The following is a 57,671-nucleotide window of genomic DNA, read 5'->3' as shown; positions in this document are numbered from 1 at the left end:
ATAGCTATATAGTTTTTCATAAGATAATCCGGTTAATAGACAGCACTCCGTTACATTTGGTGTAATCACATCTGCACATTTCACAAGTTCTCTCATGCGCACTAGCAATTCTTCTGTAAAAAGTTTATAAGCCTCACCTATATCCCCCATCACAGGATCCACAAGCAAGGTGGTTTCTTTTGTATGAAATGTATCTAAAAAATGAAAAATATTATCAATCTGTTCTCGGCCAGTTACAAATCCGGTATAAATTCCGTCAAAGGTTACCTGAAGCTTGCTCCATTCCTCTTCGAAATATTTCATTTTAGATGTAAAATCTTCACAAAAAAAACTTGGATAACCTGTTTGTGCAGACAATATAGCAGTTGGTAAAGGACATGCCTGTACCCCCATTACCGAAAGAACCGGAATCGCAGCGGTTAATGAACATTTTCCAAAAGATGATAAATCCTGTATTACAGCGACTTTTTTCATAATAACCTCCATAAGATTTATCCCACTTAATCTTTATTCATATTATCACAAATAAAAAATAGGAAAACTAAACCATTTATCATTCAACTAAGTTAAATGGCTTGCTAACACTAAAAAACTCGCGCCTTCAATTCTACATTCACTAGTAGAAAACATCACTTATGATATCGCTTGAAAATATTCAGATTCAATATAGTTTCGTTAATCCTTTTCAAAAAACTAAAAAAAGCAGTGCCCCCTTGTCAGAGAGCAGGCTGCTTGATTTTAAAATAAGCACCGCTACACACTCCCTATATACAGAGTGTATGTGACAACACAAAGGTGCTGGTAGGTTTATTACATTCTTCAGACCTGTTTCTTTCAGAAAACAAACTTTATCAAAAAAAAGTTGCTGGCTGCAAAAAAACTTGAAACTGAATAAAATACGTACACATGAGTTGACGTAATTCATTTTTTCTCTAACTTTTTTGAGAGTTACATCATTTCACTGTCCACGTCTTTTTCAAAGTTATCAAGTAATGCACGCACTTCATCTGTTGATTTCGTGCTCATCAATTGATTTCTTAATTCAGCAGCTCCATGGAATCCTTTTACATAAATTTTGAAAAAGCGATGAAGCCCGGTGATGGAACGTGGTAGTACTTCTGCATATTGATCTTGAAGGTCAAGTTGTAGTCTTAAAAGATCAAGGTGTTCTTTACTGCTATGCTCTTTTGGCTCTTTTTCAAACGCAAACGGATTTTTAAAGATACCTCGTCCGATCATCACGCCATCAATGCCATATTTTTCAGCAAGCTGTAGCCCGGTTTGACGGTCAGGAATGTCTCCATTGATTGTTAGGAGCGTATTTGGTGCGATACGGTCACGTAATTTTTTGATTTCTGGAATTAACTCCCAATGCGCAGCCACTTGGCTCATTTCTTCTCTTGTGCGTAAATGAATAGAAAGGTTCGCAATATCCTGTTTGAAAATATGCGTTAACCACTCCTCCCACTCATTTACCTCTTTAAAGCCAAGTCGTGTTTTTACGCTGACAGGCAGTCCGCCCGCTTTTGCTGCTTGAATAAGTTCTGCCGCAACGTCTGGACGCAGAATAAGGCCACTACCTTTTCCTCTCGAAGCCACATTCGGTACAGGACAGCCCATATTAATATCAATTCCTTTAAACCCTAGCTCTGCCATGCCAATACTCATCTGACGGAAATATTCGGGATTATCTCCCCAAATATGCGCCACTATCGGCTGTTCATCTTCTGTAAAAATTAAACGGCCACGCACACTTTTCATACCCTCTGGATGACAATAGCTATCCGAGTTTGTAAACTCCGTGAAAAATACATCCGGCCGACCGGCTTCACTGACTACGTGACGAAAAACAACATCTGTCACATCTTCCATTGGTGCAAGTACAAAAAATGGTCGTGGTAAATCACGCCAAAAATTATCTATCATGTCAAACTCAAATCCTCTCAATTAAAAAATCTACAGTACATTTGAACATTTATCATTTGTAAAAATCAGCAATATTTATTTTAACTAAAATTATTTCTAAATGGTATTTTTATAAACCAAAAAGCAGATGGTATAGATTTTTTCTATATCAACTGCTTTTCTATTATACCAACTTCAGCCAAGCTACACACTCCACATGAGTCGTATGCGGGAACATATCAACAGGCTGTACTTCCTGTGTTTTATATCCGCCTTCTTCTAGTACTTTTAAGTCACGTGCAAGTGTTGCTGGGTTACATGATACGTATACGACACGCTTTGGCTTCATGTCGATGATTGTGTTTAGTAATGCTTTATCGCATCCTTTGCGCGGCGGATCGACAACGATTGTATCAGCGATTACACCTTCTTTGTACCAGTTTGGAATGACAACTTCCGCTTCTCCAACTGCAAATTCTGCATTTGTCATATTGTTGAGTGCTGCGTTTCGTTTTGCGTCTTCGATCGCTTCTGGCACAATTTCAACGCCATATACTTTTTTCGCTTTTTGCGCTAAGAATAGAGAAATGGATCCGATTCCGCAGTACGCATCAATAACTGTTTCATTTCCGTCTAGTTGTGCATATTCTAATGCTTTATCGTATAGCACTTTCGTTTGCTCTGGGTTTACTTGATAGAACGAACGCGCTGAAATCGCAAATTGAATATCACCGATAAAATCATAAATATATTCTGATCCATATAGAACTGTTGTTGTCTCTCCAAAAATAACATTTGTACGTTTCGTGTTTACATTTTGAACAATTGATTTTACATTTGGGAATTTCGCTGTAATTTCTTCGATTATCTCCTTTTTATTTGGAAGTTCTGCCGTACGCGTAATGAAGACAAGCATAATTTCCCCTGTTACGTGTCCATATCTTGCCATTACGTGGCGAAGTGTTCCTTTATGACGTTCTTCATTGTATGCACGAATGCCATGCGTTTCACAAATGCGTTTCACTTCTTGAATTAATGTATCGTTCTCTTCTGCTTGAATTAAGCATGTTTCCATATTGATAATATCATGCGTCCCTTGACGGTAAAAACCCGCTACTAGTCCGCCTTCACGTTCTCCAATTGGCACTTGTGCTTTGTTGCGATAAACCCACGGATTTTCCATACCGAGAACAGGGTGAACTGGCACGTCATAAAGACCTCCAATACGCTGCATGACATCGCGCACTTGCTTTTGTTTCGCTGCGAGCTGTCCTTCATACGTTACGTGCTGAAGCTGACAACCACCGCATTGGTTGTAGACCGGGCACTCTGCCTCTTTACGATATGGACTTTCTGTGTAAAGCTTCATTAAACGACCGAATGCGAAATTCTTTTTTACTTTAATAATTTTAATTTGCGCTTCTTCACCTGGTAATCCGTTTTTAACGAAAATAGGATATCCGTCCACTTTCGCAACACCGGCACCGTCATGTGTTAAATCTTCAAATATTACATCTATAAACTCGTTTTTTTCAACTGGTGGCGTCATTTTATTACTCATTTTCCGACCTCTCTTTTTCATAACACTGCGTTACATTTTATCATACTTATATAGTCTTTTTCTATTGGAAGAAAAAAAGCTATTGACGACACTTCTCTATTAATGTTACGCTACTAATAATTTAATACGGACGGTGTTACCTCATATATCCTCGATAATATGGATCGAGAGTTTCTACCTGGCAACCAATAATTGCCGGACTATGGGGAAAACTAATGAATATTAGCTTATAGGAAGACTTATATTGATTAGCTTTCTCTCATAGATGAAAGTGAATCCATTATGAGTCTTTTTTTATTTTCACTTTTAAAAGGTCGGACATCTTACGTATGACATAAAACTTCTAGATCCTTTATTTATTAGTTATATAACTGATGTTTTATGTAAAAACTTTATAAGAACTTGTGAAAGGGGCAATTACATGCAATATGTAATAAGCATTATCGGCGTCCTCGCCGTGTTAGGTTTATGTTTTGCTTTGTCAAACAACAAAAGTAAAATTAACTTTCGTGCAATTGCTATTATGATTGGTTTTCAAATTTTAATCGGATGGTTTATGTTTGCCACAAAAATTGGTCAACAAATCATTATTTTAATTAGTAAGGTCTTCAATAAACTTATTAAACTTGGTACAACAGGTGTTGATTTTCTTTTCAATGGAATTCAACGAGATTTTGTCTTTTTCTTAAACGTACTATTAATTATCATCTTTTTCTCAGCACTACTTTCTATTTTTAGTTATTTAGGCGTTTTACCATTTATTGTTCGCGTTGTGGGCGGTGCTATTTCAAAAGTTACTGGTTTACCACGCGTTGAGTCCTTCCATGCAGTAAACTCTGTATTCTTCGGTTCAAGTGAAGCTTTAATCGTAATTAAAAATGACTTAAAACACTTTAATAAAAACCGTATGTTCATCATTTGTTGTTCAGCGATGAGCTCTGTTTCAGCTTCTGTTACCGCATCATACGTGATGATGCTAGATGCAAAATATGTATTAGCTGCTCTTCCATTGAACTTATTCTCAAGCTTAATTGTTTGTTCTTTATTAACACCCGTTGATACAAAACGTGAAGAAGAAACGGTTCAAAAATTTGATCGAAGCTTATTTGGTGATAGCTTCATTGGCGCAATGATTAACGGTGCGTTAGACGGTTTAAAAGTAGCTGGTATCGTTGCTGCATTAATGATTGCCTTCATTGGTGTAATGGAAGTTGTAAACTACGTAATTACCTCAGCTTCAGGTGCAATGGGATATACAATTACACTACAACAAATTTTTGGTTATATTCTAGCACCATTTGCTTTCCTAATGGGGATTCCAGCTCATGAAATTATCCCAGCTGGCGGCATTATGGGGACGAAAATCGCCTTAAATGAATTTGTAGCAATCCTTGATTTAAAAGAAATTGCGAAAACATTATCTCCACGTACAATTGGAATCGTTACAGTATTCTTAATTAGCTTCGCAAGTATTAGCCAAATTGGTGCAATCGTTGGTACCATTCGTGCTCTTTCTGAAAAACAAGGAAGTGTTGTTTCTAAATTTGGTTGGAAAATGCTATTTGCGTCAACACTTGCTTCTATTTTATCCGCTACAATCGCTGGATTATTTATTTAACAAAAAGTCTGTATGATACGAGTCGTATCATACAGACTTTTTTTATTTCGCTTACTTTAAATTTCGCTTAATTCTTATTTCCTAATATTCATTACCCTCTTAAAATGTTATAATTTGTAAAAAATATGCAATGGGGGATTATAATGAAGGCACACATTCTTTTTGATTTTTTATATGTACTGTATTTCAGTTTAAAAAGCTACTATATATTAGGAATTCCAATGTATGTATTCATTCTACCTATCCTTTTTGTAGCAGGTTATATAATCATTTCCGTTAATCAAAAAAGAAAAAGTAGGTCGATTCACAACCACTAATTTCCCTCAAATGATATGATGAACAAGGGTATAAACCCACCACTCTTATAGCGGTGGGTATTTCAATATAAATAGGCAACACACTACACAATAGAAGGTGATTGTTATGAAAAAATATGCTGCTATTGCTTTATGCACATCTGCTATTCTAGCGGGCTGTAACACTAGCAATGCAAGTAATGAACCAAAACAAGAGAAACAGGTTCAAAAGCAAGTGAAAAAACAAGACGAAGTTGTAAAACCACAAGGAAAGATTGTTTCTGATCCTATTACATATGAATCTATGAATACATCAATTCGTGTAACAGATGTAAAAGATTCTTTCACAGAAGTACAGTACAAAATTTGGCGAACAGCAGACGGGAAAGAGAGTGCAAAACCTTTCACTTCTAAAGAAAAAGACAATCAATTTGTAATTCCTTTTGATGTAAAAGAGTTTGAAGGAAAACGCGGTGAATATCAAATTGAAGCATTCGGTGTGAAAGAAGACGGAAAAAGCATCCCTCTTACACCATCTACCATTACATTCCAGCAACATATTCCTGTCCTAATGTATCACGCTATCGATGATTATCACGGTCAAGGAATTAAAGACTTATTTGTATCACCTGCTAACTTTGAAGCGCAAATGAAATATTTAAAAGACAACGGGTATACATTATTAACATTTGAACGATGGAACGAGATTAATAAAGTAAATAAACCGATATTTGTAACACTTGATGATGGGATGAAAAATAATATGAATGCATTCCGCATTCTGCAACAATTAAAGGATGATACTTTTAAACCGACTGCAACCGAATATATGATTGTTGATAATGTTGGTGTTGAAGGCGCCTTATCGGCTGATGAATTAAAAGAAATGGTGAACTCTGGTATCTTCTCTGTCCAATCTCATACAGCGACACATGCCGATCTACCAAAAATCACAAACTATGAAGAAGAGTTAAAAGGATCGAAAGAAAAGCTTGAAAAGATTACTGGAAAACCAGTTATCGCTATCGCCTATCCGTTTGGACATGTAGATGATAAAGTTGTTGCAGAAACGAAAAAATATTATCAGTTCGCTACAACAACTAAACCAGGACAATTTATTACAAAAGGTGAGGCGGACGAATTATTAAAAATGAAACGTGTTCGCGTCCATCACACAACTACGGTAGAACAATTTGCTGCTTCTATTAAATAAAGCTCAATAACAGCTGAGTTCTATTTATATTTTTGATTTTTTCCTGTATTATGTATATAATGAATATTTCGAATAAAGGAGATTATATATATGTCATTTGAACAGAACTTAGAGAAATATGCTGCACTTGCAGTAAATGTTGGCGTAAACATTCAACCTGGTCAAACGTTATCGATTAATGCCCCACTTGAAGCTGCTCCATTTGTACGTCTCGTTACAGAAAAAGCATATAAATCTGGTGCAAAGCATGTATACGTAGATTGGAATGATGAAGTGTTAACACGCTTAAAGTTTGATTTAGCTCCAGTTGAAGCGTTCTCTGAATTTCCTGCTTGGAAAGCGCGCACACGTGAAGAATTAGCAAAAGAAGGTGCGGCATTTATGTCTATTTATGCAGAGAATCCTGACTTATTAAAAGGGGTAGATGCAACAAAAATTGCAACTGCACATAAAGTTGCTGGAGAAGCGATGAAAGTATACCGCGATTATGTACAAGCTGATAAAGTCAGCTGGTGCGTCATCTCTGTTCCTACAAAAGAATGGGCTGCAAAAGTATTCCCAGATGTATCGCCAGAACAACAAGAAGAAAAGCTGTGGAATGCTATTTTCCAAGCGACTCGTATAACTCTAGAAAATCCAGTTGAAGCATGGAAAAAGCATGATGAAACGTTACATAAAAAAGTCGACTACTTAAATGAAAAACATTACAAAGCACTTCACTACACAGGCCCTGGAACAGATTTAACAATTGAGCTTCCAGAGAAACACGTTTGGGCTGGCGCTGGTAGCTTAAATGAAAAAAATGTACCGTTTATGGCTAATATTCCAACAGAAGAAGTCTTTACTATGCCGTTAAAGACAGGTGTGAACGGCTATGTTTCGAGCACAAAACCATTCGTGTTTTCCGGAAATATTATTGACAACTTTACACTTACTTTTGAAAATGGTCGCATCATTGACTATAAAGCAGACGTTGGCGAAGAAGCGTTAAAACATTTAATCGAAACAGATGAAGGTTCTCACTTCTTAGGAGAAGTTGCCTTAGTGCCGCATGATTCACCGATTTCAAATACAAATATTCTATTCTACAATACGCTATTTGATGAAAATGCATCTTGTCATTTAGCAATTGGAAATGCTTATGCATTTAACTTAGAGGGCGGAAAAACAATGACGAAAGAGGAGCTTGCAGCAAACGGAGCAAATGCTAGCATTACACACGAAGACTTCATGATTGGTTCAGCTGAGCTTGATATCGACGGTATTACAGCTGACGGGAAACATGAGCCTATCTTCCGTAAAGGGAATTGGGCGTTTTAATAAAGAACAAAAAGCTGTCTTCTAAAAATTAGAAGACAGCTTTTATGTTGCTGATGAAACTTTTAATCCGATTACACCTAATACAATGAACAAAATACAAAACGCTTGAAACAAGCTAATATGTTCTTTAAAAAAGTAAACGCTAATGATTGTAATACATAATGTGCCTAAACCGGACCAGATCGCATAAGCAATACTTAGATGAATCTTTTTTACGACAATGGCAAAAACGCTAAAACAAATGCCATAGCATACAAAAATGAATACACTTGGAACAAACTTCGTTAAACCATTTGATAACTTCATTGCGACCGTTCCAGCGATTTCAAATATAATTGTTACGAGTAGTAATAACCAATATATCATCTAGAACCCCACATCTTTTTGTTAAATGATAGAGATTCTAGTATATATTTTTATCTTCTCCTAAACAAGATTGTTCGCATTATAATCCTAATGAAATATATTTAATTTCTAAATACTCTTCGATTCCAAAGTGACCGCCTTCACGACCAATCCCGCTTTCTTTAAATCCACCAAACGGAGCTTGCGCAACAGATGGAAGTCCATCATTTAAACCGATAATTCCATATTCTAATGCTTCACTAATTTGGAATGCTTGGGTAATATCTTTTGTAAATATATATGCCGCTAAACCATACGGTGTATTATTCGCACGTTCAATCACTTCTTCTACCGTTTTAAACTTCGCAACTGGCGCTACTGGACCAAATGTTTCTTCTGTCATACATAGCATCGTATCATCTGCGCCGCCAATAACAGTTGGTTCAATGAAGTGACCATTTAATTCTGTAACCGTTTGGCCTCCATATAATATTTCGCCGCCTTTTTTCACTGCATCTTCAATATGCTCTTGTACTTTTTCTACTGCATTTGCATCGATAAGCGGTCCTACAGTTGTCCCTTCTCCAAAGCCATCTCCAACTTTTAGCTGTGCAACTGCGTTTTTGAATTTCGCTGCAAATTCTTCATATACTGCTTCCTGTACAAAAACGCGGTTTGTACAGATACATGTTTGTCCAGCATTACGGAATTTCGACCCAATTACCGCTTCGACAGCTTTATCTAAATCCGCATCATTCATAACGATAAATGGAGCGTGTCCTCCTAGTTCAAGTGACACTTTCTTCATCGTTTTCGCAGCGCTAGACATTAATTCTTTTCCAATTTCCGTTGATCCTGTAAAGGAAACCTTTCTTACGCGGCCATCTTCCATCCAAGTATCAGCAATCGCTTTAGCACTACCTGTTACAATATTTAAAACACCTTTTGGAATATCAGCTTCATGTGCTAATTCCGCTAATTTCAGCGCTGTTAACGGGGTTTGACTAGCAGGTTTTACAACTGCTGTACAGCCTGCAGCAAGTGCTGGTGCCACTTTTCTTGTAATCATTGCCGCTGGGAAGTTCCATGGTGTAATGGCTGCAATAACCCCAACAGGTTGTTTCGTTACTAAAATGCGTTTATTCGGATGAGAAGCTGGAATCATTTCACCGTATACACGTTTTCCTTCTTCTGCATACCACTCTACAAAGCTATTCGCATAATTTACTTCTCCAAGTGCCTCAGGAAACGGCTTTCCTTGTTCTTTCGTCATAATAGCAGCAATTTCTTCTTTATTTTCATCAATGAGTGTAAACCACTTTCTTAATTTCTCCGCCCGCTCAGCCGCTGTTAATTTCGACCAAGATTTAAAAGCCTCATGCGCAGCATCAACTGCTTGCTTCGCCTCTGTCACTCCACCTTTCGGAACAGTGGCAAATACTTCTTGTGTTGCTGGATTATTAATTTCAATTTGTTCCTCTAATTGAATCCATTCACCATTTATATACATTGCTTTTTGATCTAAATTTGCATATGTCGCTTTCTTATCCAAAATTCTCTTCCTCCTCTATACTTTCCTGTTTTAAAGTGTTTCTTTCATACTTACCGAGAAGCATTCTACTAAAGAAATAACCTCCAAAAATTACCCAGCCTAGTACCATTAACCATTCATATGGCCAAATTAGCGCCGCTGGCATGCCCGGCATATATAATACAATAAAGCCAATACTTAATATAATTGCAATACTTCCAACTATTCTTCCATTCTTTACTTGAAATGGCCGCTTCATCTTCGGTGCTCTTTTTCGCAATATGAAAAAGGATAGACTGACTAATAAGTAAGAAACAACAATGCCAAGTCCACCTGCATCTACAATCCAAACAAGTGCTGGTCTTCCTAATAATGGTGCAAAAAAAGATAGCATCCCTAAAAATATGATAGAATGAGAAGGTGTGTTATATTTTGGATGCACTTTTCCAAACCACGCTGGTATCATTCCTTCTTTCGACATTGCATATAATACACGACTGCCTCCAATGATGAAAGCATTCCAACTCGTAATAATACCAGCTAAGCCACCAAAAATTAAGATATTCGCAAATATTTTAGAACCGAACACTGCTCCCATAGCATCTGCTGTTGCTAATTTTGTTTGAAGAAGATCTTTTTGATTTAACGCCATCGATACACCTAATGCTATGAAAAGATAGAAAACCACGGCACAAATGACAGAAAAGATTAAAACTTTCCCAATTTCTTTAAATGGAAGATTTACTTCTTCAGCAACTTGCGGAATTACATCGAATCCAACAAATAAAAATGGAACCATAATAAGAACGGCCATCACTCCGCCTGTACCATTTATAAAAAACGGTTCTAAATTTTTTGTATCGCCGTTGAAACCAGCGCCAAAAACGAGCATAATTCCTATGGCTACAATAAAGATGGTAAATATACTTTGAAACACGGCTGCTGTCTTTACACCAAAATAATTGATAATTGTAATGAAAAGGGCACCACCCATTCCAATCATCGCCCATGTCAAGTATACATCCCAACCAGCAATCGTCCATAAATAAATGCTTTTGAGGTAATACATAATCTACCACTGTCGGTAATGCAACAGCTTCAAAGGTAACGACAGATACATATCCTAGTATGATTGCCCATGATGCAACAAAAGCCGCCTTCTTTCCAAATGCCTTACTTACGTACATACAATAAACCACCGCCTGTTTCCGGCATCGCGGAAGCAAGTTCAGCGTATGTTAATCCAACGAAAATAACAAGTAATCCCCCAATAATAAAGGCAATTACAGCTCCCATTGAACCAGCAGATGTAACCCGGGTCTCCCGATACAACCCAGCCCCATCCAAGCATTGCACCGATCGCGAGAAAAAGAACATCAAAACGTGATAACACCTTTTTAAGTTTCTTCTTCTCTCCCAACTACAAATTCCCCTCCTATAAACTTCTTAATTTTCCGAGTAGCTGCCGATTGACTTATTTTCAAGAACTCTGCTACTTTATAGCTTGATCCATATGTTTTATATGCTTTTAAAATAATATTCCGCTCTACTTCCTCCAACATTTGGTAGAGGCTTTGACCGGATTGTTCAATCGTTACTTCTTGCATAGATACTGGTAAATCTTCTATCGTAACAACATCATCAGCAGTAATAACGAGCCGCTCCATTACATTCTCAATTTCACGATTATTCCCTTCCCAAGGATATCCTACAAACATTTGTAATGTACTAGGGGCTAATTTTACATTTCGCCCATACTTTTCATTAAAGTGTTGTAAATAATGATAAACTAATGGCAAAATGTCCTCTGTTCTTTCACGAAGCGGCGGAATTTGAATCGGTATGACATTTAGGCGGTAAAACAAGTCTTTTCGAAATGTCCCTTGTTTCACCATTTCTGCTAAATTTCTATTCGTCGCTGCTACAATACGAACATCTACCTTTTTTAATTCTCTCCCCCCTACTGGACGGAATGTTTTTTCCTGTAACACTTGTAATAATTTCGCTTGCATTTCTAGCGGCATTTCTCCTATTTCATCTAAAAAGAGCGTTCCTTTATGCGCTAGTTCTAATATCCCTTTCTTCCCTTCACGATTGGCACCTGTAAAGGACCCTCCAGCATATCCAAATAGCTCTGATTCAATAAGATTTGTTGGCAATGTTGCACAGTTCATTTCATAGAACATTTCATTTTTTCGATGACTGATTTCATGTAAATGACGTACTAATCTACTCTTTCCTACACCAGTCTCACCTAAAATGAGGACTGTACTATCTACCATAGATATTTTTTTGATAGTTTTGACTATTTCCTGCATAGCTACACTTTTAAAAATAAGCCCTTCGTGTTCATATGTTTCTCGTAATTCTCTTTTATATGTCTTTAATTGGTGATCCATCTCCTCTACCTTTTTCCGTAATTGATAGAGTTCAGTAAGATCACGAGAATAACTAATGACTCTGCGTAAATTTCCCTCTGCATCAAACACAGGTCTTGTACGAACATGTAAATACTCGCCTGATTTTGTTGTCTGAACAAGTTCAATTGGTTTCTTCTTCTCAATGACTTCTAATGTTGCAGATGGATAAAAAATCCCTTCTTTTTGCAAATCTTTCACATGCTTCCCAATCAATTCTTTCGCGGACAATTGATAGTGCCTTTCACATGTACTATTGACACGTACAACAATCCCTTTCTCATCTGTAACAAAGATTTCGTCAAATGCATATTCAAATACATCTTTTAAATCCATATACGCTCTTTCCTTTTCTGCAACCATTCTAGCCACTCCTCAAAGTCAATCCCTTACTCCAATTATTTACTTCTTACATTCCATTATAAATCTAAATCTCAATTTAAGGGAATTTTCTGTATTTTTAAGAGGATAAACGAGAATAATTGCAAATGTGTTATGCATCTACTCTTTATACACGAGTTATATTTGCTTGTTGATAACAGGCTTGTAAAGATTCTTCAATAATGGTAAGCCCTTCTTTCAATTGCTCATCTGTAATAACAAGCGGCATAAGAACACGAATAACATTTCCGTAAGTTCCTGCTGATAATAAAAGCAAGCCGCGGTTATTCGCTTCGGCACATAAGTTTGCAGTTAAAGCTTTATCCGGCTCTTTCGTACTGCGATCTTTCACAAGTTCAAATGCACACATTGCCCCTAATCCACGAACATGACCAATACAATGATATTTCTTCTTCATCTCTTCAAATCGATCCATTACAATTTTTCCGATATATATAGCTCGATCATTTAATTTTTCTTTCTCAATAATATCTAAAACAGCTAATGCCGCTACGCAGCCAAGTGGACTTCCCGCATACGTTCCTCCAAGCTCGCCTGGCGCTGCTTCATTCATTATCTCCTTACGACCAATAACTCCACTAATTGGTACTCCAGCCCCTAACGATTTAGAAACCGTAATTAAGTCTGGTACAACATCGTAATGATCAATTGCAAAATATTTTCCTGTCCGGCTAAAACCTGTTTGAATTTCATCAGCTACAAATAAAATACCATGTTCCGAGCAAAGACGGCGTACTTCTTGAACAAACTTTTTACTTGGCACGATAAAACCACCCTCACCTTGAACAGGTTCCATTACAACAGCAGCTATGCTTTCTGGAGCTACTTCTGATAGGAAGAAGTTCTTAAATTCCTCAATCATAAAGTCATCATATTGTTCATCTGTCAAACCTTCTGGACGGCGATACTCATATGGAAACGGCGCTTTATATACTTCAGGGGCAAATGGTCCAAAACCAAATTTATAAGGTTTCACTTTACTTGTCATCGTCATCGTCATTAATGTGCGACCATGAAACCCTTTTGAAAATGCAATAATACCGGATCTTCTCGTATATTTACGAGCAATCTTCACCGCATTTTCAACTGCTTCCGCACCGCTATTTAAAAATAATACTTGCTTATCAAAATTCCCTGGTGCTAATCTAGCTAATTTCTCTGCTAACTCAATATACGGTTCATACATCATAACATTAAAGCCAGTATGAATATATTGATCTACTTGTTTATGAAGTGCTTCTGTTACTGCCGGATGACAATGTCCTACATTAATCGTTCCAATCGCACCTGCAAAATCGATGAATTGGTTTCCATCGACATCTGTTACAAGTGCTCCAGCTGCTGATTGTACAAATGTTGAAATCCCATTACTCACACCTCTTGGTATAATATTTTGACGACGTTCTAATAGAGAAGCGGCCTTTGGTCCTGGAATTTGCTCATTTACTTTTGCATATTTTTTTATACTCATCGTTTTTCCCATCCTTTTCTATACAATGTTTTTTCTTATATTTATTGCAAAATGTATGCCAACTTATGAACCTAGCATTCTTCCGTTTTTCTTTATATTTCGACACAAAAAAATAAGTCTATAACGACTTATTTCAAGTCATTATAGACTTATTTTATTTACCTATTAGGCTTTACTTGTTCAAAAAGAAGTGTACCAGAACTTGAAATCAGATCTCCTACCGAATCCAATATAAGATCTGCAAGCGGTGCTAATGTTTGATAATCCCCAGTCCCAGATAGCACACCGATTGCATAACAATCCCCACTATTTCTCGCTAAATGTAAATCTGTTGGTGTATCTCCAATAACAGCAACTTCCGACGGTATGAGTTGGAACCTTTCGCAAATGAATTCTATAATTTTCTTATCTGGCTTTTGTGCTGAGAAAGTGTCAGAAGTAATTATACAATCAAAGAAAGATTCCAATTGATATTGCTTCAAGAATAATTCTGTAGGCGCTAAATCATCAGCTGTTACAACGCCTAAAATAAAATCTCTATCTTTCAATGCTTGTAAAACTTCCGGAATATTCGCTGTCATTTTCATATGAGAGCGGTGGTCATACATAAGAGTAAATAATTGCTGACTCACCCACTGATGCATATTCTCTTCTCTTTCTGATGGAATATATTCACAAAATACTTTTGCTACATCACGACTTGTTCCAGCTGCTAAGGCACTCTCAGGATGAACAAAATTTTCTTCTACACCTATTTCATGTAAAAGCGTTTGTTGCAAAGATTGTGGTAAATTATATACCTTTATAAGTTGAGCGACAAGTTCTTCGGCTACTTTTACCCAAATGGAATGGAAATCCATTAATGTACCATCTTTATCAAATAATATTGCTTTTATCTTCTCCATAACACCCCACCTTTCACTTCTTCTCTCTCCCATTGTAACAAGGAAATATGGATAAAAAATGAATATATTGTAAATATGCCATAAAAAACAAACAAACTTCCAATTTACAATCCAAATCGAATCATTTGACTATCATTTTGGAAAGGCGTAGAATTACTTTCATCGTAATTAGCTAATTATTTAACTTTATTAACTATCATGATAGTTTCCTACAATTTTTATATTATTATAGGAGATGTTTATATGGTTGAAGAAATGTTTTATCGAAAAATATTAGAAAATCTCTTTTCAGACCCTATTGAAGTGACGCTTTGGGATGGAAAAACAGTTCAATATGGTGAAGGAGAACCTCTATTTCAAATTACATTCCATAAACCACTTTCCAAAAAAGAACTTGCCAAAGACCCATCTATCGCATTCGGCGAAGCTTATATGAATGGAGATATTGAATTAAAGGGTGATCTTGAAAAAGCAATTGAGTCCATTTACAAAAGTCAAGAAAGCTTTTTAGGAAATAGTAAGCTACAATATTTCACAAGTAAATGGAATTTTTCAAAGAAGAAAAATAAAGAAGACATTACTCATCACTATGATATTGGAAACGACTTTTATAAACTATGGCTTGATGACACAATGACATATTCTTGTGCTTATTTTCAGCATCCTGATGACACCTTAACAACAGCTCAACATAATAAAGTAAATCACATTCTAAAAAAATTAAATCTTCGTAAAGGAGATACTTTATTAGATATCGGATGCGGATGGGGAGAACTGATTACAGCAGCCGCGAAGCAATACGGCGTGAAGGCAATGGGCGTAACATTAAGTGAAGAACAGTACGCAAAAACGACTGAAAGAATTGAGCAAGAAGGCCTTACTGATTTAGTGGAAGTTGCCTTACTTGATTATCGTGACATTAAAAATCGCAAGTTCGACAAAGTTGTAAGTGTTGGTATGATTGAACATGTGGGAAAAGATCGTATTACTGAATATTTTCAGACAGTAAATCGTCTATTAGCAGACGGTGGTGTTTCTGTACTACATTGTATTACTTCCCCAACAGATGGAGCTACAAATGGATGGATTGAAAAATATATCTTCCCTGGCGGATACGTTCCAGCTGTTAGTGAATTAATTACAAACATCACGGATCAGAAAATGTTCCTCGTGGATGTGGAAAGTTTACGAAGACACTACGGTAAAACATTGGAACACTGGGCCAAAAATTTCGAAAATGTACTTGATGAAATTCGCAAAACAAAAGATGAACGTTTCATCCGGATGTGGCGCCTCTATTTAAATGCTTGTGCAGCTTCATTCTATACAGGCAATATCGACTTACATCAATTTGTATTTACAAAAGGTATTAATGATGATATTCCATGGACACGTTCCTATATGTATGATACAAAGCAATAATAGGCTATAAAAAAGAGGATGCCATTATAAGGCGTCCTCTTTCTGCTCAGGAACAAATAGTTCTAAGCAATGATAGATGTTTTCAAACTCCATCGGTGCATCTCCACCGTATTCACCATCTAAGTTGATCATTAACTTATCAGGAGAATGTACTTTAATACGATTTGCTTGCGTATATAATACCTTTGGATTATTAATATGCTCACCGCGCTGCGCTTGCGTTGCCGCTTTAATTAAATCCGCTATTGACCCTTTTTTCAGTACTAACAAGTCAAATAATCCATCATTAATAGAAGCATATGGTGCTACCTTTTCAAATCCACCTACTGAACGTGTATTTGTAATTAAAAACATCGTAATTTCTTCTTGCAACAACTTTCCATCATACTCAATCTCAACATACGTTGGATGTAATGACGGTAACATTTCAATTCCTTTTAAATAATATGCTAATTGTCCTAACACTGTTTTTAATTTGCTTGGCACTTCATACGTTAATTCTGTAATACGTCCGCCTCCAGCAATATTAATAAAATATGTATCGTTTGCTCTACCAAGATCTAACGGAACCGTTTTCCCTTCACAGATAATATCTGCCGCTTCTTCAATAGAACGTGGAACACCAATAGCACGTGCAAAATCATTCGTTGTTCCAACTGGAATAATTCCAAACTTCGGACGATGTTCATGCTCTACTAAACCATTTACCACTTCATTTAAAGTCCCATCACCGCCTGCTGCAATGACTACATCAAATTTACGTTCTGCCGCTTGCCTCGCCGCAATTGTTGCGTCTCCAGGCCCTGTTGTCGCGTGACAGGATGTTTCATATCCAGCTTGTTCTAATTTCTGTAATACTTCTGGTAAATGCTTTTTAAATAGCTCACGACCAGAAGTAGGATTATAAATTATTCTTGCTCGTTTCATCATGTATTAGCACAGGAATTTTCTCATTCATCAATTCAGGAAAAAGAATATATTCAACTTTTCTCCAGCCTTCCTATGCCTGCCTCCTCTCATCTCCATATCCTTCTTTTATCCCAACCAATTGAAAAGGACAAGTAAGAACCAGGGTTCATATCGCTATGCATTCGCAAATCATATCATTCTTCATCACTATTACTGTTTGTTTTATGGAAAACATGGGAATCTTAATGATCTATTTTTTCATAAGATAAAAAACTTTATATGTCTAGATGTATCATTATTCCCACCTTTTTGCAACTATCATACCATAGTTGCTATACAAACATTTTCCCACATTTTATAGAAAAAAACACCCACATGCGGGTGTTTTTCTCCTTGATCTTTCATCACTGCCTAGTTTCTGCGGCTAGAAGGATCAGGCGTTTCTTCTCCTCCGGCGAAGCAAAAAACACTTCTCTTTCGAAGGCTTCAACGCCTTCTTATTCTAATCGAACCGCCTACGCTTTTCTTTTATCGCTTATTTATTTCTTCTAATAAGATTTTATTAACAAGCGGTGGGTTTGCTTGTCCTTTTGTCGCTTTCATAATTTGACCAACTAAGAAACCAATTGCACGGTCTTTACCGTTTTTAAAGTCTTCAATAGATTGTTCATTATTATCAAGGATTTCTGTTACAATCTTACGAAGTGTACCTTCATCAGAAATTTGAACAAGTCCTTTTGCTTTCACGATTTCTTCTGGATCTCCACCTTTTTCAATTAACTCGTTAAATACTTTCTTCGCAATTTTAGAAGAAATCGTACCTTTCTCGATTAATTGAATCATTTTAGATAGCCCAGCAGGTGTTAATGCTACATCTTTTAATTCTTTTTGTTGTTTGTTTAAGTATGCAAGCACTTCACCCATTAACCAGTTTGATGCTAACTTCGCATCTGCACCGCCTGCAACTGTTTCCTCAAAGAAATCAGACATTTCTTTTGTTAAAGTTAATACATGTGCATCGTAAGCTGGCAGACCAAGTTCTGCAACATAACGTGCTTTACGAGCATCTGGAAGTTCAGGAATGGAAGCACGAACTTGTTCTTTCCATTCCTCATCAATATAAAGTTCAACTAAATCCGGTTCTGGGAAGTAACGATAATCGTCAGATCCTTCTTTTACACGCATTAAAATTGTTTTCTTTGTCGCTTCATCATAACGACGTGTTTCTTGCTGAATGATACCACCGGATAATAATTCTTTTTCTTGACGCGCTTGTTCAAACTCAAGACCTTTTTGAACATAAGTGAAAGAGTTTAAGTTTTTCAGCTCTGCTTTTGTACCAAATTTCTCTTGTCCTACTGGACGAAGAGAAATGTTTGCATCACAGCGAAGGGAACCTTCTTCCATCTTACAATCAGATACACCAGTGTATTGAATGATTGATTTTAATTTTTCTAAGTATGCATATGCTTCTTCTGGCGTACGCATATCTGGCTCAGATACGATTTCAATTAGCGGAAGACCTTGACGATTGTAGTCTACTAATGAGTAACCTTCACTTGTATGCGTTGATTTACCTGCATCTTCTTCTAAATGAAGACGAGTAATACCGATTCGTTTCTTTTTGCCGCCCACTTCGATTTCAATCCAGCCGTTTTCCCCAATTGGTTTATCAAATTGAGAGATTTGGTATGCTTTCGGATTATCTGGGTAGAAATAGTTCTTACGGTCAAACTTCGTTTCTGTTGCAATTTCACAGTTTAAAGCCATTGCAGCTTTCATTGCAAAGTTTACTGCCTCTTTGTTTAAAGTTGGAAGTACCCCTGGGTATCCTAAATCAATTACACTTGTTTGTGTATTTGGATCCGCTCCGAATTCTGTTGGACTCGCAGAGAAAATTTTCGAATTTGTTTTTAACTCAACGTGAACCTCTAAACCAATAATTGTTTCAAAATTCATCTATGCTCGCCTCCTTACAGACTTGCTTTTTTTGTATGATAGTCTGTTGCTTGCTCAAATGCATGTGCAACGCGGTAAATTGTCGCTTCATCGAAATGTTTACCAATGATTTGTAAACCAAGTGGCATATTGTTAGCACCGAATCCACATGGAACAGAAATTGCTGGAACACCTGCTAAGTTTACTGGGATTGTTAAAATGTCATTTGCATACATTGTCATTGGATCATCAATTTTTTCGCCTACTTTAAACGCTGGAGTTGGCGTTGTTGGTCCAATAATCACATCGTAATTTGCAAATACATTTTCAAAGTCATTTTTAATTAATGTACGTACTTGTTGTGCTTTTTTGTAATATGCATCATAGTAACCAGAGCTAAGCGCAAATGTACCAAGCATAATACGACGTTTTACTTCGTCTCCGAATCCTTCACTACGCGTATTTTTGTAAAGATCCATTAAGTTATTCACATTATCAGAACGAACACCGTAGCGTACGCCATCAAATCGTGACAAGTTAGCAGACGCTTCAGAAGAAGAAATTAAGTAGTACGTTGCTAGCGCGTATTTAGAGTGTGGAAGGGATACTTCTTCCCAAGTTGCACCCATACCTTCTAATACTTTTAAAGCAGCTAGTACTGACTCACGAGCTTCTTCGCCAACACCTTCTCCTAAATATTCTTTTGGTACAGCAATACGTAAACCTTTTACATCGCCTGTTAAACCAGCTAAATAGTTACCTACTTCAACATTTGCAGAAGTTGCATCCATACGGTCAATACCTGAAATAGCTTGTAATAAGTATGCATTGTCTTCTACAGTACGTGTAATTGGTCCGATTTGATCAAGTGAAGATGCAAATGCGACTAAACCATAACGAGATACACGTCCATAAGTTGGTTTTAATCCTACGACACCGCAATATGCAGCTGGCTGACGGATGGAACCACCTGTATCAGAACCTAGAGAGAATAATACTTCTCCTGCTGCTACTGCTGCTGCAGAACCACCGCTAGAACCACCTGGAACATACTCTAAATTCCATGGGTTTTTCGTAGCATAAAAACCAGAGTTTTCATTGGAAGAACCCATTGCAAACTCGTCCATGTTTAATTTACCAATTGTAATTGTGTCAGCTTCGTTTAACTTCTGCACAACTGTCGCATCATAAATCGGATCAAAGTTTGCTAATATTTTACTTGCACAAGTTGTACGAAGACCTTTTGTTACAATGTTATCTTTAACACCGATTGGCATACCGAATAATAGACCATTATCTTCAGCACCAATTTTTGCATCTAATTCTTTCGCTTTCGCACGCGCGTTTTCTTCATCTAATGTAAGAAACGCTTTTACGCTATCTTCAACATCCGCAATACGTTTGTAAGACTCTTCTACTAAATCCGTAACGGAAATTTCTTTGTTGTTTAATTTCTTATGTAACTCTGATACAGAATGATCAAATAATGACATCGAAATTCCCCTCCCCTATTCTAATACTGCTGGAACACGGATTTGATTCTCTTTGTGATCCGGTGCATTTTTTAATACTTCTTCTACTGGTAAACCTTTTTCTGGCACATCTTCACGCATAACATTTCTCATCGTTAATACGTGAGTTGTTGGTTTGACATTTGTTGTATCCAATTCATTTAACTGTTCTGCAAAAGTAACAATTGCATCGAGTTGTTTTTGAAACTTTTCTGCTTCTTGATCTGTAATGGCAAGACGCGCTAAATGCGCTACATGCTTTACATTCTCAACGGAAATTCTTGACACGGCTAGGCCACCTCCATAATATATCGTTCAATCTACAATACTATTGATGATACCAAATTTTCAGTACTTCAAGCAAGTCAACACATGGCACTTATAGCACTTTTACATAAAAAAAGAAAGGCTTTTGCCTTTCTCGTAAATCACTCTTTATCTAATGGTTTATTTTTCGGAAATCTTTCGTTATCTTCTTCATTATCACGAATTGTTTTTTGAAGTACAAAACATGACATTGTTAAAAACAATGTACCTATTAAATAGTATCCTTTTACACTAAGCGTTTCATCTAATGTATAAATACCAATTAACATACCTGAAAGCGCACAAACAAACGAAGTCCATGCTAAAAACGTGAACGCTTGCGTATTTCTCCTTCTCATTGTTCTCCCCCTTGTAGCTGCATATCCATTATAGATAAATATACTTATCATCATGGATTTTTATGTAATTTTTTTCTCTTTATTAATCTATCATAAAATTTTCTCACTTCACAACTTATTTTCGGACTAATCCGAAAAAACATTCAAATAAGATTGACATTTATTTCAATACATTACCAAAAACATTAACACATTTATCCATTCAAGGTGCAAAATTTAAAGGCGATGTACTAACCATTCGATTTGGAGGTGTAGTCCATGCATGAGGATTTGCTGAGACAAATCATTCGAACAAAAGTAGAAATGGGCATGTATATGGTAGAAAAATTGCCAACACCCGTTCAACAATCCGCTAAAAAAGTTCTAACTATCTTACAAGAAGAGCTTTCTTCTTGTACACAAGAAAAAGCACAAACTACGAAAAGCAACTTGCAAAGTATTACGATCGAATAACAATATGGGAAGCCCTCTCCTTAAGGGCTTTCTATTCCTTTACTCGGAGATGGTTGATTTGATTAACATACCTAAAGTGAAACATGTATCTACCAATATGATAATTTGGGTTATTCCCTTATTATTTTTCATTCATAATCTTGAAGAATCTATTAGTATGCCTCAATATTTCGCTAATCAATTCTCTATCAACTTCATAAATACGCATCAATTTCTAATAGCAATTTGTATATTAACAACCATTGTTCTGCTCTTTATCATTCTATACCAACTTCATATTATATCGTCTATTTACTGGGTTATTTTCATACAAGGTGCTATTTTCTTTAACGCTGTTCAACATATGATTTTATTTTACATGTATCGCTCATACAACCCTGGATTGATTTCAGCATTTATCATTGTACTGTTTTCCCTCTATTTATTTTCTTTCATACAAGTTCAAAAAAAGAAACTAGTCCTTATACTAGTTTTCAGCTTACTCTCCTATCCTTCTATGATTTGGATTACCTTGTACTTAGCTAGTTTCTTTGACTAACCAAAATAAGAGAGACCAGGAAAACTCCTGGCCTCTCCCCTCTCTTTAACAGATGTTATTTTTTATGGTATACAGAATTGGAAGGTTCAAAAAATTAGGGTTTCATCTGTTAAGTAAGATTATATGTTGAACGGGCTAACAGCGGAGGGGTTCATTCTGTTAATCCGTTAAACGCACTATTATTTAATAATTTTTTCTAGTTCATCAAGTGAAAGATCTATCGAGATGGAACCATCCTTTGTTTCTTTCCTAATTGCATCCGTTACTTCTTTTGAATGGTATAATTCAATCACTTTTTTGATTGTTGGATCATTTTTATCTTTCGTGCGAGCTGCGAAGATGTTAATATACGCTTTCGCACTGTCGTTTTTTGGATTTTCTAAGAAAATAGGATCTTTCGCTGGATTTAAACCAGCTTGACCAGCTACACCATTGTTAATAACGGAAGCTGCTACATCCTTTAATACACGAGGTGTTTGCTGCGCAATAACTGGTGTAATTTTTAATTTTTTTGGGTTTTCAGCAATACCACTTGGATCACCGAATAAGCCGAAGTCTTTTTTCAGTTTTAATAGGCCTGCTGCATCAAGAAGTTTTAATGCACGCGCTTGGTTCGTTGGATCATTCGGAATCGCAATTTCTGAACCATTTGGAATTTCATTTGGTTTTTTATACTTTTCGGAGAATAATCCCATTGGTGCAATTTGTGTTGTACCTACAGCTGTAATATCTAATTTATGTTCCTTCTTAAACTGCTCTAAAAAGGCAATATGTTGAAATGAGTTCAATTCGATATCCCCATCAGCCAATGCTTTATTTGGCGTGGTGTAATCAGAGAACTCCACAAGTTTAACTTTAATACCTTCTTTCTCAGCTTTCTTCTGAAGAATGCTCCAAGATTCTCCATCCGTTCCTGTTACACCGATGCGAACAACTTTTTCTTTTGCATCAGCTCCGCAACCACTTAATACCGATACACTAACCAGTGCTGATAATGCAAATGCTACTATCTTTTTCATCTTCTATCCCTCTTCTCTTTTTTATGACCTTCTTAAAAATATTTTGGCAAAATAATTTCCTACATGTTGAGCTAATTGTACAAGAATAATAAGCAATACAACTGTTACGAACATAACTGATGTGTCAAAGCGTTGATAGCCATATGTCATTGCTAAATCACCAAGACCACCGCCACCGACAAGCCCAGCTACTGCTGAAAATTCAATTAAGCCAACAGTCATAAACGTAACCCCTAAAATTAATGGCGCCAACGCTTCTGGAACAAGAATTTCAAACACAATTCTTAATGGTGATGCCCCCATTGCTTGCGCGGCCTCGATTACTCCTTTCGGCACTGAAACAAGGTTTGTTTCTACCATTCTGGCAATTCCAATGGAAGCAACAAGTGTCATTGGAAAAATCGCTGCTGCTGTTCCGATTGTTGTTCCAATAACAGTTCTTGTAATTGGACTTAAAGCTACTAAAAAGATAATAAACGGAATGGGACGAATCGTATTAATAACAATATTAAGAATAGAAAAGACCAATTTATTTTCTAAAAAATTACCTTTCCTTGTCACATATAAAAGTAAACCTAGAGGTATACCAAGTATTGTGGCAAATATAAGAGTTACAATTACCATTAAGAGGGTATCCCCTGTCGCATCGAGAATCCGTGGCCAAAATATACTCCAATCAACTCGCATGTGCTTCAACCTCCTTTAGTTGTACTTGCAGTCTTAGATGTTGTAAGGCCTTTTGAATTTCTTTTTGCTCACCTTGCAGTTCTACAAGAAGATTTCCAAATAAAACATTTTGTAATTCAATAATGTTGCCGTAGAGTACATTTACATCCACATTATAATTTTTGGCAATATATGATAATACCGGCTGTCCTGTCTCTTCACCCGTAAATGTTAATCGATAAATCTGTCCGCCATTTTGAATTTTTGCTAATACACTTTCTGGTAAATGGTCATTCACAACAGAACGAACAAAATTTTGAGTCGTTTTTGTTTTTGGTTTTGTAAAGATATCAAATAATGCCCCTTCTTCAATGACTCTCCCTTTCTCCATAACTGCCACGCGGTGACAAATTTCTTTCACAACTTGCATTTCATGTGTAATGAGGAGAATTGTTAATTTATATTCTTTATTTATTTTCTTTAATAGATTCAAAATTTCTGTAGTTGTTTCAGGATCTAATGCCGATGTTGCTTCATCACAAATAAGAATATCTGGTGATGTAGCAAGTGCTCTCGCAATTCCAACACGTTGTTTTTGCCCCCCTGACAATTGCTCTGGATAATAATTTGCTTTATCTTCTAATCCTACAAATTTCAACAGCTCATTTACTCTTTCTTTTATCTCCTTCTTTGGTACTTTCGCTAACTTTAATGGATATGCAATATTTCCAAACACTGTTCTTGAATTAAATAAATTAAAACTTTGGAAAATCATACCGATTCTTTGTCTTAACTGTCGTAACTCCTTTGTTGTTAGAGATGTAATATCTTTATCATCTATCGTAACCGTTCCTGAAGTCGGTCTTTCTAACATATTAGCTAAGCGTAATAATGTGCTTTTTCCAGCGCCACTAAACCCAATAATACCGAACACTTCTCCCTTTTTAACCGAAAGTGTTACATCCTCTACTGCATGAACAGGCTCTCCACCAGATTCATATACCTTACTTACATTTGTAAAAGAAATCATTTTCTTCCCTCCTATAGCAATTTGAAGTAGAGCCCCCGAGGTAAAATAAAAAGTGCTCTCCTTCTTATCAGTAATAAAAGATAAGAAGGAGAGCACTTATACATATACTCGTTCACATCTTCTCATCTTTCAAGTCCTTTTTAGACTTGCTGGAATTAGCACGGTATTAAAAAACCCGTTGCTGAGGTATCATAGGGCCAGTCCCTCCACCTCTCTGGATAAGAATGTATCGATTTAATTGTTATTTAATTCAATTTTATTATAAAACTCAAAAAAGTTAGAGTCAATATAATTTTTCTAAAGTATGGCAATTATTTTTCTATTGAAATTTTTGCACCACATGTAAAAATCTTCTCTTATTCTCTTCTGAAAAGGAAAATATCCCTACCTCATTGAATAAAATGACATGAATACGAAATATAGTGGAGGACGATAAATAATATGAAAACAGCACTGTTACTCGTTACTATTCAAAATGACTATTTTCTGAATGGAAAGATGGAATTACGTAATGCAGTAGAAGCTAGTGAGTATGCTCGTCAATTATTACAATATTTTCGACAAACAAATCAGCCAATTTTTCATATTCAACATGTATCTTTTGAGGATCATGCAACTTTCTTCCTCCCCGATACAGAAGGTGTTCATATTCACGAAAACGTTCGTCCATTACAAAATGAAACGATAATTTTAAAACACTATCCGAATAGCTTTCGAGAAACGAATCTATTACAAAAACTACAGCAATTCAAAATCGAGCGTGTTATTATATGCGGAATGATGACACATATGTGTATTGATGCTACTGTTAGAGCTGCTTTTGATTTTGGGTTTCATTGCACCGTTATCCATGATGCTTGCGCGACGAAAGACCTTCTCTTTAAAAACGCGACTATTCCCGCTGTTTACATTCATAACACCATTTTGGCAAGTTTAAATGAAGGATATGCTGATGTAATAAGTACAGAAGAATTTTTATCCGTCTAAAAAATTATATTTATTACTCTTTTTATTAAATTTGTGGTAACTACTCAGTTACTCTGTAAAAAAGGAAGACAAGAACTTTTTTTACATGGTAGAGTGGGGCTGGCGATGCATAGGAGCGGTCAGTGCCCTTTTCTGCCCCCGCACAAAGTTTTAAAACGAAGAGATGAAGAGCGAGATGTAGGTCCATTTTTATCTTCATGGCAGCAATTATACTACTTATTAAACTTCTAAATGTAATGTATAGCTGAGTAGTTACAATTTGTGAATATAAAAACACTACTTTCAGTCAATAAAACTGAAAGTAGTGTCCTCTTGCCTAACCATAGATTTTCTTTCAAGTTGTATTATACAGGAATTCCATAAAAATAATACAGAAAAATACGACGAATCGAATAAATTTTGTAACATTCTATTAGTTTCATAACATGACCTACAGCAAAAGAGTACAAAATAATAATCTTTTGTTGTAATACCAACACAAAATTACAATAGATTAGCTTAATCCAAAAATGTTCTTATCTTGCTACTATAAACGTAAAAAGAGCCTGTCCAAAAGTTATACATTTTGGACAGGCTCTTTTTGTTGCTTCTTATAACGTTTCAGAAGTTGTTTTTGCTTGCATATGAAGCGCTAAGTAATCAGGGCCACCAGCTTTAGAGTCTGTACCAGACATGTTAAAGCCACCGAATGGTTGGTAACCTACGATTGCTCCAGTACATCCACGGTTAAAGTATAAGTTACCTACGTGGAAGTCTTCACGTGCTTTTTCGATATGTGCACGGTTGTTAGAGATTACTGCTCCTGTTAAACCGTATTCTGTATTATTTGCAATTGCAAGCGCATGATCAAAGTCTTTCGCTTTACAGAATGCTACTACTGGTCCGAAGATTTCTTCTTTCATTAAGCGAGCATCTTCTGCAACGTCAGCAACGATTGTTGGTTGGATAAACCATCCTTTAGAGTCGTCTCCTTCGCCACCTGCTACTACTTTACCTTCTTCTTTACCAATTGCAACATAGCTCATCACTTTATCAAATGCAGCTTGATCATTTACCGGTCCCATATTTGTTCCTTTTTCAGCTGGGTTACCTACAGTTAATTCTTTTGTTAATTCAACTGCACGATTTAATACTTGATCGTATACATCTTCATGGATGACTGCACGAGAGCAAGCAGAACATTTTTGTCCTGAGAATCCGAATGCTGATGCAACGATAGATTTCGCTGCTAATTCAAGATCTGCTTCTTTATCAACAACGATTGTATCTTTACCACCCATTTCAGCAATAACGCGTTTTAACCAAATTTGACCTGGATGTACTTTTGCAGCGCGTTCGTAAATACGAATACCTACATCACGTGATCCAGTGAAACTAATGAAACGTGTACGAGGATGATCTACTAAATAGTCGCCAACTTCAGAACCACTACCAGGGATAAAGTTTACTACGCCTGCTGGTAAGCCTGCTTCTTCTAAAACTTCCATAAATTTCGCTGCTACTACAGGTGTTGTACTAGCTGGTTTTAACAATACTGTATTACCAGAAACTAACGCAGCTGTTGTCATTCCTGCCATAATTGCAAACGGGAAGTTCCAAGGTGAAATAATGACACCTACTCCTAGTGGAATATAAGAGAAACGGTTATATTCAATCGGACGGCTTTCTACTGGAATACCGTCTTTTAATTTCAACATTTGACGACCATAATATTCCATAAAGTCGATTGCTTCTGCTGTATCAGCATCTGCCTCATTCCATGGTTTACCTGCTTCTTTTACAAGAATAGCAGAGAACTCATGTTTTCTACGGCGAACGATTGCTGCAGCACGGAATAAAATGTCTGCACGCATTTCTGGTTTCGACTTTCTCCAAGTTTGGAATGTCTCATCAGCTACTTGCATTGCTTTTTCAGCTAATTCGCGACTTGCCTTTGAAACACTACCAATAACTTCTTCTTTATTCGCAGGGTTTACAGAAACAATTTTGTCTTCTGTAGTGATTTTTTCTCCCCCGATAATTAATGGATAGTCTTGTCCAAGATAAGATTCTACTTTCTTTAACCCTTCTTCAAACGCTAATTTGTTAGCCTCTACTGAAAAATCCGTAAAAGGCTCATGTTTGTACGCTACTACCATTCTTTTTAGCCTCCCCTTAGAAAAACGTTTACATTTTACAACATTATTCTACACGATAATTTAGATTTATTCAAATATTCCTAGACTTATATTTTAAAAATTAATAAATTTTTAAAATATAATAAAAAGATTCATACAAAAGTATGAACCTAAAAAACATGCGTATATTCTAAAACGTTTTTTCCAATTAACAAAATCGTCACCAATAAAAATAAAGTTCGGACATATCCAACACCTTTTTGCACTGCAAATCTCGATCCAAAATATGCTCCAATAATCATTGATAACCCCATAATAATACCGTATTCAAAATGAATAATATCTAGAAATAAAAATGTGATGAAAGACACAATATTACTAACAAAATTCAAAACCTTTCCAGATGCAGCTGCTCGAATAAAATCCAAACCAATTAATAAAAATGCAAAAATTAAAAAGGATCCGGTACCTGGACCAAAAAAACCATCATAAAATCCGATCATTAAAATTGCAAAGTAAAACATTAAAGCTTTTCCTTTTGTCATCTTTTTATACGTAGAGACGCTTCCCCAATCCTTTTTTACAATAATATAAATAGCAATAAACACCAACATAACTAATACAAGTGGTCGTAAAATATCCGGCGGAATAAATTTTACAACTAACGCTCCCGCAATCGCTCCAATAATAGTTAACGGGATTAACTTTCCTACAATGCGAAAATCAACTTTTTTTGAACGAATAAAATAAATTGTACTTGTTAATGCCCCCATTGTTGAAGCTAATTTATTTGTTGCAATCGCTGAGGCAGGTGGTAATCCTACAAACATAAGTGCAGGTAATGAAATTAATCCCCCTCCTCCAACAACAGAGTCAATAAAAGAAGCTAAAAAACCGAAAGCAACTAGTAAAACGATAACCTGAAGACTTAATTCATCCATGTCTTTTCCCCTCATCCCTTTATTTGTAACATTAGAAATTATAACAAAATTACTAAAGAAAAAAAGCTATTCCATGAATGGAACAGCTTTTTTTCTTTAATTTAAAATTTTCACAAACGGTTCGTCCTGCTTCGCTTCACGTACAATTACCGCTTCTGGACGTTCAACGGATTTAATCGTTACTTGTACTTTCATATAGTTCGGGAAGTACTGCATGACACTTCCAGCTACATATTGAGTAAAACCGATGATTTCTGCTTTTCCGTTAAATTGAACAGGAATGTCCACTTTCATCTCTTTTAATTCATCATCCTTATAAAATCCTGTGCCAACAACGGCTCTGTAATCTCCTTCAAAATACTTGCTCAAATTCGTCTTAAAGTTATCCATCATGGCATGATCTTCACGTTTATCAGATTTCGCTGCTTCAGAAGGGAATAAGTAATACTTTTCATTCATTGGATTCCAGTCTTCAACCGAATCGCTACCTTTATCAAGTTTGGCATAGGATAAAAAGTTTCCCGGTACAAGTGTTGACTTTGGACCTTGACGATAAATAGCAAATATAACTGGAACCTCTTTTACTTTTGGATCCTCTTTTTGCATCTCTTTTAAAATTTCCTGTGCCATTTTCTTTCCTTGTTCTAACATCACTTTTTTCGAAATTTCACTTTCACGTGGATAACCGTGCTCTTCATTATAATATTGAACTGAATTCATCGCTAAGCCAACTACAACCCCACCAAGCTCAGCTTTATTATTCTTTTGCACATAATAATCATGTTCTAAAATGTTGGAAAGGTATATTGGAGCTTTTTTATGTTTCACCTCTAATGACTCTGATCCCTCTGGTAACGGCGGGTTCAAACCAATATTAGGAAATTTCACAGCATCTTTTTTTAGTTTTTCTTCCAGTTCCTTTTGTTCAGCATCTGTCCGCTTTCTTTTGACAAGCATTTGAACCTTTTGGCCCGTTAAAATTTTGCCGCCTCCAAATAAGTAATCCTTTGTACTAAATGATTCTTTTGCAATACGCATTAAACCTGTTTCAAACTCATCTATATCCAAACGACTATTTAACCCTTGTACAACTAAGCCACGTGCCTCACCTGGGTCAAATGGAACTGTCGTTTTATAGTAATCATCGGAAATAGAATACTTCGGAACAATTGCTTGTTCTTTCGCATCACCCGACTTTTCAACGATCTTCTCTTCTTTTTTTAGCCCTGTGCTACAACCACTTACAAGTAGCCCAAGACTCAATACCGCTAATGCTATTTTTTTCATGGTAAGTGCACCTCTTACTTATTTAGCTCTTGTAAGAACCTCTCTTCATTCCAAATTTCAATATTATGTTTCTCTGCCTGTGCTAATTTCGATCCAGCTGCTTCACCTGCTATGACAAGGTCAGTACTTTTACTTACACTACCTGTTATTTTTCCGCCTAATGCTTCAATTTTTTTCTTTGCTTCACTTCGTCCCATAACTTCTAGTTTACCTGTTAATACAACTGTTTTTCCAGCAAAGTAAGATGCGATATTTTGCAAATCAGCACGCTTTATACCTTTATATGTCATATTAACACCATAGTCTTTAAACTGTTGGATTAAGTGGAGTACATCTTCATTATCAAAGTACGTAACAATAGATTGTGCCATTTTTTCACCGATCTCATTAATCGCCTTTAATTCTTCTTCCACCGCTTTCACAAGGTTATCCATCGTTTCAAAATGTTCAGCTAATGTTCGTGCTGCTTTTGCTCCAACATGGCGAATGCCTAATCCAAATAACAATCGCTCTAATGAGTTTTCTTTCGAAGCTTCAATTGCTTGTACTAAATTAGAAGCTGATTTTTCACCAAAGCGATCAAGCTGGAGTAACTGCTCTTTCGTTAAGCCATATAAATCGGCAAATGTTCGAATATAATTTGCTTCAAATAACTGTGTGATGACGCGTTCTCCTAACCCGTCAATATTCATCGCATTACGTGATACAAAATGGATTAATCCTTCACGAATTTGAGCTGGACAAGCTGGATTAATACAGCGAAGAGCTACCTCTTCTTCTAAGCGAACAAGCTCACTATCACAAGTAGGACAGTGCGTTGGCATAAGATACACTTCTTCTTTACCAGTTCGTTTATCGAAAACAACATTCACAACCTCAGGAATAATATCGCCTGCCTTCTTCACAACGACATAATCGCCAATGCGAATGTCTTTTTCCCGAATTAAATCTTCATTATGTAAAGAAGCACGGCGAACAATCGTCCCAGCTACTCGCACTGGTTCAAGTTCCGCAGTTGGTGTCACAACCCCTGTACGTCCTACACTTAGTTCGATACCAGTTAATCGTGTTACAACTTCTTCAGCTGGGAATTTATAAGCGATTGCCCATCTCGGACTCTTCGCAGTCGTTCCTAGACGTTCTTGCAACGTTACATCATCTACTTTAATTACGATACCGTCAATTTCATAATCAAGATTTGGACGTTTTTCTTGCCATTCTTCTACGTAAGCAATGACTTCTTCAATTGTCTCACAGATGCGGCGATTCGGATTTGTTTTAAAGCCTAGTTCCCCTAAGAAATCTAGTGATTCACTATGAGATGCAATTGTTTTTCCTTCTATATTAGCTAGTCCATATACAAACATAGATAAGTTACGTTTTGCTGCAATTTTCGGATCCAGTTGACGTAAAGATCCTGCTGCTGCGTTACGAGGATTCGCAAATACAGCTTCGCCATTTTGCTCTTTCTCTTCATTTAATTTTACAAATGAACGCTTCGGCATATAAGCCTCGCCTCGTGCTTCTAACGTTACTTCTTCTTGTAAACGTAAAGGAATCGCCTTAATCGTTTTTAAATTTTGTGTAATATCTTCACCTGTAATACCATCGCCTCGTGTTGAACCTTGAATAAAGCGTCCTTTTTCATAGTGAAGAGAAACTGCCAGGCCGTCAATTTTCAATTCGCAAATATATCTTACGTTTGCGTTATCAATTCCTTGACGAACTCTACGATCAAAATCACGTAAATCCCCTTCATTAAATGCATTTCCTAAACTTAACATCGGTGATTTATGCGTTACCTTTTCAAATATATCAAGAACAGCTCCCCCAACACGAACGGAGGGAGAGTCTTCCGTTATAAATTCTGGGTTCTCTGTTTCTAATTTTATAAGTTCCTGCATATTGCGGTCATATTCCGCATCAGAAACAGAAGGATTGTCTAATACGTGATATTGATAATTAAATGTATTTAAAAGATCACGAAGTTCTTCTATACGCTGTTTTACTGCTTCTTTTGACATATCCTCATTCCTTTCTTATTGTTTCGTCACAGGTGCAAACTTCGCTAATAATCGTTTAATTCCAGTTGGACTTGGGAATGCAATATCTAATTCTTTTGCATCACCTTCTCCTTTTACACTGACGACCGTACCGACTCCCCACTTTTGATGGAGCGCTTTATCACCTACTGCCCAGCCAATTTGCTCTCCTCCTGTTGTTTTCACAGTCGGCCTTACAATTTGCGAACGAGAGCGTGTTGTTGTCGCTGCCGTTTTTGCTTTTGCACCAAATGTTTCTCTTTTTGGTTTTGTTTCATTTAATGGTTCAATTAGTTCTGTCGGAATTTCTGAAATAAATCGAGATGCTGCATTCATATTTGTTCTACCAAATAATGTACGCATTTGCGCATTCGATAAATATAACTCTTCTTCCGCACGTGTAATCCCTACATACGCAAGACGGCGTTCTTCTTGCATTTCATCTTCTTCCATAAGCGAGCGAGTATGCGGGAAGACCCCTTCCTCTAAGCCAATAATGAAGACAACTGGGAACTCTAACCCTTTCGCTGAATGCATTGTCATTAAAATCACTTCTTCACCAGCAGTTGGGTCTTCATCCACTCGATCGATATCTGCAACAAGCGCTAAGTCTGTTAAGAACGCAACTAAACTCTTATCCTCACTTTGTGATTCAAATGTTTGTGTAACAGATAAAAACTCGTCTAAGTTTTCTAAGCGGCCTTCAGATTCTAAAGTTCGCTCATTCTTAAGCATGTCGCGATAACCCGTTTTTTCGATTACTTCTTCTACTAATTCTGTAACTGATAAATATTCTTGCATGTTTACCCAATTGTGTAATAAACCCGCAAATTCTTTTACAGCTTTTGTAATTTTCGCACTCACACCAACATGTTCAATTTCATCTAATACAGCTGTTAATGAAATCCCATTTTGTACACCGTAATTAATAATCTTATCAATGGAAGTGGCACCGATTCCGCGTTTTGGCATATTAATAATGCGCGCAAAGCTAATTTCATCATCCGGATTCGCAATAAGGCGTAAATATGCCAAAATATCTTTAATTTCTTTACGGTCATAGAACTTAATTCCGCCAACAATTTTGTATGGGATATTCGATTTCAAGAAAATCTCCTCGACCATACGAGATTGGGCATTCGTACGATATAATACAGCAAAGTCCGTATACTTTCTGTTGCCCATTTGAACTTCATCGCGAATTTTTTTAGCAACAAAGTATGCCTCATCTTTTTCCGTTGCAGCGCGATAATATGAAATCTTGCTCCCAATTTGATTTTCTGTCCATAATTTCTTTGGCTTACGATTTATATTGTTCTCAATAACAGCATTCGCTGCATTTAAAATATTTTTTGTGGAACGGTAATTTTGTTCTAATAAAATAACCTTTGCGTTCTCATAGTCCTTTTCAAATGAAAGAATGTTAGAAATATCCGCACCACGCCAACGATAAATTGACTGATCCGAATCACCAACAACACAAAGATTTTTAAAGCGCGCTGCCAGTTTATTTACAAGCATATACTGCGCTCTGTTCGTATCTTGATACTCGTCCACATGAATATATTGAAACTTACGTTGATAAAATTCCAATACCTCAGGTACGCGCTCAAATAGGTGAATCGTTGTCATAATTAAATCATCAAAATCCAATGAATTATTTTTCAAAAGACGCTTCTGATATTCTGTATACACATCGCTTGATAATTTTTCAAATGGATCCGCAATTGAAATTTGTTTTGCATACTTCTCTGCAGATAACAGTTCATTTTTTGCATTGCTAATACGAGCTAAAATAGAACGTGGATCGAATTTTTTCGGATCAATATTACGTTCTTTCATAATCTTTTTTACAACAGTAAGTTGATCGCTTGCATCTAAAATGGTGAAATTTCGATTAATCCCAATGCGATCAATATCACGTCGCAAAATACGTACACACATAGAGTGGAATGTAGAAATCCAAATATCTTCTGCCTCAGGTCCAACAAGTGTATCGATACGTTCACGCATTTCACGAGCCGCCTTATTTGTGAAGGTAATTGCTAGTATGTTCCACGGTGCAACATCCTTCTCACCAAGCAAGTAGGCAATACGGTGCGTTAACACGCGTGTTTTACCACTACCTGCACCCGCCATTAATAAAAGGGGACCTTCTGTTGTTTGTACCGCTTTTTGCTGCTCTGGGTTTAAACCGTTCAATAATCGATCTGTCATACTCATATTTACTTGCACCTACTCTCCTTTTACAGCTTTTACTGTTTGTAACGCTGCTTTTATATCCTCATAAATGACATTTCCAACAACAACTGTATCGGCATATTGCGCCACTTCTTTTGCCTCTTTCGCATTTGAAATTCCGCCGCCATAATACAACTTTGCTTGCTGTAATTCTGCCTTTACTTTCTTAACAAGTTCCACATCTCCGTATGTGCCGCTATATTCTAAATAGAAAATCGGTAAATGTAACAGCTTGTCTGCCATGCGGGCATATGCAATCACATCATCTTCTGTTAAGTCACATTTTGCTTCTGTCAGCTGAGCTACTTTCGCTTCCGGATTTAAAACACAATATCCTTCCATGAAAATTTCATCCCAGTTCATAATATCTCCAAATTCTTTTAGCGCCTCATGATGAACACCCGTTAACCATTCGACTTTTCGGCTATTCAACACACTTGGTATATAATAAAAATCAAATCCTGGTGTAATTGCTTCCACATTAGAAACTTCTAATACACAAGGAACTGCATATCTACGAATGCTTACAAGCATGTGCAATACATTATCAATTGTAACTCCATCACTTCCGCCTACAATAACAGCATCTGTGCCAGACTCACAAATCATCTCTAAATGTTCATCACTTATTTCCTTATTCGGATCAAGTTTAAATACATGTTTCCACTTTGAAATATCGTACATGAAAACACCCTTTCTTTTTTCTAATCACCTATTTATTCAAAAAAGTAGTCCAAAGAACGATAGCTAGCCCTCCTACAATGAGTACCACACTAGCTACATAGCGAAAAAATTGGACTGGGCTTTTTTCATTTCCTTTACGCATTCTTACATTATAACAAAAAAAACATCTTACACACACGCCCTAACCAACATCTTTTCCACCGTCAAATGTTGGATTACATATCGCAAAAATTAGGTGGAACAATAAGAGATGAAATAGTACTTTTTCTATTTCTAAGCTCATTAAGAAAGGAATGTTTTTCTGATGAAGCCAAATATCGGGACAATAAATGCCCTAATTCGAATTACACTCGGATTCATTCTGTTAAGTTGTAGTACAGCTAAACTCGTACGTAAACCTTGGTGTACTTGGTCTCAAGTTTTGTTATGGTGCGGTGCGATGAAAATTGCGGAGGGAATTGTTCGTTTTTGTCCAATTGTAGAGGCATTCAAATTCGGAAAATATATGAATGCTTTTAAAATTCCTAGCATGGATTTTAAGAAAACAGGACATACTAATCAAGAAGCGGATTCCCCTTCTAGTTCTGACAAACAAATGTCGAATGGAAGTTATGATGCTTCTGACAAAGAGATTGAGTCAGCAATTGAAAAAGCAATTCTGACCAAACCGCTTTGAATCATTTGTCATAGATGCTCTCAAAAAGACTTAGCTGCTACAGTGGGCAGCTAAGTCTTTTTATTTTACCATAAATAAGAACATACATTCTCAATCTATAATTTTTCTGAATTTTTTCATTTTAGATATTGTTTAAATGATATAAAAGTGATATCATTTTTATATCAATAGGAGGCGATTTGTATGAAAGAAAAACAGGTGTTTTATGTAAATGGATTTCTAGGTATTATCGGGCTCTTCGTCTTAGCTGGTATCGGTGTATTTTGCCTCGTACAAGAAGTATTTATCATAGCTGCACTTTGTATCATTTTAGCTGCCATTCTTGCTACTGGCATTGGAATTGTTTCACCAAACCAGGCAAAAGTCATTACATTTTTCGGTAATTACTTAGGAACGATTCGTGAAAATGGGTTATATTTAACAGTTCCTTTATCCTTCCGTCAAACTGTTTCCCTTCGCGTAGAAAATTTTAATAGTAAAAAATTAAAAGTAAATGATATTGATGGGAATCCAATTGAAATCGCAGCTGTTGTTGTTTATAAAGTTGTGGATTCAGCAAAAGCAATTTTCGGTGTAGAACATTATGATGAATTCGTAGAAATTCAAAGTGAAACAGCGATCCGCCACGTCGCAACGAAATATCCGTATGATAATTTTCAAGATGATACGTGCGTCACACTACGCGGAAATGCCGAAGAAATTTCAGAAGAACTAAAGCGTGAACTAGAAGCGCGCTTAGAAATCGCTGGTGTAGAAGTATTAGAAACTCGTTTAACACATTTAGCTTACGCGACAGAAATTGCACATGCCATGCTACAGCGTCAGCAAGCAAAAGCAGTACTGGCTGCACGTAAAGAAATTGTTGAAGGTGCCGTTCAAATGGCGAAAGATTCTATTCAAAAGCTAGATGAAGAAGGTATACTTGATTTAGATGATGAACGTAAAGCAAATATGGTGAATAACTTATTAGTTGCTATCGTTTCAGATAAAGGAGCACAACCGGTTATTAACACAGGAAGTCTATATTAAAGGTTGTAGGTAATATGGCGAAAAAGAAAAGTTTTCCATTACGCATTGATCCTGAATTACACGCGATCATTGAAAAGTGGGCAAATGATGAATTTCGAAGCGTCAATGCTCATATCGAATATTTACTTCGTGAAATGGCAAAACAAAAAGGGAAACTAAAAAAAGAGAAAGAGTCTTAAATTTATGTTAAGTCGTTCTCTTCTCCACAAAAGAGGCTGTGACAAAAATATTTTAGCTAAAGTAAAACCCGAACAAACTTGCAAGACACTCATACGGTGTTTTGCCATTGTTCGGGTTTTCTAAATATAGTACTTAATTTATTTGAAAGTGATTCGGCTTTCGCAAAGAGCTAATTAGTTATGTCCCAGCTTCTTTCTACGTAATAACTCTTATTACCTTAGCACACAAAATAAATAAAATTAATCATCATCTTCCTCTACCAACAATGCGTCTAATCTTTCTCTATCCTCTGCAATTTGACGCGACAATTCAATACCATTCATAAATCTTGTAAAAGTAATCTCCCTAATATCTTCAGAAGTTTGCTTAAAAATCTTAAATAATAATTTATTTGAAGAAAATTCCTCAATTAACTCTTTCATTTTTTTGATTTCTTCTTTATCCCGACGATTAACAATCATTATTGGGGATTTACTTTTAATATTAGATTTAATTTCAGTTAACGGTAAATTTGTATATTTTTTTATTTTCATCAACAAACTACCTTTAACATCAGACTCAAGTACTACAGAATATGTAGCCAAATTTCATCCCTCCAAAAAATATTATTAAATTATTCTTAAAACTCTTCAGGGTATGATGGTTTATAAGGTTTACCTGGTAAACTTCTCCTATATGCCCCCCCATGCCAACGCTTAAAATGTTCATTAGGGGTTGCTGGATATATAATTTCTCCTTTATTCGCCAAATGTGGAAACTTAGAGACAGAATAAGAATGATGCCCCGCAATAGTCTTACCATTAAATTTAGGAACTTTATCATTTAATATATCTTCTATTTGCTCCTTTGACCAATCACGTGTTGTAGGTTCGCCATTCTCAATTCTAAATCTTTCCTGATCCCAAAATTTTTCTACCCCCTCATCTCTTCTTGCAGCAAGTCTTCTATTCCATTCAAGTCTTTTCCATTCTTCTTTTGTTATCGTTCTATCTTCAACCTTGTTTTTTAATTTTTTCTTAGTTTTATAACCTAATTGTTTATATGGAGAATGTCTAGGTGTTAAATCAAGATTTGCTTCTTGCACCCTTTCAGCAATTAATCTCACATCTTTACTAATTTCCTGATTAACATATACCTCTGTACCAAGATTATTATTTAAAGATTTACTTTCTACACTACTTGCCTTAACAAAGTAATCTTTAATTGTAGGTATTTCAATTCTCATAGAACCCATACCTGCAAAAGCAAAACGATCCCCCATTTGTAAATTACCAATAGTATGAGAAATAACTTCTGGAATTTTCTCTTTTGCTTTTTTAGTTGCCACTTTACCCAATTTACTTGTTTTACTTAATCCTTTATCGCCAATAACACCTACTGCAACTTGTGTTAAAGCATAACTTCCCCATTTTGCACGACTTTCAGCATCTCCGTTTATTACATCATTAATAAATGAATCTGACACTATATTATACATGGTACTAAGGGTATCAATAGGATGCAACGCAGCATTCCCCATGTTTTCCCACGTATCCCGTTTACCAAGCGCTTTAAATCCTTCTATGGTGTCTCCAATTGCTTCTCCTGCACCTTCTATAGTGCCATCTACAACTTTTCGGAAAGTAGATTTTTCAGGTAACTTACCACACATTGCCCCTTCTTCAATTGAACTACTCTTTAGATGGTTTTCAGCCTGACGTGCCCTTTCTTCTGTAATCGATTGAATAGAGGTTGTCCACTCCATATTCAATTCTTGTGTACTAAATGTACCACTTACAGGACTAAAACCTTTCCCACTTTGGACTTCAGCCAAACCCGTCGCAATGCTAGCGACTAATTGAATTGCTGTACTATAATTATTACTAGATGTTTGATTAAACTCATACAGGTGATCTAATTTTTCTTGCAGTTTTTTTCTCATAGCAGTGAAAAGATTCGCCATAGCGTCCATACCTGGTATTGGCATAGTTTGAATGATGGCTTCCATACTTGCCTTCATTCGGTCAATTTCTTGAATTTGTTCTAATATTTCTTGTTCGATTACATCTGTAGAAGCGACTTGTGATTGAAATTGACTTGGAAAGGCATCATTCTGACGAATTAACTCTTCACATAAGTAAATGATTCCTTGTGCTAAAGGACGAAAGGTTTGTATAAAAAATGATTTTGCACTGCTATATGTTTGTCCTTGTAGAACAGTATCAATTGCAAAGGTGTCAATCGACTGTATAGCTTGTTCCATACCTTGAATGGTAGCGATACATACAGCATTCATACTTTCTGTTTGAGTCTGTACTTCTCCCAAATACATATTTAAACTCATAAATTTTCCCCCTTAACAAATAAATCATACCAATTTAAGGATGAAACTGTAAATGTTACATTGTAATGAATTGATTAGAGGGACATCTCAAAGCGAACTTATCTATATTTACAATGAAAGGGCGAGTAGTGATTATGAGGCAATCTGAATTAAATAATATAACAAGTAAAAAAGCTATGTGGGCTATTGAAATAACAGAAGAAAAGGTACGTGAATTTAAAGCCCAGATTTTAAAGTATTTTGTCTAGAAAGCATGGAAAAAAACAATTTAAATTACATCACTAACTATGGGGGATATAACGATTAAAAATGAAGAATAAATGAAGTAATATTTGTATTAAGTTGTATGACAGTTTGTCAATCTAAGTGCGACAGTTCCTCCTGAAACGCTTCGTGGGCAGTTTTCCATCCTAAACATTTTCTTGGTCTTTGGTTAATAAGAAGTAGTGCCTGATGCAATTGTTCTTGTGAAACAGAGCTTAAATCTGTTTTTTTGGGGTAAAACTCTCGCAATAGCCCATTTGCGTTCTCGTTACTTCCACGTTGCCAGGAAGAAAATAGGGGCCGGCAAAGAACACTGCTATTTCCAAGTCTTTTTCTATCCGTTGATAACACGAAAATTCTTTTCCCCTATCAACAGTAGCTATTTGAAATGCAGTGTTTGGATACATGGCAATGATTTGTTTGATGGCAAATTCCATCGATTCCGCTGTTCGATCTGGGATGACAATCGCTTGATAATACCGTGTTTTTCGTTCTACAAATGTCGCAAAGCATCCCTTGCTTTTCCTGCGGCTTGATACGATTGTATCTAATTCCCAGTGCCCAAATGTTTCTCGGTTTCTTACTTCAGATGGACGCTTTTGAATAGATGTTCCGACATTGAAGCGTCCACGTGTCTCTTTTGGCTTTTGACGTTTCCCTTTTTGTCTTAATAGAGACAGGTCCTTTTTGAATAATTTGCCTTGATATAACCAGTTGTAGATCGTTTGAAAGGAGATCTCCCCTTTCAAATAGCCATGCTGGATTTGCTCCGGAGACCAAGTAACTTCTAATTTTTCTAGAATTTTCTCCGCTAATTCCAGAGACCATTTTCCAATCGGTTTACAATCTTTCCTTCGTTTGATGTATTTCTCTTGTGCTTGTTCACTACAGTACGTACCGTTTTCCTGGATATTTCTTTTCAATTCTCGCGCAATAGAAGAATGATGTCGCTTCAGAATGACACCAATTTCTCTCGTTGAATGACCTAATTTATGAAGTGCTTCTAGTTGCCCACGCTCAAACGTGGTAAAATGGGAATAGCTCATCCTCGTCCTCCGTGTAAGTGGTTGTGTGGTAACTTCTATTTTACACGAAGCGAGGATGGGCTTTTTGTTTTTTTATAGGTGTCGCACTTAATAATACAATTCGTCACAATAAAATAAGTAATAGAAAATAACAAACAAGTACCAATTATACCGAAAACTACAATCTAAATTTTACCAGCTAATGTTTCATTCGGATCTAGTTACAATCCCTCTTTTCTTCTATACTATAAAGCAATTCAATAAACTTACATAATGCCGCTGTTTTTACACTATCCTTCCGATAAATAAAATAGGTGGGAATAAACCGATTTTCACTCACTAACGGCGTATGCACAAGTTCTTTATTTCCATCAAATTGCTCTGCTACTTCCCTCGGCAACATGGACACACCAAGTCCAGCCTTTACGCATCCAATAATTCCATCTAAAGAATTTAATTCCATTACTTTCTTTGGAACAATCCCTTCAGATAGTAGCCATTCCTCCAAGACTTTTCGATAAAAACAACCAGATTGAAACACAATAAAAGACTGCGTTTTGGCACTTTCACGGTTCCATAACACATTACATTTCGAAAGCAACATCATTTCCTCTTGAAATACTTCCATCTTTTCTAAAGCTGGATCATCTATGCAATCTGCTACGAAAGCTCCTTCTATTTCGTATAACAATACCTTTTTCGTTAACTCTTCCGTATTATTCGTTTGTAACATAATTTCCACTTCTGGATACTGCATATGATACCGCGATAAAATAGATGGTAATCTAACAGCTGCTGCTGTTTCCATAGTACCAATTTTTAATACTCCACCAGGCTCTGCGGTATGCTTTACTTGTCTTTTTGACTCATTGAATAATTGAATCATTTTTTCAGAATATGTTAACAACCTTACACCAGCCGGTGTTAATGTAACTCCATCTCGATGCCTATAAAATAACTGTACTTCATATTCAGCTTCTAATCTTTTTATTTTTGCTGTTATATTTGATTGAACAAAATTTAATCGTATCGCTGCCTTCGAAATGCTTTTCTCTTGTGCAACCATATAAAAAGCCACAAAATCTTGTAAATTCATGCTTCTTCCTTCCTATCATTTATTTTGATATTACATATAAAAAAACGATATTTTACGCTCTATATATATTTCCTTATCATATGTATAAGAGGTTCTTTTCAGAAGGGGGATTGTATGAACGAAACAAACATATGGAAAATGATTATAGCCGGCATATTTTCTTTAATAGCTGTTATGGGAATTAATCGATTTGCCTATACACCTATTATTTCTTTTATGGAAAGGCAGGTTCATGTAGAAACTGATTTAGCTGGATATTTAGCCTCCAGTAACTATTTGGGATATTTGCTTGGAGCATTCTTTATTGGATTTCGAATGATTATAAACCGTGAAAAAGTTTTACATTACTGCCTACTTTTTAATGGCCTTTCAACCATTTTTATGGGCTTCACCTCATCTATTATGATATGGTTCCCGCTTCGATTTATCGGCGGATTCACAAGTGCAATCGTATTCGTTCTTGCTTCGAGTATTGTTTTAGATTACTTATTTCAGAGAAACAAAGTCATACTAAGCGGTATGATTTATAGTGGTGTTGGAATTGGAATTATTTGCGCTGGAGTATTCGCTCCGTTATTCAACTTCATTTCAAATTGGCAAGGCGCTTGGATTGGATTAGGACTTATTAGTTTTTGTTTAACTATTTTTGTGTGGAAATGGTTAAAAGAAGATACGAAACATACTGAGCAAAAATCAAAAGTTACTTCAAGTCATACCTCTCATAGAAAAAACTATTTATTTTGGCTTATTTTAGCTTATGGATTTGAAGGATTTGGCTATATCATTACTGGTACTTTCCTTGTTACGATTGTCGAAAGAATGACGCATTCCCTCTTTTACGCCTCTTGTAGCTGGATTATTGTTGGAATTGCCGTGATTCCATCTAGCTATCTTTGGTCAAGTCTTGCACAAAAATATGGAACAACGCGTACCCTTACTTTTGCTTATATTTTACAAATAACAAGTATTCTTTCCCCGCTCCTTCTTCCCAATGTTCTCGGGGCATTTTTAAGTGCATTATTTCTAGGAGGCACCTTCGTTGGGATTACCATCTTAACAACGACAGAAGCAAAGCGAATCAAGCCGAATGAAAGTAATAAAATCATCGGATATACAACAGGCGTTTATGGGATTGGACAAATTATCGGTCCTATATTAACTGGTGTTATCGCCAAGCAAACTGATAGCTTTTTCCTACCACTTCTCATCGCCGCTCTCACTTTAGTCATCGCAATTCTACTATTATTCATCGGTGAAATACGATGTAAACAAGCAGCCAAAAACTGTCTATCAGTACAAGATTCTTTATAAGCTGTTGAAACCATTCCACATTCCCTTCCTTATTTCCTTTCAAAAAAAGAAGCTAACATCTGTTAGCTTCTCGTCATTTCATTTCCGATTGCTCGATATCCTATATCATTTCGATAAAATAAACCATCGCTCTTAATCTTTTCAACTTCTGTATATACTTGCTCTTTGGCAGATTGTAAGTCGTGCGCTTTGCATGTAACAAATAGCACACGACCACCATTTGTTACAAAATCTCCATGCTGCATCTTTGTACCTGCATGGAACACAATTACATCTTCTAACGTCTCTAGTCCAGAAATAATAGCACCTTTTTCATATGATTCCGGATATCCTTTTGAGGCAAGTACGACACCAATCACAGCTTCTTTAGACCATTTTAGTGTTAACTCACGATTATCCAATACAGCATGACATACATCAACTAAATCATTTTCCAAGCGAGGTAATACAACTTCTGTTTCTGGATCACCAAATCGCGCATTAAATTCAATTACTTTTGGCCCTTCTTTTGTTAAAATGAGCCCGGCATATAAAATCCCTGTAAATGAACGGCCTTCTTGGATCATTGCTTTTGCAGTTGGATGTAAAATTTTCTCAACCGCTTCACTAACCGCTGATTGTGGAATTTGTGGTACTGGAGAATATGCTCCCATCCCGCCTGTATTCGGTCCTTTATCCCCATCAAAAGCACGTTTATGATCTTGCGCAATTACCATTGGGTGTACAGTTGTTCCATTTACAAATGCCATTAAAGAAAATTCTTGTCCATCTAAAAATTCTTCAATAACAACCTTTTTACTTGACTCACCAAATTTCACATCTTGCAGCATTTCTTGTACAGCTTCGAGTGCGTCTTCAAGAGTCATTGCAACTGTCACGCCTTTACCAGCTGCTAAACCGTCCGCTTTAATTACAATTGGTGCACCAACTGTTTTTATGTATGCGACTGCTTCCTCATAATCTGTGAATGTTTCATATGCTGCTGTTGGGATATCGTATTTTTTCATCAATTCTTTTGCAAAAGCTTTACTTCCTTCAATTACAGCAGCCGCTTTATTCGGTCCAAAAACGCGAAGCCCCTCTGCTTCAAAACGATCAACGATTCCATTCATAAGCGGAATTTCTGGACCAACAAATGTGAAACCGATATTGTTTTCTTTCGCAAATAAAATAAGTGCATCAAAATCATTTTCCTCGATATCAATTGGTGTTGCTACATCTCGCATCCCTTCATTACCTGGTGCTACATACACCTTTCCCACTTGCTCAGACTGTGCAAACTTCCAAGCTAAAGCATGTTCACGTCCACCGCGGCCAATTACTAATACATTCATATTTCATCCTCCACTTTTAAAACGGAAAATAGGGGCAACCCTATTTTTCGTGTCGTATTTTGTAGATACGTCGATATCTCATGCCGAAACGCCGATATATTTCAATTTGCGCCGATATCTCATGAGAAACGGTCGATATATTTCAATTTGCGCCGATAAAATTCCATATACTTTTATATGTCTATTAATGTTTGAAATGACGTACACCCGTGAACACCATCGTAATACCATATTCATCCGCTTTTTTAATCGAATCTTCGTCACGGATTGACCCGCCTGGTTGAATGATTGCTGTAATCCCCGCTTTCGCAGCTTCTTCTACTGTGTCTGGCATCGGGAAGAACGCATCGGATGCTAATGCGCTACCTTGTGCCTTCTCGCCAGCTTGCGAGATTGCAATTTTCGCAGAACCAACACGATTCATTTGTCCCGCTCCAACACCGATTGTCATATTATCTTTTGCTAGTACAATTGCATTTGATTTTACGTGTTTTACAACTTTCCAAGCTAGCTTTAAATCATTCCATTCTTGCTCTGTTGGTTCGCGTTTCGTTGGAATTGTGATTGTCTCTTCATTTAACGCTAACGTATCTTCTTCTTGAACAAGAAGTCCACCTTGAACAGAAGTTAGTTTTTTACTTGCGCTTGTTGCCTTCTCAATATTTACCGTTAACAGACGTAAGTTTTTCTTACTTTGCAACACTTCTAAAGCCTCTTTCGAGAATGAAGGAGCAATAATAATTTCTAAGAAAATTTCATGTAATTTCTCTGCCACACCTTTATCAATTTCACGGTTCGCTGCAATAATGCCGCCGAAGATTGATACTGGATCCGCCTTATAAGCACGTGTATATGCTTCATGAATATCTTCTCCAACACCAACGCCACATGGATTCATATGTTTTACAGCGACTACTGCCGGCTCTGTAAATTCTTTCACGATGCTAAGCGCTGCATCTGCATCATTGATGTTGTTATAAGATAGTTCTTTTCCGTGCAATTGTTCTGCATATGCAACAGAAGAAGCCACCGCAAATGGTGCTTTATAGAATATTGCTTTTTGATGCGGATTTTCTCCGTAGCGTAAATCTTGCTTTTTCTCAAATGTTACCGTCAATGTTTCTGGGCTTTCTTCTCCCATTTGTTCCGTTAAATAGTTTGAAATTAGTGCATCATATGCCGCTGTATGACGGAATACTTTCGCTGCTAATTTACGCTTTGTTTCGTCTGTAACTTCACCGTTTTCTTTTAGCTCAGCTAGTACAACATCATAATCTGCTGGATCAACAATCACTGATACAAATTTATGATTCTTCGCAGCTGAACGAATCATTGTTGGACCACCGATATCAATATTTTCAATGGCATCAGCAAATGTCACATCAGGCCTCGCAATCGTCTCTTTAAATGGGTATAAATTTACAACGACAAAATCAATCGGCTGAATGCCTAATTCACTCATCTCTGCTACATGCGTTTCATTATCACGCACTGCAAGTAAACCGCCATGAATGTTTGGATGTAATGTTTTGACACGGCCATCCATAATTTCCGGGAAACCTGTTACTTCAGAAATTCCAATTACTTGTAAGCCGTTTTCTTCTAATAATTTTTTCGTTCCCCCTGTTGAAATCACTTCAATTCCTTGTTCAAGCAAACCTTTCACGAATTCTACTACTCCTGTTTTATGAGAAACACTTACTAATGCACGCTTTTTCATTTCTTTTACACCCCTATTTCACAGTTCGTTCTTTCATAGATTGAATGATTTTATTTACTGTATTTACATATAAACGATGTTCAACTTGTTGAATTTTCTTTTGCAAACTCTCTCTCGTATCCGTTTCTGAAACAGTGACTACTTCTTGTGCAATAATCGGTCCCGTATCCATCCCCGCATCGACGTAATGAATCGTTACTCCCGTTACTTTCACACCAGCTTCTAATGCTTGGCCAATAGCATCTTTTCCTGGAAAGCTCGGTAATAACGATGGATGAATATTAATGATTTTCCCCCCATATGCTTCTAGCAATGTCGGTCCGATAAGACGCATATATCCCGCTAAAATCACATAATCAATCTCGTATTCTCGTAACTTTTTTAATATCTCTTTTTCAAACGCTTCCTTTGATTCATATGCTTTCGCCGAAAAAGCAAAGCATGGAACATGATGATAATGCGCTCGCCCGATAACACGCGCATCCGGTTGATCACATACTAGCAAACTAATTTCAGCATGTAATCTATTTTCTTCTACTGCGTTAACGAATGCTTGGAAGTTAGATCCGCTTCCAGAAGCAAAGACTGCCACTCTGCTCATAATGCTTTGCCTCCATTAAAAGTAACACCTGATCCTTTTACAGTGCGTCCAATGATATACGCTTTTTCTCCTTGCTCTTCAAGAAGACGAACAACCGCTTTTGCATTTTCTTCTTTCACCGCTACTACCATACCAATACCCATGTTAAAAATATTGAACATTTCCTTCTCTTCTATCTTTCCAACCTCTTGAAGTAAGCTGAAAATCGGTTGAATTTTCCAAGAGCCAAGTTCAATTTCTGCTCCAATTCCTTTCGGTAACATACGTGGAATATTTTCAATAAAACCGCCACCTGTAATATGTGCCATACCGTATACTTCACATTTCTTCAATAGTTCTAAAATAGGTTTGACATAAATTTTCGTTGGCTTTAATAGTTCTTCGCCAAGAGGTAGTTCTAAACGACCATATATACGGTCTAATGATAACTGTCCGTCTTCTAACAACACTTTACGCACTAAGGAATAACCGTTACTATGAATTCCACTAGAGGCTAAACCAATTAATACATGACCAGCTTCAATCGAATGTCCTGTTACAATTTTCTTTTTGTCAACAATACCGACCGTAAAGCCTGCTAAATCGTACTCCTCATTGGAATACATACCCGGCATTTCTGCTGTTTCCCCGCCAATTAGTGAACATCCAGCTTGCCGACAACCTTCCGCTATCCCTTTGACGATGTGTTCAATTTTACTTGGCTCAGCTTTACCACAAGCAATATAGTCAAGGAAAAATAACGGTTCTGCTCCTTGAACAACGATATCATTTACACACATTGCTACTGCATCAATGCCAATTGTGTCATGTTTATCTGCCATGAAAGCGAGCATTAACTTTGTACCTACACCATCTGTTCCTGATACTAATACAGGTTCTTCGAATGACAATTTTGATAAATCAAACATACCTCCAAAACCGCCTAGACCGCCTAGCACTTCTTTTCTCATTGTTGTTTGTACGTGTTTTTTCATGCGAGATACCGCTTCATATCCAGCTTCAATATCTACTCCTGCTTGCTTATACGCATTCGCCATCGTTTTTTACACCTCGTCTTTTAATTTCTCCCCATCCAGGGCGACCGTTTTCAGAAAGAAGCTAGCTTCTACATAGAAAGAAGTAGAAGCTGCTTTTCTTTTTTATTTCATACTTTCTAAAAGTTCTTGCTCATAATCGTAAAGAGCAGTCGGATAATCTCCATTAAAGTAAGCCATGCATAATCCGCCGTATTTCCCTTCATATGGACGTCCAATTGCATCTACTAATCCATCTTCACTTAAAAATGTTAGAGAATCTGCACCGATGATTTGGCAGATTTCCTCTACAGAGTGATTTGCAGCGATTAATTCTTTTCTCGTTTGAATGTCAATGCCATAGAAACATGGATACTTAAGAGGAGGAGAAGCAATTCTTACATGCACTTCTGTCGCTCCTGCTTCACGAAGCATGCGAACAATCCGCTTACTTGTTGTCCCTCTTACAATTGAATCATCAATCATGACAACACGTTTCCCTTCAACTACACCACGTACTGCAGAAAGCTTCATTTTTACCCCTTGCTCACGCAACTCTTGGGATGGTTGAATAAAGGTACGTCCGACGTAACGGTTTTTAATTAACCCTAATTCATATGGAATTCCCGTTGCTTCTGCATAACCAATGGCTGCTGAAATACTAGAATCGGGTACTCCTGTTACAACATCTGCCTCAATAGGTGCTTCCATCGCTAAACGTTTTCCCATATTTTTACGCGCCGCATGAACATTGACGCCGGCAATATTAGAGTCTGGTCGTGCAAAATAAATATATTCCATACTACAAATTGCGTGCTCTACTTCATTTGTAAAACGATCTACTTGAATCCCTTCATCATTAATGATTAGAAGTTCTCCCGGTTCAACATCACGAATATATGTTGCGCCAACTACATCGAAAGCACATGTTTCAGATGCTACAACATAGGCATCCCCCATTTTCCCAATTGAAAGCGGGCGGAACCCATTTGGGTCTAGTGCAACAATCATTTCATTACTTGTTAGTAACAAATATGCAAATGCACCTTTTACTTTATTTAACGCATCCTTTACACTCTCGATTAATGACCCTTTCGTATTCCGCTTAATTAAATGTAGCAATACTTCTGTATCTGAACTTGTTTGAAAGATACTTCCTTCTGCTTCTAATTCACGGCGAAGCATTTTGGCATTAATTAAATTCCCGTTGTGAGCTAATGCCATACTATGATCAGAGAAACGGAATAGTAATGGCTGAACGTTTGCTACTTCACTTCCGCCTGCTGTTGCATAACGCACGTGGCCAATGGCTGATTTTCCATTTAAACCTTCTAACTCACCTCTTGAAAACACTTCTGATACTAAACCTAACCCCTTATGACCAATAATTTTCTCCCCACTATTCACAACAATACCTGCACCTTCTTGCCCACGGTGCTGTAAACTATGCAATCCGTAGTACGTAACTTGTGCTGCATTTTCATGCCCCCAAATTCCGAAGATGCCACATTCTTCATTTAACCCCTTTATTTCAGCAAGCATGGGATTGCCCCTTTCCAAGCCTTTCTCATTTCATCAACATTTGCTGTAAGTAGTACTTCATTTTCTTCATTATGAATTGTGACTTCATTTGTATTTGTGACTTCACCAACTTGAATTGCTTCTACTACTTTTTCAAACGCTTCTTGTTGTTCACGTTTTACTGTTACAACAAAACGAGATTGTGATTCTGCGAATAATGCCGCTGTTGCCTCCCCAGCTAATTTCACAGTAGCACCTAAGCCTTTCGCACCGATTGCACTTTCAGAAATCGCAACTGCCAATCCGCCTTCTGCAACGTCATGTGCAGATTGAACAAGTCCCGCTTGAATTGCTTCTAGTAATTGTTTTTGACGTTTTGATTCTACTTCTAAATCAATACTTGGTGATTGACCGAAGATTTTACCGTACATCAGCTTCTGTAATTCACTTCCACCAAATTCAGCTTTCGTTTCACCCATTACATAAATAAGATCCCCAGCTTGCTTAAATTCTTGTGTTGTGACATGTTTTAAATCGTGAACAAGCCCTACCATTCCAACAGTTGGTGTTGGATATACCGCTTCACCGCTACGCTCGTTGTACATTGATACATTCCCACCAATAACTGGAGTTTGTAATGTACGACAAGCTTCGCTCATACCATCTACTGATTTCTCAATTTGCCAGAAAATCTCTGGTTTCTCTGGATTACCAAAGTTTAAGCAATCTGTGATTGCAAGTGGTTCCCCGCCAGAACATACGATATTACGTGCAGCTTCTGCTACTGCAATTTTACCGCCCATTTCAGGATCTAAGTAAATATAGCGAGAGTTACAGTCCGTTGTGATTGCTAATGCTTTCTCTGTACCACGTACTCGTACCACCGCTGCATCTGATCCTGGTGTAACAACTGTACTTGTGCGTACTTGATAATCATACTGATCATATACCCATTCTTTACTTGCAATCGTTGGTTGTTGTAATAAAGCTAGTAATGTTTCTTTATAATTATCTACTTTTGGCGTCTCCATTTTCATTTCTTGAAACTCTCTAAAATATGCTGCCTCTTTTGAAGGTTTATGATAAATTGGCGCTTCTTCTGCTAATGCATCCGCAGGTACTTCTGCTACCATTTCACCTTTATGGAATAAACGAAGCATTTTATCTTCCGTTACTTTTCCCATCGCAACTGCTGCAAGTCCATATTTTTCAAATAACTCTACAACTTCTTGCTCTCTACCTTTTTTCACCACAATCAACATACGTTCCTGTGATTCAGATAACATCATTTCATATGGTGTCATACCTGTTTCACGCTGTGGTACATCATCTAAATACATTTCAATACCCATTCCCGCTTTACTTGCCATTTCCGCAGAAGATGATGTTAAGCCCGCAGCACCCATATCTTGAATTCCAACAAGCGCATCAGATTGGATCAACTCTAAGCATGCTTCAATAAGAAGTTTCTCCATAAACGGATCACCTACTTGTACTGCTGGACGTTTTGCTTCTGAACTCTCAGATAGTTCTTCTGATGCGAAAGTTGCACCATGAATACCGTCGCGTCCTGTTGAAGCACCGACATACATAACCGTGTTACCAGCACCATGCGCTTGCCCTTTTTTAATATCTTCATGATGAATTAAACCGACGCACATTGCATTGACAAGTGGGTTTCCTTCATAACATGGATCAAATTGTACCTCTCCGCCAACAGTTGGAATACCGATACAGTTACCGTATCCTGCAATCCCTGCAACTACCTCTTCAAATAAATATTTCACGCGTGGTGATTGGAGTTCACCGAAGCGTAGTGAGTTTAATAAAGCAACTGGACGTGCTCCCATAGAGAATACATCACGAATAATACCGCCAACACCTGTTGCTGCACCTTGATACGGCTCAATTGCCGAAGGGTGGTTATGACTTTCCATTTTAAATACAACCGCTTGATTATCACCAATGTCTACAATACCTGCACCTTCTCCTGGTCCTTGTAATACGCGCTCTCCTGTTGTTGGGAACTTGCGAAGAACTGGTTTTGAGTTCTTATAACTACAATGCTCTGACCACATAACCGAGAAAAGCCCTGTTTCCGTATAGTTCGGCAGACGTCCTAAAATTTTTTCAACCATGGCAAACTCTTCGTCTGTTAGCCCCATTTCCGCATATATACGTTCTTCTTTAATTTGTGTTGGATTTGGTTCAAGCATTAACGACATATGTTTCCCTCCAATGTTTCAAAATAGATTGAAAGACTTTTAATCCTTCAACGCCGCCAAGAATTTCATTCACAGCACGCTCTGGGTGTGGCATCATGCCAAGTACATTACCTTTTTCATTTACAATACCTGCAATATTTGAAACGCTTCCGTTTGGATTGTCTACATAACGGAATGCAATTTGATTCTTCTGCTCTAATTCTTTAAGAGTTGCTTCATCACAATAATAATTTCCTTCACCATGTGCAATTGGGATATGAATGATTTCTCCCTTGTCATATTGCGATGTAAACATCGTTTTATTATTTTCAATACGTAACTGAACAGTTCGACACATGAATTTTAAGTTTTTATTTCGCATCAATGCACCTGGTAATAATCCTGATTCAACAAGAATCTGGAATCCATTACACACTCCTAAAATGGGCTTTCCTTGTTCAGCAGCTTTTTGCACTGCTTTCATTGCATTCGCAAATCGAGAAATGGCACCGCAGCGAAGGTAGTCACCATAAGAGAATCCCCCTGGTAAAAGAATCGCATCATATTCGTCTAAGTTCTCTGCATCATGCCAAACATAGTCTACATCTTCGCCAAGCTCATCTTTAATTGCATGAAACATATCAACATCACAGTTCGAACCTGGAAAAACGATTACGGCAAATTTCACTGTGCGACAACCTCCTCAATTTCATAACGGAAATCTTCCATTACAACGTTTGCTAATAGTTTTTCACACATTTCTTTTACCTTCCTATCAAGGTCAGTTACTGATTTATCAATTGTTAATTCCATATATTTACCAATGCGCACATCTTGTACTTCTGTAAAGGAAAGGCTGTAAAGAGCACCTTTCACCGCTGTTCCTTGTGGATCTAATACGCTCTCTCTTAATGTTACATATACCTTGACTTTATACATGTGAAGCTCCTCCTAAACGTTTTAAAATTTCTTCATATGCCTCCGTTACATTCCCTAAATCACGGCGAAATACATCTTTATCAAATTTCTCATTGCTCTCTTCATCCCATAAACGACAAGTATCTGGTGAAATTTCGTCCGCTAATACAATCTTGCCTTCCTCTGTCATACCAAACTCTAATTTAAAATCTATTAACCTTACACGACAGCTTGCGAAATGCTCAATCAACACTTGATTGATTCGTAGAGCCTTTTCTCGTAATATACTTATCTGCTCTAATGTTGCAACGTTTAACACACGAATATGATCTTCTGTTACAAGTGGATCTCCTAAATCATCATCTTTGTAGTAAAATTCTACGATTGGTTTTGTAAGCGGTATTCCCTCTTCCATTCCTAATCGTTTAGAAAGGCTTCCTGCAATGACGTTTCTTGTAACAACTTCTAATGGAATAATACTTACTTTTTTCACAAGTTGTTCTGTATCTGACAGCTTCTTTACAAAATGCGTTTCAATTCCTACTTCTCGCAACTTTCTGAATAAAAGAGTTGTAATTTCATTGTTCAGACGACCTTTTCCTGTAATCGTCGCTTTTTTCTCCCCATTGAAAGCAGTAGCACTATCTTTGTACTCTACCCAAACCATATCTGCTGCTTCTGTACGATAAATTCTTTTTGCCTTACCTTCATACAGCAATTCTAGTTTTTGCATTTCGCAAGCCCCCTGTAGTTTGAAAAATGTGAATAATAATTTTATAAAGAATGGCACAGAATACCCCTATTCTGTGCCATATAAAATTTTCAGCTTAGTTTAGTCCAAGACGTTCAAAAATGGTATCAACATGTTGTAAGTGATGTTCATAGTTGAAACATTCATTGATTTCTTCTTGTGTTAACTTGCTTGTAATACGCTCATCTGCTTCTACGAGATCTTTGAATTGTACTTGTGTCTCCCAAGCTTCCATCGCCTTAGGCTGTACAATATCATAAGCTTCTTCACGTACCATACCTTTGTCGATAAGAGTAAGCATAACACGTTGCGAATAAATTAAACCGTATGTTCTTTGCATATTACGTTTCATGTTCTCTGGGAATACCGTTAAGTTCTTCACGATATTACCGAAGCGGTTTAACATATAGTTTAATGCGATTGTTGCATCTGGTAAGATAACACGCTCTGCAGAAGAGTGCGAAATATCACGCTCATGCCACAATGGAACATTTTCATAAGCTGTTAACATATAACCGCGAATAACACGTGCCATACCAGTCATATTTTCAGACCCAATCGGATTACGTTTATGCGGCATAGCAGAAGAACCTTTTTGACCTTTTGCGAAAAATTCTTCTACTTCACGAGTTTCACTCTTTTGTAAACCGCGAATTTCAACTGCCATCTTTTCAATCGATGTGGCAATCAATGCAAGTGTTGACATGTAATGCGCATGGCGATCACGTTGCAATGTTTGTGTAGAAATTGGCGCTGCTTCTAATCCTAAGTTTTCACAAACATATTTTTCTACAAATGGATTAATGTTTGCATATGTACCAACTGCACCAGATAATTTACCGACGCGAACTGTATTAGCTGCTTGCTTGAAACGTTCTAAGTTACGTTTCATTTCTTCATACCAAAGACCAAGTTTTAAACCAAACGTTGTTGGTTCTGCATGAACACCATGTGTTCTCCCCATCATAACTGTATATTTATGTTCTTTCGCTTTATTTGCTAAAATCTCAATAAAGTTTTCTAAGTCCTTTAATAAAATTTCATTTGCTTGTTTTAAAATATAAGACAATGCCGTATCTACTACATCTGTTGATGTTAAACCGTAGTGAATCCATTTGCGTTCTTCCCCTAATGCAGGTGTTTCTGATACTGCACGAGTAAATGCTACTACATCATGACGTGTTTCTTTTTCAATTTCATAAATACGTTCCATATTAAATGATGCATTTTCGCGAATTTTTTTCACATCTTCTTTTGGGATTTCACCAAGTTCCGCCCATGCTTCACAAGCTAAAATCTCCACTTCCAACCAAGCTTTAAACTTATTTTCTTCCGTCCAAATCGCACCCATCTCAGGGCGTGTATAACGACTAATCATCTTTTTCCCTCCAACAGTTGTTCTTGATGGTCCCAAATATGCAAACTACGCGCTTTTTCTAGAGCCACTTCGATACTTTCATTCAAAATATTAACATGCCCCATTTTACGCTGCGGCTTTGCTTCTTCTTTTCCATACAAGTGTAAATAACACCCGGTTAATCTATTCACTTGTCTTAGGACCCCTTCTATATGTTCGCCTAAAATGTTTACCATGACAACTGGTTTTAACAAATTTGTTTCCCCAAGAGGTAAATTACAGATTGCTCGAATATGCTGTCTAAACTGACTCGTTTCACATGCATCAATTGTGTAATGACCGGAATTGTGAGGCCGTGGAGCTAATTCATTAATATAAATTTCACCATCAACTGTAGTAAACATTTCTACTGCTAGTGTTCCCACTAACTGAAGTTCATCCGCGAGTATCTGCGCATATTGAATTCCTTTTTGGGAAAGTTCTGCTGTAATACGAGCTGGTACGATTGATTCATGTAAGATGTTATTTACGTGAATATTTTCAGCCACTGGGAATCCCTTTGTTTCCCCGCTTACACTGCGCGTTACAATAACCGATATTTCTTTTTCAAATGGCACCCATTTTTCTAAAATGCACTCAGATTTACTAATCAGTTCACTTGCTCTTGTAATATCAGCTTCGCTTTTTAAAACAACCTGGCCTTTGCCGTCGTATCCTCCCGTTGTTGTTTTTAATACACAAGGGAAAGACAGTTCCCGAATTGCCATAAGAAGCTCATCTTGCTTTTGAATGAGACGATATGGTGCTACCGGCAAACCAGCTTCTACAATCGCATTCTTTTCTGTAAAACGATTTTGAGTTTTGAATAGTAGCTGGCTTCCTTGTGGCAAATATGCATACTTCTCAAGCCACTGTAAGCATCTATAATTAATGTTCTCAAATTCATATGTAACAACATCGCTTATTTCCGCTAAATGCTGTATCGCTTTTAAATCGTCATAAGCGGCTACAATTTCAACATCAGCAACTTGTGCACATGGGGAATGTCTTGTTGGATCTAAAACAGCGATTTTATAACCCATTTCCTTCGCTGCTAAAGCCATCATTCTTCCAAGCTGACCGCCGCCAATGATTCCAATTGTTTTTCCAGGTAAAATGATTTTCGTCATATTAGCTCACTACCTTCACGCACATTTTTCTCAATTGCTTCTCGTCTCAGTTCTAATGCATCATGTATATCATCATAAAATGAGCCAAGTATTTGTGCCGCGAGTAACCCTGCATTTGTGGAACCAGCCTTTCCAATTGCAACTGTCGCAACCGGAACTCCCCCTGGCATCTGAACAATAGATAATAATGAATCCAAGCCATTTAATGCTTTTGATTGAACAGGCACACCAATTACAGGAAGATTTGTCTTTGCTGCAACCATTCCTGGTAAATGAGCAGCGCCTCCAGCTCCAGCGATAATCACTTTTAATCCACGCTCACGAGCGGTTTCTGCATATTCAAACATATAATCCGGAGTCCGATGAGCAGATACAACTTTCTTCTCATACGGAATTTTCAATTCATCTAAGATGTCACAAGCATATTTCATTGTTTCCCAGTCTGACGTGCTTCCCATTATGACTCCAACTAGTGATTTCATATTAGAATCCCCCCGATTCAAATAAAAAAAGCCTGAAATAGAACATTTCTCTTACTATAAGAGAAAGCGCTCTATCCAGGCATACGTATCCCTTGTGAATAGAAAATACCGAGTGACTTTCCCTCATAGTCTAACGAATAACGGTCGTTAGGTAGAGACTTGCAGGCCATAACCCCGCGATTATATGAGGTGCGATATAATATTGTTTCTATGGTTATATTAACAATATTCAGTAAGCGATGTCAATAAATAATCGAATGTTTTTTTAAAACGCTAAAAAAATGTTCGTGTTTTAGTTATTTGTTTACGTATTTATGTGAATTATTATTAATATAAAAGAATTTTAAGTAGCTCTCTCATGTATACATATTGCATCTTCTTTTTATGCTCTTACAGATTTTGCGATACGGGAAAGCCCATATCGTACTTTCGTCCGCCTTTAGGCATGGGATGAAAGTATCGCTTTTTTCATACTTTATTCATAGTCATGCAAAAGACTCTAAAACGACTGTTCTCTGAAAACAGAATACATATGAGGTTGGAGTAGCGAATTCTTCTACTCCGTAAAATGTATGAAGTCGTCAAGAACAAGACGTAAAAACATTTGAGAACCAACAATCTGACTCGTTTGTGCCATAGGTGCTATATGCACTGCCTATGGAGCGGTGATGGCACACCGCACTCTTTCACATCCAGCGATACCAGAAACGTGCTTCGCCTTTCGTAGCAAGAATCTCACTGGCATTGGCCAGCTTGCCCTTTAGGGGTAGGAGTGTCAATAAGTAATCTTGATAAGTTATAAGCAAAAACTGAAATTAAATATAAATAACAAAAAAACCTAAGTCAATTTGACTTAGGTTTTTGCTTGGCGACGTCCTACTCTCACAGGGGCAAGGCCCCAACTACCATCGGCGCTAGAGAGCTTAACTTCCGTGTTCGGTATGGGAACGGGTGTGACCTCTCTGCCATCATCACCAAACTATTGAAGGCATATTCCTTCAAAACTAGATAACCTTTGCTTCATATTGAATCCAGCTCCAGCGACTAGAATTTCGATCATTTCGTACCTTCCTGCCGAAGCAAAGAACGCTTCTATCGTCAGGCACTCCAATGCTCTTCAATTCTAAGCGAGTCGCTTCCGCTTTAGATATATGGTTAAGTCCTCGATCTATTAGTATTCGTCAGCTCCACGTGTCACCACGCTTCCACCTCGAACCTATCAACCTGATCATCTTTCAGGGATCTTACTAGCTTACGCTATGG

48 protein-coding genes, 2 rRNA genes, 3 pseudogenes and 3 riboswitches (1 of these 56 running past the window's edge) are annotated in these 57,671 nt (G+C 37.0%); of the genes and pseudogenes, 11 read left to right on the top strand and 42 right to left on the bottom strand.

The window, feature by feature from the left end; genetic code table 11:
- The 3 genes from MR058_RS12640 to rlmD all read right to left on the bottom strand — a co-directional run.
- Positions 1 to 474, bottom strand: partial view of a pyridoxamine kinase gene (locus MR058_RS12640; protein WP_242144339.1) — the 5' portion only. Its footprint begins 375 nt before the window's first position; the window shows 474 of its 849 coding nt (coding positions 1-474); it begins with the start codon at positions 472 to 474; the stop codon falls past the left edge of the window.
- A 474-nt stretch (positions 475 to 948) separates the two neighbouring features.
- The gene (locus tag MR058_RS12635) at positions 949 to 1,926 is read right to left on the bottom strand and encodes a tRNA dihydrouridine synthase (RefSeq protein ID WP_242144457.1); all 978 of its coding nucleotides are present in this window, start codon (positions 1,924 to 1,926) and stop codon (positions 949 to 951) included.
- Between the two features lie 163 nt (positions 1,927 to 2,089).
- The gene (rlmD, locus tag MR058_RS12630) at positions 2,090 to 3,466 is read right to left on the bottom strand and encodes a 23S rRNA (uracil(1939)-C(5))-methyltransferase RlmD (RefSeq protein WP_242144338.1); all 1,377 of its coding nucleotides are present in this window, start codon (positions 3,464 to 3,466) and stop codon (positions 2,090 to 2,092) included.
- Between the two features lie 121 nt (positions 3,467 to 3,587).
- Positions 3,588 to 3,689: riboswitch (purine riboswitch) on the top strand.
- Between the two features lie 198 nt (positions 3,690 to 3,887).
- Between rlmD and MR058_RS12625 the strand changes: the two genes are divergently transcribed.
- The 3 genes from MR058_RS12625 (at position 3,888) to MR058_RS12615 (ending at position 7,913) form a co-directional block, all read left to right on the top strand.
- On the top strand, positions 3,888 to 5,084 hold the full coding sequence (locus MR058_RS12625) for a NupC/NupG family nucleoside CNT transporter (protein WP_242144337.1): 1,197 nt from the start codon (positions 3,888 to 3,890) through the stop codon (positions 5,082 to 5,084).
- Between the two features lie 423 nt (positions 5,085 to 5,507).
- The gene (locus MR058_RS12620) at positions 5,508 to 6,593 is read left to right on the top strand and encodes a polysaccharide deacetylase family protein (RefSeq protein WP_242144336.1); all 1,086 of its coding nucleotides are present in this window, start codon (positions 5,508 to 5,510) and stop codon (positions 6,591 to 6,593) included.
- Positions 6,594 to 6,683: 90 nt separating this feature from the next.
- On the top strand, positions 6,684 to 7,913 hold the full coding sequence (locus MR058_RS12615; protein WP_242144335.1) for an aminopeptidase: 1,230 nt from the start codon (positions 6,684 to 6,686) through the stop codon (positions 7,911 to 7,913).
- Between the two features lie 42 nt (positions 7,914 to 7,955).
- On the opposite strand, the gene MR058_RS12610 is transcribed toward MR058_RS12615, so the two are convergent.
- From MR058_RS12610 to MR058_RS12585, 6 genes and pseudogenes are all read right to left on the bottom strand, one after another.
- The gene (locus MR058_RS12610) at positions 7,956 to 8,279 is read right to left on the bottom strand and encodes a DMT family transporter (RefSeq protein WP_242144334.1); all 324 of its coding nucleotides are present in this window, start codon (positions 8,277 to 8,279) and stop codon (positions 7,956 to 7,958) included.
- A 79-nt stretch (positions 8,280 to 8,358) separates the two neighbouring features.
- Positions 8,359 to 9,810, bottom strand: coding sequence for an NAD-dependent succinate-semialdehyde dehydrogenase (locus MR058_RS12605; protein WP_242144333.1), 1,452 nt, complete (start codon positions 9,808 to 9,810; stop codon positions 8,359 to 8,361).
- Positions 9,803 to 11,140: pseudogene (locus MR058_RS12600) on the bottom strand (APC family permease). Before MR058_RS12600 ends, MR058_RS12605 begins: the two are co-directional and overlap by 8 nt.
- Before the next feature lie 46 nt (positions 11,141 to 11,186).
- On the bottom strand, positions 11,187 to 12,569 hold the full coding sequence (locus MR058_RS12595) for a sigma-54 interaction domain-containing protein (RefSeq protein ID WP_242144332.1): 1,383 nt from the start codon (positions 12,567 to 12,569) through the stop codon (positions 11,187 to 11,189).
- 145 nt (positions 12,570 to 12,714) lie between these two features.
- Complete coding sequence (gene gabT, locus MR058_RS12590) at positions 12,715 to 14,079, bottom strand: 4-aminobutyrate--2-oxoglutarate transaminase (protein WP_242144331.1); 1,365 nt, start codon at positions 14,077 to 14,079, stop codon at positions 12,715 to 12,717.
- A 158-nt stretch (positions 14,080 to 14,237) separates the two neighbouring features.
- Positions 14,238 to 14,984, bottom strand: a complete 747-nt coding sequence (locus MR058_RS12585) for an HAD family hydrolase (protein ID WP_242144330.1) — start codon at positions 14,982 to 14,984, stop codon at positions 14,238 to 14,240.
- Between the two features lie 243 nt (positions 14,985 to 15,227).
- On the opposite strand from MR058_RS12585, the gene MR058_RS12580 reads away from it, so the two are divergent.
- A complete protein-coding gene (locus MR058_RS12580) occupies positions 15,228 to 16,406 on the top strand; it encodes an SAM-dependent methyltransferase (RefSeq protein ID WP_242144329.1) in 1,179 nt (392 codons plus the stop codon).
- A 24-nt stretch (positions 16,407 to 16,430) separates the two neighbouring features.
- Here the strand turns inward: MR058_RS12580 and MR058_RS12575 are convergent, their stop codons facing one another.
- The 5 genes from MR058_RS12575 to MR058_RS12555 all read right to left on the bottom strand — a co-directional run bounded on the left by MR058_RS12575 (position 16,431) and on the right by MR058_RS12555 (position 21,429).
- The gene (locus MR058_RS12575) at positions 16,431 to 17,336 is read right to left on the bottom strand and encodes a diacylglycerol kinase (protein WP_242144328.1); all 906 of its coding nucleotides are present in this window, start codon (positions 17,334 to 17,336) and stop codon (positions 16,431 to 16,433) included.
- A 507-nt stretch (positions 17,337 to 17,843) separates the two neighbouring features.
- A complete protein-coding gene (gene gatB, locus MR058_RS12570; RefSeq protein WP_242144327.1) occupies positions 17,844 to 19,274 on the bottom strand; it encodes an Asp-tRNA(Asn)/Glu-tRNA(Gln) amidotransferase subunit GatB in 1,431 nt (476 codons plus the stop codon).
- Positions 19,275 to 19,288: 14 nt separating this feature from the next.
- Positions 19,289 to 20,746: an Asp-tRNA(Asn)/Glu-tRNA(Gln) amidotransferase subunit GatA gene (gatA, locus tag MR058_RS12565; RefSeq protein WP_242144326.1), complete on the bottom strand. Its 1,458-nt coding sequence runs from the start codon at positions 20,744 to 20,746 to the stop codon at positions 19,289 to 19,291.
- Positions 20,747 to 20,761: 15 nt separating this feature from the next.
- A complete protein-coding gene (gene gatC / locus MR058_RS12560) occupies positions 20,762 to 21,052 on the bottom strand; it encodes an Asp-tRNA(Asn)/Glu-tRNA(Gln) amidotransferase subunit GatC (protein ID WP_242144325.1) in 291 nt (96 codons plus the stop codon).
- A gap of 140 nt (positions 21,053 to 21,192) precedes the next feature.
- Entirely contained in the window at positions 21,193 to 21,429 is a 237-nt protein-coding gene (locus tag MR058_RS12555) for a YiaA/YiaB family inner membrane protein (protein ID WP_001254393.1), read from the bottom strand.
- A 258-nt stretch (positions 21,430 to 21,687) separates the two neighbouring features.
- Here MR058_RS12555 and MR058_RS12550 point away from each other — a divergent pair, with 258 nt between their 5' ends.
- Together MR058_RS12550 and MR058_RS12545 are read left to right on the top strand one after the other, a co-directional pair.
- A complete protein-coding gene (locus MR058_RS12550; protein ID WP_242144324.1) occupies positions 21,688 to 21,882 on the top strand; it encodes a DUF3926 domain-containing protein in 195 nt (64 codons plus the stop codon).
- Between the two features lie 49 nt (positions 21,883 to 21,931).
- Entirely contained in the window at positions 21,932 to 22,420 is a 489-nt protein-coding gene (locus MR058_RS12545; protein WP_242144323.1) for an HXXEE domain-containing protein, read from the top strand.
- 179 nt (positions 22,421 to 22,599) lie between these two features.
- Here the strand turns inward: MR058_RS12545 and MR058_RS12540 are convergent, their stop codons facing one another.
- The 3 genes from MR058_RS12540 to MR058_RS12530 are packed head-to-tail and all read right to left on the bottom strand — an operon-like array spanning position 22,600 to position 25,135.
- Positions 22,600 to 23,439, bottom strand: coding sequence for a MetQ/NlpA family ABC transporter substrate-binding protein (locus tag MR058_RS12540; protein ID WP_242144322.1), 840 nt, complete (start codon positions 23,437 to 23,439; stop codon positions 22,600 to 22,602).
- Between the two features lie 21 nt (positions 23,440 to 23,460).
- Positions 23,461 to 24,126 carry a methionine ABC transporter permease gene (locus tag MR058_RS12535; protein ID WP_242144321.1) on the bottom strand — a complete coding sequence of 222 codons (666 nt, stop codon included), beginning with the start codon at positions 24,124 to 24,126 and terminating at the stop codon, positions 23,461 to 23,463.
- Entirely contained in the window at positions 24,116 to 25,135 is a 1,020-nt protein-coding gene (locus tag MR058_RS12530) for a methionine ABC transporter ATP-binding protein (protein ID WP_242144320.1), read from the bottom strand. The genes MR058_RS12535 and MR058_RS12530 overlap by 11 nt, the downstream gene beginning before the upstream one ends.
- A 119-nt stretch (positions 25,136 to 25,254) precedes the next feature.
- Positions 25,255 to 25,360, bottom strand: a riboswitch (SAM riboswitch).
- Between the two features lie 216 nt (positions 25,361 to 25,576).
- Between MR058_RS12530 and MR058_RS12525 the strand changes: the two genes are divergently transcribed.
- Positions 25,577 to 26,122 (top strand): cysteine hydrolase family protein, encoded by a 546-nt coding sequence (locus tag MR058_RS12525; RefSeq protein ID WP_242144319.1) that lies wholly within the window; start codon positions 25,577 to 25,579, stop codon positions 26,120 to 26,122.
- A gap of 590 nt (positions 26,123 to 26,712) precedes the next feature.
- Here the strand turns inward: MR058_RS12525 and pruA are convergent.
- The 6 genes from pruA to pcrB all read right to left on the bottom strand — a co-directional run bounded on the left by pruA (position 26,713) and on the right by pcrB (position 35,434).
- On the bottom strand, positions 26,713 to 28,260 hold the full coding sequence (gene pruA, locus MR058_RS12520) for an L-glutamate gamma-semialdehyde dehydrogenase (RefSeq protein ID WP_242144318.1): 1,548 nt from the start codon (positions 28,258 to 28,260) through the stop codon (positions 26,713 to 26,715).
- Positions 28,261 to 28,409: 149 nt separating this feature from the next.
- A complete protein-coding gene (locus MR058_RS12515) occupies positions 28,410 to 29,180 on the bottom strand; it encodes a TSUP family transporter (protein WP_242144317.1) in 771 nt (256 codons plus the stop codon).
- Positions 29,181 to 29,276: 96 nt separating this feature from the next.
- Positions 29,277 to 30,467 carry a CamS family sex pheromone protein gene (locus MR058_RS12510; protein ID WP_242144316.1) on the bottom strand — a complete coding sequence of 397 codons (1,191 nt, stop codon included), beginning with the start codon at positions 30,465 to 30,467 and terminating at the stop codon, positions 29,277 to 29,279.
- 14 nt (positions 30,468 to 30,481) lie between these two features.
- Positions 30,482 to 32,491 carry an NAD-dependent DNA ligase LigA gene (gene ligA / locus MR058_RS12505; protein ID WP_242144315.1) on the bottom strand — a complete coding sequence of 670 codons (2,010 nt, stop codon included), beginning with the start codon at positions 32,489 to 32,491 and terminating at the stop codon, positions 30,482 to 30,484.
- A gap of 15 nt (positions 32,492 to 32,506) precedes the next feature.
- Complete coding sequence (pcrA, locus tag MR058_RS12500) at positions 32,507 to 34,732, bottom strand: DNA helicase PcrA (RefSeq protein WP_242144456.1); 2,226 nt, start codon at positions 34,730 to 34,732, stop codon at positions 32,507 to 32,509.
- A gap of 12 nt (positions 34,733 to 34,744) precedes the next feature.
- Positions 34,745 to 35,434, bottom strand: coding sequence for a heptaprenylglyceryl phosphate synthase (pcrB, locus tag MR058_RS12495; protein WP_242144314.1), 690 nt, complete (start codon positions 35,432 to 35,434; stop codon positions 34,745 to 34,747).
- Positions 35,435 to 35,738: 304 nt separating this feature from the next.
- Between pcrB and MR058_RS12490 the strand changes: the two genes are divergently transcribed.
- The 3 genes from MR058_RS12490 to MR058_RS12480 all read left to right on the top strand — a co-directional run bounded on the left by MR058_RS12490 (position 35,739) and on the right by MR058_RS12480 (position 37,318).
- Positions 35,739 to 36,110 (top strand): YgaP family membrane protein, encoded by a 372-nt coding sequence (locus MR058_RS12490; RefSeq protein WP_242144313.1) that lies wholly within the window; start codon positions 35,739 to 35,741, stop codon positions 36,108 to 36,110.
- 183 nt (positions 36,111 to 36,293) lie between these two features.
- Entirely contained in the window at positions 36,294 to 37,139 is an 846-nt protein-coding gene (locus MR058_RS12485; protein WP_242144312.1) for an SPFH domain-containing protein, read from the top strand.
- Between the two features lie 14 nt (positions 37,140 to 37,153).
- Positions 37,154 to 37,318, top strand: a complete 165-nt coding sequence (locus tag MR058_RS12480) for a type II toxin-antitoxin system antitoxin (protein WP_242144311.1) — start codon at positions 37,154 to 37,156, stop codon at positions 37,316 to 37,318.
- A gap of 240 nt (positions 37,319 to 37,558) precedes the next feature.
- Here MR058_RS12480 and MR058_RS12475 read toward each other — a convergent pair whose 3' ends face one another.
- The 5 genes and pseudogenes from MR058_RS12475 to MR058_RS12455 all read right to left on the bottom strand — a co-directional run bounded on the left by MR058_RS12475 (position 37,559) and on the right by MR058_RS12455 (position 42,027).
- Positions 37,559 to 37,903: a hypothetical protein gene (locus tag MR058_RS12475; RefSeq protein WP_242144310.1), complete on the bottom strand. Its 345-nt coding sequence runs from the start codon at positions 37,901 to 37,903 to the stop codon at positions 37,559 to 37,561.
- Positions 37,904 to 37,938: 35 nt separating this feature from the next.
- Entirely contained in the window at positions 37,939 to 38,544 is a 606-nt protein-coding gene (locus MR058_RS12470) for a hypothetical protein (RefSeq protein ID WP_242144455.1), read from the bottom strand.
- Positions 38,544 to 39,642, bottom strand: a pseudogene (locus MR058_RS12465) (T7SS effector LXG polymorphic toxin); the annotation flags it as partial. The pseudogene MR058_RS12465 and the gene MR058_RS12470, both read right to left, overlap by 1 nt.
- A 357-nt stretch (positions 39,643 to 39,999) precedes the next feature.
- Positions 40,000 to 40,952, bottom strand: a pseudogene (locus MR058_RS12460) (IS30 family transposase).
- Positions 40,953 to 41,148: 196 nt separating this feature from the next.
- The gene (locus MR058_RS12455) at positions 41,149 to 42,027 is read right to left on the bottom strand and encodes a LysR family transcriptional regulator (RefSeq protein ID WP_242144309.1); all 879 of its coding nucleotides are present in this window, start codon (positions 42,025 to 42,027) and stop codon (positions 41,149 to 41,151) included.
- Positions 42,028 to 42,141: 114 nt separating this feature from the next.
- Between MR058_RS12455 and MR058_RS12450 the strand changes: the two genes are divergently transcribed.
- Positions 42,142 to 43,338, top strand: a complete 1,197-nt coding sequence (locus MR058_RS12450) for a YbfB/YjiJ family MFS transporter (protein WP_242144308.1) — start codon at positions 42,142 to 42,144, stop codon at positions 43,336 to 43,338.
- 62 nt (positions 43,339 to 43,400) lie between these two features.
- Here the strand turns inward: MR058_RS12450 and purD are convergent, their stop codons facing one another.
- From purD to MR058_RS12380, 14 genes are all read right to left on the bottom strand, one after another.
- A complete protein-coding gene (gene purD / locus MR058_RS12445; RefSeq protein WP_242144307.1) occupies positions 43,401 to 44,672 on the bottom strand; it encodes a phosphoribosylamine--glycine ligase in 1,272 nt (423 codons plus the stop codon).
- 184 nt (positions 44,673 to 44,856) lie between these two features.
- Positions 44,857 to 46,392 (bottom strand): bifunctional phosphoribosylaminoimidazolecarboxamide formyltransferase/IMP cyclohydrolase, encoded by a 1,536-nt coding sequence (gene purH / locus MR058_RS12440; protein WP_242144306.1) that lies wholly within the window; start codon positions 46,390 to 46,392, stop codon positions 44,857 to 44,859.
- A gap of 13 nt (positions 46,393 to 46,405) precedes the next feature.
- A complete protein-coding gene (gene purN, locus MR058_RS12435; protein ID WP_242144305.1) occupies positions 46,406 to 46,993 on the bottom strand; it encodes a phosphoribosylglycinamide formyltransferase in 588 nt (195 codons plus the stop codon).
- A complete protein-coding gene (gene purM, locus MR058_RS12430) occupies positions 46,990 to 48,030 on the bottom strand; it encodes a phosphoribosylformylglycinamidine cyclo-ligase (protein ID WP_242144304.1) in 1,041 nt (346 codons plus the stop codon). Before purM ends, purN begins: the two co-directional genes overlap by 4 nt.
- Positions 48,031 to 48,132: 102 nt before the next feature.
- Positions 48,133 to 49,548, bottom strand: a complete 1,416-nt coding sequence (gene purF / locus MR058_RS12425; protein WP_242144303.1) for an amidophosphoribosyltransferase — start codon at positions 49,546 to 49,548, stop codon at positions 48,133 to 48,135.
- A complete protein-coding gene (purL, locus tag MR058_RS12420; RefSeq protein ID WP_242144302.1) occupies positions 49,533 to 51,752 on the bottom strand; it encodes a phosphoribosylformylglycinamidine synthase II in 2,220 nt (739 codons plus the stop codon). Before purL ends, purF begins: the two co-directional genes overlap by 16 nt.
- The gene (gene purQ / locus MR058_RS12415; RefSeq protein ID WP_242144301.1) at positions 51,736 to 52,419 is read right to left on the bottom strand and encodes a phosphoribosylformylglycinamidine synthase subunit PurQ; all 684 of its coding nucleotides are present in this window, start codon (positions 52,417 to 52,419) and stop codon (positions 51,736 to 51,738) included. The genes purL and purQ overlap by 17 nt, the downstream gene beginning before the upstream one ends.
- On the bottom strand, positions 52,416 to 52,670 hold the full coding sequence (gene purS / locus MR058_RS12410; protein WP_242144300.1) for a phosphoribosylformylglycinamidine synthase subunit PurS: 255 nt from the start codon (positions 52,668 to 52,670) through the stop codon (positions 52,416 to 52,418). The genes purQ and purS overlap by 4 nt, the downstream gene beginning before the upstream one ends.
- Positions 52,663 to 53,382, bottom strand: a complete 720-nt coding sequence (purC, locus tag MR058_RS12405; RefSeq protein ID WP_242144299.1) for a phosphoribosylaminoimidazolesuccinocarboxamide synthase — start codon at positions 53,380 to 53,382, stop codon at positions 52,663 to 52,665. Before purC ends, purS begins: the two co-directional genes overlap by 8 nt.
- 94 nt (positions 53,383 to 53,476) lie before the next feature.
- Positions 53,477 to 54,778 carry an adenylosuccinate lyase gene (gene purB, locus MR058_RS12400; RefSeq protein WP_242144298.1) on the bottom strand — a complete coding sequence of 434 codons (1,302 nt, stop codon included), beginning with the start codon at positions 54,776 to 54,778 and terminating at the stop codon, positions 53,477 to 53,479.
- Positions 54,775 to 55,926 carry a 5-(carboxyamino)imidazole ribonucleotide synthase gene (gene purK, locus MR058_RS12395; RefSeq protein WP_242144297.1) on the bottom strand — a complete coding sequence of 384 codons (1,152 nt, stop codon included), beginning with the start codon at positions 55,924 to 55,926 and terminating at the stop codon, positions 54,775 to 54,777. Before purK ends, purB begins: the two co-directional genes overlap by 4 nt.
- On the bottom strand, positions 55,923 to 56,408 hold the full coding sequence (gene purE / locus MR058_RS12390) for a 5-(carboxyamino)imidazole ribonucleotide mutase (protein ID WP_242144296.1): 486 nt from the start codon (positions 56,406 to 56,408) through the stop codon (positions 55,923 to 55,925). Before purE ends, purK begins: the two co-directional genes overlap by 4 nt.
- A 106-nt stretch (positions 56,409 to 56,514) precedes the next feature.
- Positions 56,515 to 56,616, bottom strand: a riboswitch (purine riboswitch).
- 655 nt (positions 56,617 to 57,271) lie between these two features.
- Positions 57,272 to 57,387, bottom strand: a 5S ribosomal RNA gene (rrf, locus tag MR058_RS12385).
- Positions 57,388 to 57,559: 172 nt separating this feature from the next.
- Positions 57,560 to 57,671 (bottom strand): 23S ribosomal RNA (locus tag MR058_RS12380); the annotation flags it as partial.

This window comes from Bacillus cereus group sp. BfR-BA-01430, assembly GCF_022663115.1.
Taxonomy (GTDB): domain Bacteria; phylum Bacillota; class Bacilli; order Bacillales; family Bacillaceae_G; genus Bacillus_A; species Bacillus_A cereus_BD.
Note: the sequence above shows the minus strand (reverse complement) of the source record. Positions and strands in the feature narration are given on the sequence as shown.

Excerpts from the sequence above, each read along its gene's own strand:
- MR058_RS12635 (WP_242144457.1), bottom strand. The coding sequence starts at position 1,926 with ATGATAGATAATTTTTGGCGTGATTTACCACGACCATTTTTTGTACTT.
- rlmD (WP_242144338.1), bottom strand. The coding sequence starts at position 3,466 with ATGAGTAATAAAATGACGCCACCAGTTGAAAAAAACGAGTTTATAGAT.
- MR058_RS12625 (WP_242144337.1), top strand. The coding sequence starts at position 3,888 with ATGCAATATGTAATAAGCATTATCGGCGTCCTCGCCGTGTTAGGTTTA.
- MR058_RS12620 (WP_242144336.1), top strand. The coding sequence starts at position 5,508 with ATGAAAAAATATGCTGCTATTGCTTTATGCACATCTGCTATTCTAGCG.
- MR058_RS12615 (WP_242144335.1), top strand. The coding sequence starts at position 6,684 with ATGTCATTTGAACAGAACTTAGAGAAATATGCTGCACTTGCAGTAAAT.
- MR058_RS12610 (WP_242144334.1), bottom strand. The coding sequence starts at position 8,279 with ATGATATATTGGTTATTACTACTCGTAACAATTATATTTGAAATCGCT.
- MR058_RS12595 (WP_242144332.1), bottom strand. The coding sequence starts at position 12,569 with ATGGTTGCAGAAAAGGAAAGAGCGTATATGGATTTAAAAGATGTATTT.
- gabT (WP_242144331.1), bottom strand. The coding sequence starts at position 14,079 with ATGAGTATAAAAAAATATGCAAAAGTAAATGAGCAAATTCCAGGACCA.
- MR058_RS12585 (WP_242144330.1), bottom strand. The coding sequence starts at position 14,984 with ATGGAGAAGATAAAAGCAATATTATTTGATAAAGATGGTACATTAATG.
- MR058_RS12580 (WP_242144329.1), top strand. The coding sequence starts at position 15,228 with ATGGTTGAAGAAATGTTTTATCGAAAAATATTAGAAAATCTCTTTTCA.
- MR058_RS12575 (WP_242144328.1), bottom strand. The coding sequence starts at position 17,336 with ATGATGAAACGAGCAAGAATAATTTATAATCCTACTTCTGGTCGTGAG.
- gatB (WP_242144327.1), bottom strand. The coding sequence starts at position 19,274 with ATGAATTTTGAAACAATTATTGGTTTAGAGGTTCACGTTGAGTTAAAA.
- gatA (WP_242144326.1), bottom strand. The coding sequence starts at position 20,746 with ATGTCATTATTTGATCATTCTGTATCAGAGTTACATAAGAAATTAAAC.
- MR058_RS12555 (WP_001254393.1), bottom strand. The coding sequence starts at position 21,429 with ATGAGAAGGAGAAATACGCAAGCGTTCACGTTTTTAGCATGGACTTCG.
- MR058_RS12550 (WP_242144324.1), top strand. The coding sequence starts at position 21,688 with ATGCATGAGGATTTGCTGAGACAAATCATTCGAACAAAAGTAGAAATG.
- MR058_RS12545 (WP_242144323.1), top strand. The coding sequence starts at position 21,932 with ATGGTTGATTTGATTAACATACCTAAAGTGAAACATGTATCTACCAAT.
- MR058_RS12540 (WP_242144322.1), bottom strand. The coding sequence starts at position 23,439 with ATGAAAAAGATAGTAGCATTTGCATTATCAGCACTGGTTAGTGTATCG.
- MR058_RS12535 (WP_242144321.1), bottom strand. The coding sequence starts at position 24,126 with ATGCGAGTTGATTGGAGTATATTTTGGCCACGGATTCTCGATGCGACA.
- MR058_RS12530 (WP_242144320.1), bottom strand. The coding sequence starts at position 25,135 with ATGATTTCTTTTACAAATGTAAGTAAGGTATATGAATCTGGTGGAGAG.
- MR058_RS12525 (WP_242144319.1), top strand. The coding sequence starts at position 25,577 with ATGAAAACAGCACTGTTACTCGTTACTATTCAAAATGACTATTTTCTG.
- pruA (WP_242144318.1), bottom strand. The coding sequence starts at position 28,260 with ATGGTAGTAGCGTACAAACATGAGCCTTTTACGGATTTTTCAGTAGAG.
- MR058_RS12515 (WP_242144317.1), bottom strand. The coding sequence starts at position 29,180 with ATGGATGAATTAAGTCTTCAGGTTATCGTTTTACTAGTTGCTTTCGGT.
- MR058_RS12510 (WP_242144316.1), bottom strand. The coding sequence starts at position 30,467 with ATGAAAAAAATAGCATTAGCGGTATTGAGTCTTGGGCTACTTGTAAGT.
- ligA (WP_242144315.1), bottom strand. The coding sequence starts at position 32,491 with ATGTCAAAAGAAGCAGTAAAACAGCGTATAGAAGAACTTCGTGATCTT.
- pcrA (WP_242144456.1), bottom strand. The coding sequence starts at position 34,732 with ATGAGTATGACAGATCGATTATTGAACGGTTTAAACCCAGAGCAGCAA.
- pcrB (WP_242144314.1), bottom strand. The coding sequence starts at position 35,434 with ATGTACGATATTTCAAAGTGGAAACATGTATTTAAACTTGATCCGAAT.
- MR058_RS12490 (WP_242144313.1), top strand. The coding sequence starts at position 35,739 with ATGAAGCCAAATATCGGGACAATAAATGCCCTAATTCGAATTACACTC.
- MR058_RS12485 (WP_242144312.1), top strand. The coding sequence starts at position 36,294 with ATGAAAGAAAAACAGGTGTTTTATGTAAATGGATTTCTAGGTATTATC.
- MR058_RS12480 (WP_242144311.1), top strand. The coding sequence starts at position 37,154 with ATGGCGAAAAAGAAAAGTTTTCCATTACGCATTGATCCTGAATTACAC.
- MR058_RS12470 (WP_242144455.1), bottom strand. The coding sequence starts at position 38,544 with ATGAGAATTGAAATACCTACAATTAAAGATTACTTTGTTAAGGCAAGT.
- MR058_RS12455 (WP_242144309.1), bottom strand. The coding sequence starts at position 42,027 with ATGAATTTACAAGATTTTGTGGCTTTTTATATGGTTGCACAAGAGAAA.
- MR058_RS12450 (WP_242144308.1), top strand. The coding sequence starts at position 42,142 with ATGAACGAAACAAACATATGGAAAATGATTATAGCCGGCATATTTTCT.
- purD (WP_242144307.1), bottom strand. The coding sequence starts at position 44,672 with ATGAATGTATTAGTAATTGGCCGCGGTGGACGTGAACATGCTTTAGCT.
- purH (WP_242144306.1), bottom strand. The coding sequence starts at position 46,392 with ATGAAAAAGCGTGCATTAGTAAGTGTTTCTCATAAAACAGGAGTAGTA.
- purN (WP_242144305.1), bottom strand. The coding sequence starts at position 46,993 with ATGAGCAGAGTGGCAGTCTTTGCTTCTGGAAGCGGATCTAACTTCCAA.
- purM (WP_242144304.1), bottom strand. The coding sequence starts at position 48,030 with ATGGCGAATGCGTATAAGCAAGCAGGAGTAGATATTGAAGCTGGATAT.
- purF (WP_242144303.1), bottom strand. The coding sequence starts at position 49,548 with ATGCTTGCTGAAATAAAGGGGTTAAATGAAGAATGTGGCATCTTCGGA.
- purL (WP_242144302.1), bottom strand. The coding sequence starts at position 51,752 with ATGTCGTTAATGCTTGAACCAAATCCAACACAAATTAAAGAAGAACGT.
- purS (WP_242144300.1), bottom strand. The coding sequence starts at position 52,670 with ATGTATAAAGTCAAGGTATATGTAACATTAAGAGAGAGCGTATTAGAT.
- purC (WP_242144299.1), bottom strand. The coding sequence starts at position 53,382 with ATGCAAAAACTAGAATTGCTGTATGAAGGTAAGGCAAAAAGAATTTAT.
- purB (WP_242144298.1), bottom strand. The coding sequence starts at position 54,778 with ATGATTAGTCGTTATACACGCCCTGAGATGGGTGCGATTTGGACGGAA.
- purK (WP_242144297.1), bottom strand. The coding sequence starts at position 55,926 with ATGACGAAAATCATTTTACCTGGAAAAACAATTGGAATCATTGGCGGC.
- purE (WP_242144296.1), bottom strand. The coding sequence starts at position 56,408 with ATGAAATCACTAGTTGGAGTCATAATGGGAAGCACGTCAGACTGGGAA.